Source organism: Citrobacter sp. GW821-FHT02E08, from assembly GCF_059421685.1.
In genome coordinates, this window is record NZ_JBWKVL010000004.1 from 346,030 (window position 1) to 393,329 (window position 47,300).

The 47,300-nt window shown below is 52.4% G+C and carries 53 protein-coding genes, 1 tRNA gene and 1 pseudogene (1 of these 55 running past the window's edge); 22 read left to right on the forward strand and 33 right to left on the reverse strand.

The window, feature by feature from the left end; translation table 11 throughout:
• Positions 1-2,681 carry the 3' portion of a ribonuclease E gene (rne, locus tag AC07UY_RS08205; protein WP_494701018.1) on the forward strand. The gene continues 547 nt to the left of window position 1, outside the view, so the window shows 2,681 of its 3,228 coding nt (coding positions 548-3,228); its start codon lies off the left edge, out of view; it ends in the stop codon at positions 2,679-2,681.
• A 254-nt stretch (positions 2,682-2,935) separates the two neighbouring features.
• Here rne and flgL read toward each other — a convergent pair whose 3' ends face one another.
• The 11 genes from flgL to flgB all read right to left on the reverse strand — a co-directional run bounded on the left by flgL (position 2,936) and on the right by flgB (position 12,815).
• Positions 2,936-3,889, reverse strand: a complete 954-nt coding sequence (gene flgL, locus AC07UY_RS08210; protein ID WP_494659958.1) for a flagellar hook-associated protein FlgL — start codon at positions 3,887-3,889, stop codon at positions 2,936-2,938.
• Positions 3,890-3,904: 15 nt separating this feature from the next.
• Positions 3,905-5,548, reverse strand: coding sequence for a flagellar hook-associated protein FlgK (gene flgK, locus AC07UY_RS08215; RefSeq protein WP_494659959.1), 1,644 nt, complete (start codon positions 5,546-5,548; stop codon positions 3,905-3,907).
• 64 nt (positions 5,549-5,612) lie between these two features.
• Positions 5,613-6,563, reverse strand: coding sequence for a flagellar assembly peptidoglycan hydrolase FlgJ (flgJ, locus tag AC07UY_RS08220; RefSeq protein WP_494659960.1), 951 nt, complete (start codon positions 6,561-6,563; stop codon positions 5,613-5,615).
• Positions 6,563-7,660: a flagellar basal body P-ring protein FlgI gene (locus tag AC07UY_RS08225; RefSeq protein WP_203358170.1), complete on the reverse strand. Its 1,098-nt coding sequence runs from the start codon at positions 7,658-7,660 to the stop codon at positions 6,563-6,565. The genes flgJ and AC07UY_RS08225 overlap by 1 nt, the downstream gene beginning before the upstream one ends.
• A gap of 12 nt (positions 7,661-7,672) precedes the next feature.
• Positions 7,673-8,371, reverse strand: a complete 699-nt coding sequence (gene flgH / locus AC07UY_RS08230; protein ID WP_494659961.1) for a flagellar basal body L-ring protein FlgH — start codon at positions 8,369-8,371, stop codon at positions 7,673-7,675.
• Between the two features lie 57 nt (positions 8,372-8,428).
• Entirely contained in the window at positions 8,429-9,211 is a 783-nt protein-coding gene (gene flgG, locus AC07UY_RS08235) for a flagellar basal-body rod protein FlgG (RefSeq protein WP_162378993.1), read from the reverse strand.
• Positions 9,212-9,224: 13 nt separating this feature from the next.
• Positions 9,225-9,980: a flagellar basal-body rod protein FlgF gene (flgF, locus tag AC07UY_RS08240; protein WP_301698630.1), complete on the reverse strand. Its 756-nt coding sequence runs from the start codon at positions 9,978-9,980 to the stop codon at positions 9,225-9,227.
• Between the two features lie 20 nt (positions 9,981-10,000).
• Positions 10,001-11,254: a flagellar hook protein FlgE gene (flgE, locus tag AC07UY_RS08245; RefSeq protein WP_494659962.1), complete on the reverse strand. Its 1,254-nt coding sequence runs from the start codon at positions 11,252-11,254 to the stop codon at positions 10,001-10,003.
• A gap of 26 nt (positions 11,255-11,280) precedes the next feature.
• A complete protein-coding gene (flgD, locus tag AC07UY_RS08250; protein WP_276292104.1) occupies positions 11,281-11,979 on the reverse strand; it encodes a flagellar hook assembly protein FlgD in 699 nt (232 codons plus the stop codon).
• 11 nt (positions 11,980-11,990) lie between these two features.
• Positions 11,991-12,395, reverse strand: coding sequence for a flagellar basal body rod protein FlgC (gene flgC, locus AC07UY_RS08255; protein WP_192611873.1), 405 nt, complete (start codon positions 12,393-12,395; stop codon positions 11,991-11,993).
• A gap of 3 nt (positions 12,396-12,398) precedes the next feature.
• Positions 12,399-12,815 carry a flagellar basal body rod protein FlgB gene (gene flgB / locus AC07UY_RS08260; protein ID WP_162378998.1) on the reverse strand — a complete coding sequence of 139 codons (417 nt, stop codon included), beginning with the start codon at positions 12,813-12,815 and terminating at the stop codon, positions 12,399-12,401.
• A 158-nt stretch (positions 12,816-12,973) separates the two neighbouring features.
• On the opposite strand from flgB, the gene flgA reads away from it, so the two are divergent.
• From flgA to flgN, 3 genes are all read left to right on the forward strand, one after another.
• A complete protein-coding gene (flgA, locus tag AC07UY_RS08265; RefSeq protein WP_494659963.1) occupies positions 12,974-13,633 on the forward strand; it encodes a flagellar basal body P-ring formation chaperone FlgA in 660 nt (219 codons plus the stop codon).
• A gap of 95 nt (positions 13,634-13,728) precedes the next feature.
• Positions 13,729-14,022: a flagellar biosynthesis anti-sigma factor FlgM gene (flgM, locus tag AC07UY_RS08270; protein ID WP_203358174.1), complete on the forward strand. Its 294-nt coding sequence runs from the start codon at positions 13,729-13,731 to the stop codon at positions 14,020-14,022.
• Positions 14,023-14,026: 4 nt separating this feature from the next.
• The gene (gene flgN / locus AC07UY_RS08275; RefSeq protein ID WP_192611870.1) at positions 14,027-14,449 is read left to right on the forward strand and encodes a flagella biosynthesis chaperone FlgN; all 423 of its coding nucleotides are present in this window, start codon (positions 14,027-14,029) and stop codon (positions 14,447-14,449) included.
• Between the two features lie 82 nt (positions 14,450-14,531).
• Here the strand turns inward: flgN and murJ are convergent, their stop codons facing one another.
• The 4 genes from murJ to rimJ all read right to left on the reverse strand — a co-directional run bounded on the left by murJ (position 14,532) and on the right by rimJ (position 18,424).
• The gene (gene murJ, locus AC07UY_RS08280) at positions 14,532-16,067 is read right to left on the reverse strand and encodes a murein biosynthesis integral membrane protein MurJ (protein WP_494701019.1); all 1,536 of its coding nucleotides are present in this window, start codon (positions 16,065-16,067) and stop codon (positions 14,532-14,534) included.
• 167 nt (positions 16,068-16,234) lie between these two features.
• On the reverse strand, positions 16,235-17,158 hold the full coding sequence (locus tag AC07UY_RS08285; protein ID WP_494659965.1) for a Gfo/Idh/MocA family protein: 924 nt from the start codon (positions 17,156-17,158) through the stop codon (positions 16,235-16,237).
• A gap of 1 nt (position 17,159) precedes the next feature.
• Positions 17,160-17,813: a YceH family protein gene (locus AC07UY_RS08290; RefSeq protein WP_494659966.1), complete on the reverse strand. Its 654-nt coding sequence runs from the start codon at positions 17,811-17,813 to the stop codon at positions 17,160-17,162.
• Between the two features lie 26 nt (positions 17,814-17,839).
• Positions 17,840-18,424 carry a ribosomal protein S5-alanine N-acetyltransferase gene (gene rimJ / locus AC07UY_RS08295; RefSeq protein WP_203358178.1) on the reverse strand — a complete coding sequence of 195 codons (585 nt, stop codon included), beginning with the start codon at positions 18,422-18,424 and terminating at the stop codon, positions 17,840-17,842.
• 236 nt (positions 18,425-18,660) lie between these two features.
• On the opposite strand from rimJ, the gene mdtH reads away from it, so the two are divergent.
• From mdtH to AC07UY_RS08340, 9 genes are all read left to right on the forward strand, one after another.
• Positions 18,661-19,869 carry a multidrug efflux MFS transporter MdtH gene (gene mdtH, locus AC07UY_RS08300; RefSeq protein WP_494659967.1) on the forward strand — a complete coding sequence of 403 codons (1,209 nt, stop codon included), beginning with the start codon at positions 18,661-18,663 and terminating at the stop codon, positions 19,867-19,869.
• A gap of 143 nt (positions 19,870-20,012) precedes the next feature.
• The gene (locus tag AC07UY_RS08305) at positions 20,013-20,573 is read left to right on the forward strand and encodes a lipoprotein (RefSeq protein ID WP_203358180.1); all 561 of its coding nucleotides are present in this window, start codon (positions 20,013-20,015) and stop codon (positions 20,571-20,573) included.
• A 104-nt stretch (positions 20,574-20,677) separates the two neighbouring features.
• A complete protein-coding gene (pyrC, locus tag AC07UY_RS08310) occupies positions 20,678-21,724 on the forward strand; it encodes a dihydroorotase (RefSeq protein WP_494701020.1) in 1,047 nt (348 codons plus the stop codon).
• A gap of 75 nt (positions 21,725-21,799) precedes the next feature.
• Positions 21,800-22,045, forward strand: a complete 246-nt coding sequence (dinI, locus tag AC07UY_RS08315; protein ID WP_203358182.1) for a DNA damage-inducible protein I — start codon at positions 21,800-21,802, stop codon at positions 22,043-22,045.
• A 289-nt stretch (positions 22,046-22,334) separates the two neighbouring features.
• Positions 22,335-22,589: a biofilm formation regulator BssS gene (gene bssS / locus AC07UY_RS08320; RefSeq protein ID WP_203361288.1), complete on the forward strand. Its 255-nt coding sequence runs from the start codon at positions 22,335-22,337 to the stop codon at positions 22,587-22,589.
• A 113-nt stretch (positions 22,590-22,702) separates the two neighbouring features.
• Positions 22,703-23,821 carry an N-methyl-L-tryptophan oxidase gene (solA, locus tag AC07UY_RS08325; RefSeq protein WP_494659969.1) on the forward strand — a complete coding sequence of 373 codons (1,119 nt, stop codon included), beginning with the start codon at positions 22,703-22,705 and terminating at the stop codon, positions 23,819-23,821.
• Positions 23,822-23,873: 52 nt separating this feature from the next.
• A complete protein-coding gene (locus AC07UY_RS08330; RefSeq protein WP_162380555.1) occupies positions 23,874-23,987 on the forward strand; it encodes a YceO family protein in 114 nt (37 codons plus the stop codon).
• A gap of 262 nt (positions 23,988-24,249) precedes the next feature.
• Positions 24,250-24,822: a cytochrome b gene (locus tag AC07UY_RS08335; protein WP_494701021.1), complete on the forward strand. Its 573-nt coding sequence runs from the start codon at positions 24,250-24,252 to the stop codon at positions 24,820-24,822.
• Positions 24,819-25,394, forward strand: coding sequence for a YceI family protein (locus AC07UY_RS08340; protein ID WP_203358185.1), 576 nt, complete (start codon positions 24,819-24,821; stop codon positions 25,392-25,394). Before AC07UY_RS08335 ends, AC07UY_RS08340 begins: the two co-directional genes overlap by 4 nt.
• 69 nt (positions 25,395-25,463) lie before the next feature.
• On the opposite strand, the gene trhO is transcribed toward AC07UY_RS08340, so the two are convergent.
• Positions 25,464-26,516 (reverse strand): oxygen-dependent tRNA uridine(34) hydroxylase TrhO, encoded by a 1,053-nt coding sequence (gene trhO / locus AC07UY_RS08345; protein WP_494701022.1) that lies wholly within the window; start codon positions 26,514-26,516, stop codon positions 25,464-25,466.
• A 220-nt stretch (positions 26,517-26,736) separates the two neighbouring features.
• Here trhO and AC07UY_RS08350 point away from each other — a divergent pair, with 220 nt between their 5' ends.
• The 3 genes from AC07UY_RS08350 to AC07UY_RS08360 all read left to right on the forward strand — a co-directional run bounded on the left by AC07UY_RS08350 (position 26,737) and on the right by AC07UY_RS08360 (position 29,501).
• Complete coding sequence (locus tag AC07UY_RS08350) at positions 26,737-27,657, forward strand: Kdo(2)-lipid IV(A) acyltransferase (RefSeq protein ID WP_494701023.1); 921 nt, start codon at positions 26,737-26,739, stop codon at positions 27,655-27,657.
• 148 nt (positions 27,658-27,805) lie between these two features.
• Complete coding sequence (mdtG, locus tag AC07UY_RS08355; RefSeq protein ID WP_494659972.1) at positions 27,806-29,011, forward strand: multidrug efflux MFS transporter MdtG; 1,206 nt, start codon at positions 27,806-27,808, stop codon at positions 29,009-29,011.
• Between the two features lie 118 nt (positions 29,012-29,129).
• The gene (locus AC07UY_RS08360) at positions 29,130-29,501 is read left to right on the forward strand and encodes a MysB family protein (RefSeq protein WP_276292119.1); all 372 of its coding nucleotides are present in this window, start codon (positions 29,130-29,132) and stop codon (positions 29,499-29,501) included.
• Here the strand turns inward: AC07UY_RS08360 and AC07UY_RS08365 are convergent, their stop codons facing one another.
• From AC07UY_RS08365 to mdoG, 3 genes are all read right to left on the reverse strand, one after another.
• On the reverse strand, positions 29,502-29,741 hold the full coding sequence (locus AC07UY_RS08365) for a YceK/YidQ family lipoprotein (RefSeq protein WP_370552275.1): 240 nt from the start codon (positions 29,739-29,741) through the stop codon (positions 29,502-29,504).
• A gap of 62 nt (positions 29,742-29,803) precedes the next feature.
• The gene (gene mdoH / locus AC07UY_RS08370; protein ID WP_494701024.1) at positions 29,804-32,332 is read right to left on the reverse strand and encodes a glucans biosynthesis glucosyltransferase MdoH; all 2,529 of its coding nucleotides are present in this window, start codon (positions 32,330-32,332) and stop codon (positions 29,804-29,806) included.
• Positions 32,325-33,860, reverse strand: coding sequence for a glucans biosynthesis protein MdoG (mdoG, locus tag AC07UY_RS08375; RefSeq protein ID WP_494659975.1), 1,536 nt, complete (start codon positions 33,858-33,860; stop codon positions 32,325-32,327). The genes mdoH and mdoG overlap by 8 nt, the downstream gene beginning before the upstream one ends.
• 272 nt (positions 33,861-34,132) lie before the next feature.
• Here mdoG and mdoC point away from each other — a divergent pair, with 272 nt between their 5' ends.
• Positions 34,133-35,293 (forward strand): glucans biosynthesis protein MdoC, encoded by a 1,161-nt coding sequence (gene mdoC / locus AC07UY_RS08380; protein WP_494701025.1) that lies wholly within the window; start codon positions 34,133-34,135, stop codon positions 35,291-35,293.
• A gap of 22 nt (positions 35,294-35,315) precedes the next feature.
• Here the strand turns inward: mdoC and AC07UY_RS08385 are convergent, their stop codons facing one another.
• The 6 genes from AC07UY_RS08385 to csgB all read right to left on the reverse strand — a co-directional run bounded on the left by AC07UY_RS08385 (position 35,316) and on the right by csgB (position 39,206).
• The gene (locus tag AC07UY_RS08385; protein ID WP_494701026.1) at positions 35,316-36,755 is read right to left on the reverse strand and encodes a phospholipase D family protein; all 1,440 of its coding nucleotides are present in this window, start codon (positions 36,753-36,755) and stop codon (positions 35,316-35,318) included.
• Positions 36,739-37,281 carry an O-acetyl-ADP-ribose deacetylase gene (gene ymdB, locus AC07UY_RS08390; protein ID WP_494659978.1) on the reverse strand — a complete coding sequence of 181 codons (543 nt, stop codon included), beginning with the start codon at positions 37,279-37,281 and terminating at the stop codon, positions 36,739-36,741. The genes AC07UY_RS08385 and ymdB overlap by 17 nt, the downstream gene beginning before the upstream one ends.
• Positions 37,282-37,380: 99 nt before the next feature.
• Positions 37,381-37,704: a YmdA family protein gene (locus tag AC07UY_RS08395; protein ID WP_494701027.1), complete on the reverse strand. Its 324-nt coding sequence runs from the start codon at positions 37,702-37,704 to the stop codon at positions 37,381-37,383.
• A 154-nt stretch (positions 37,705-37,858) separates the two neighbouring features.
• Entirely contained in the window at positions 37,859-38,191 is a 333-nt protein-coding gene (gene csgC, locus AC07UY_RS08400) for a curli assembly chaperone CsgC (protein WP_203358197.1), read from the reverse strand.
• Positions 38,192-38,251: 60 nt separating this feature from the next.
• Positions 38,252-38,710 carry a curli major subunit CsgA gene (gene csgA / locus AC07UY_RS08405; RefSeq protein WP_494701028.1) on the reverse strand — a complete coding sequence of 153 codons (459 nt, stop codon included), beginning with the start codon at positions 38,708-38,710 and terminating at the stop codon, positions 38,252-38,254.
• A 40-nt stretch (positions 38,711-38,750) separates the two neighbouring features.
• A complete protein-coding gene (csgB, locus tag AC07UY_RS08410) occupies positions 38,751-39,206 on the reverse strand; it encodes a curli minor subunit CsgB (protein ID WP_490467960.1) in 456 nt (151 codons plus the stop codon).
• A gap of 763 nt (positions 39,207-39,969) precedes the next feature.
• Here csgB and csgD point away from each other — a divergent pair.
• The 4 genes from csgD to csgG are packed head-to-tail and all read left to right on the forward strand — an operon-like array spanning position 39,970 to position 42,317.
• Complete coding sequence (gene csgD, locus AC07UY_RS08415; RefSeq protein WP_192611845.1) at positions 39,970-40,620, forward strand: biofilm master transcriptional regulator CsgD; 651 nt, start codon at positions 39,970-39,972, stop codon at positions 40,618-40,620.
• Between the two features lie 4 nt (positions 40,621-40,624).
• A complete protein-coding gene (gene csgE, locus AC07UY_RS08420; protein ID WP_203358200.1) occupies positions 40,625-41,014 on the forward strand; it encodes a curli production assembly/transport protein CsgE in 390 nt (129 codons plus the stop codon).
• 26 nt (positions 41,015-41,040) lie between these two features.
• On the forward strand, positions 41,041-41,457 hold the full coding sequence (csgF, locus tag AC07UY_RS08425; protein ID WP_203358201.1) for a curli production assembly/transport protein CsgF: 417 nt from the start codon (positions 41,041-41,043) through the stop codon (positions 41,455-41,457).
• 26 nt (positions 41,458-41,483) lie between these two features.
• Positions 41,484-42,317, forward strand: coding sequence for a curli production assembly/transport protein CsgG (gene csgG / locus AC07UY_RS08430; protein ID WP_203358202.1), 834 nt, complete (start codon positions 41,484-41,486; stop codon positions 42,315-42,317).
• A gap of 42 nt (positions 42,318-42,359) precedes the next feature.
• Here csgG and AC07UY_RS08435 read toward each other — a convergent pair.
• The 4 genes and pseudogenes from AC07UY_RS08435 to ghrA form a co-directional block, all read right to left on the reverse strand.
• A pseudogene (locus tag AC07UY_RS08435) lies at positions 42,360-42,855 on the reverse strand (DUF1097 domain-containing protein).
• 101 nt (positions 42,856-42,956) lie between these two features.
• Positions 42,957-43,511, reverse strand: a complete 555-nt coding sequence (locus AC07UY_RS08440; RefSeq protein WP_203358204.1) for a TorD/DmsD family molecular chaperone — start codon at positions 43,509-43,511, stop codon at positions 42,957-42,959.
• A gap of 28 nt (positions 43,512-43,539) precedes the next feature.
• Positions 43,540-44,277: a phosphatase gene (locus AC07UY_RS08445; protein WP_494659981.1), complete on the reverse strand. Its 738-nt coding sequence runs from the start codon at positions 44,275-44,277 to the stop codon at positions 43,540-43,542.
• Positions 44,278-44,363: 86 nt separating this feature from the next.
• Complete coding sequence (gene ghrA / locus AC07UY_RS08450; protein WP_494659982.1) at positions 44,364-45,302, reverse strand: glyoxylate/hydroxypyruvate reductase GhrA; 939 nt, start codon at positions 45,300-45,302, stop codon at positions 44,364-44,366.
• 235 nt (positions 45,303-45,537) lie between these two features.
• Here ghrA and AC07UY_RS08455 point away from each other — a divergent pair.
• Positions 45,538-45,625: transfer RNA gene (locus AC07UY_RS08455), tRNA-Ser, on the forward strand.
• Positions 45,626-45,878: 253 nt separating this feature from the next.
• Here AC07UY_RS08455 and AC07UY_RS08460 read toward each other — a convergent pair.
• From AC07UY_RS08460 to AC07UY_RS08475, 4 genes are all read right to left on the reverse strand, one after another.
• Entirely contained in the window at positions 45,879-46,088 is a 210-nt protein-coding gene (locus AC07UY_RS08460; protein ID WP_494701029.1) for a hypothetical protein, read from the reverse strand.
• Positions 46,088-46,834, reverse strand: a complete 747-nt coding sequence (locus tag AC07UY_RS08465; RefSeq protein ID WP_494701030.1) for an RHS repeat-associated core domain-containing protein — start codon at positions 46,832-46,834, stop codon at positions 46,088-46,090. The genes AC07UY_RS08460 and AC07UY_RS08465 overlap by 1 nt, the downstream gene beginning before the upstream one ends.
• Positions 46,835-46,984: 150 nt before the next feature.
• Entirely contained in the window at positions 46,985-47,167 is a 183-nt protein-coding gene (locus AC07UY_RS08470; protein ID WP_494701031.1) for a hypothetical protein, read from the reverse strand.
• Between the two features lie 46 nt (positions 47,168-47,213).
• Positions 47,214-47,300: IS3 family transposase (locus AC07UY_RS08475; RefSeq protein WP_135618312.1), on the reverse strand; the 87-nt coding region annotated here is incomplete at its 5' end.

A 47,300-nucleotide genomic window follows, 5' to 3' on the forward strand; every position in this document is an offset into this window, starting at 1 on the left:
ATCTGAGCTTCCGTCTTAAACACTGGGAAGCCATTCAGAAAGCGGCTGAAAGCCGCCATGCTCCGTTCCTGATCCACCAGGAAAGTAACGTTATCGTTCGTGCTTTCCGTGACTATTTACGTCAGGACATCGGTGAAATCCTCATCGATAACCCGAAAGTGCTCGAACTGGCGCGCCAGCACATCGCAGCGCTGGGTCGCCCGGATTTCAGCAGCAAGATTAAGCTTTACACCGGTGAAATTCCGCTGTTTAGCCACTACCAGATCGAATCGCAGATCGAATCTGCATTCCAGCGCGAAGTCCGCCTGCCTTCCGGCGGTTCCATCGTTATCGACAGCACCGAAGCGTTAACCGCTATCGATATTAACTCTGCTCGCGCTACGCGCGGCGGTGATATCGAAGAGACAGCGTTCAACACCAACCTGGAAGCGGCGGATGAAATCGCTCGTCAGCTGCGTCTGCGTGACCTCGGCGGCCTGATTGTTATCGACTTTATCGATATGACCCCGGTTCGCCACCAGCGCGCGGTTGAAAACCGTCTGCGTGAAGCGGTACGCCAGGATCGCGCGCGTATTCAGATCAGCCATATTTCCCGCTTTGGCCTGCTGGAGATGTCCCGTCAGCGCCTGAGCCCATCTCTGGGTGAATCCAGCCATCACGTTTGCCCACGCTGTAGCGGCACCGGCACCGTTCGTGATAATGAATCGCTGTCCCTGTCTATTCTGCGTCTGATTGAAGAAGAAGCGCTGAAAGAAAACACCCAGGAAGTGCACGCGATTGTTCCTGTGCCGATCGCTTCATATCTGCTGAACGAAAAACGTAACGCGGTGAATGCGATTGAAACGCGTCAGGATGGCGTTCGCTGTGTGATCGTACCAAACGATCAGATGGAAACTCCGCACTACTCCGTGCTGCGTGTCCGTAAAGGCGAAGAAACACCGACTCTGAGCTATATGCTGCCGAAACTGCATGAAGAGGCAATGGCATTACCTTCTGAAGAAGAGTACGCCGAGCGTAAACGCCCTGAGCAACCGGCGCTGGCGACCTTTGCCATGCCAGAAGTTCCGCCTGCACCAGAACCTACAGAGTCCGTTGTTAAAGCCACTGCGCCGAAGGCAGCCGCAGTGACCGTTGCAGCCGCCGCTGCACAGCCGGGTCTGTTAAGCCGTTTCTTTGGCGCGCTGAAATCCATGTTCGCTGGCAGTGAAGAAGCGAAACCGGTTGAGCAAGCAGAACCCAAAGCGGAAGAGAAACCGGAACGTCAGCAGGATCGCCGCAAGCCGCGCCAGAACAATCGTCGCGATCGTAATGACCGCCGTGATAACCGCAATGAGCGTGGTGACCGCAGTGATCGTGGCGAACGTTCAGAAGGCGGTGAAAACCGCGAAGAGAACCGTCGTAACCGCCGTCAGCCTTCGCCGCAAAATGCAGAGTCGCGCGACAACCGTCAGCAGACGGTCAATGACGTTAGCGAAAAAGCCAAATCCGGTGATGAGCAGCAAGCGCCGCGTCGCGATCGTAATCGTCGTCGTAGCGACGACAAACGTCAGGCGCAGCAGGAAGTTAAAGCGCTCAACCTTGATGAGCAACCGGTACAGGAAGTTGAACAGGAAGAGCGCGTTCGTCAGCCTCAACCGCGTCGTAAACAACGCCAGCTGAACCAGAAAGTACGTTACGGTGAGAGCGCAGCGGTTGACGTCGAACTCGCGGCCACTGCGGTCGTTGAGAATGTTGCGACCCAGGCTGTAGAGCAAACAGCACCGGTTCAACGTACTGAGCTGGCAAAACTGGATCTGCCGGTTGTCGCCGATACTACCGTAGAACAGGAAGAGAACGCCGACGCGCGCGACAACAACGGTATGCCGCGTCGCTCACGTCGTTCACCTCGTCATCTGCGCGTCAGTGGCCAACGCCGTCGTCGCTACCGTGATGAGCGCTACCCGGTTCAGTCACCGATGCCGTTGACCATCGCCTGTGCTTCTCCGGAAATGGCCTCTGGCAAAGTGTGGATCCGTTACCCGGTTGTTCGTCCTCAGGATGCTCAGGTTGAAGAGCAGCGTGAACAAGAGATCGCACCGGTAGTCACCCAAACCACCGCGATGGAGCCGCAAGCCGTTGCCGTCGAGCAGATTGTAGAGGCGCCAGTTCAGACCGAAACGGTTGCTGTCGAGCCGCAGTCTGTTGTTGTGGAAACGACTGTTGTGGAAACGACGCACCCGGAAGTCATCGCAACGGCCGTTGCTGAGCAGCCACAGGTTATCGCGCAAGCGGATGCCCCTGTTGCCGAAGAAATCATTTCTGAAGCGAAAGCAGTGGAAGAGGTTCAGGAAACCGTAATCACCGAACCTGCGGACGTTGTCGCTGAACCTGAAGTGGTTGCCGAGGTCGCTGAACCTGTCGTTGTGGTGGAAGAAGACGCGAAAGTCGAGGTGATTGCACCTGTTGTCGCGGCTGAAGTCATTGAAGAGACCGCGCCTTTCGCCGTTGAATCTCTGCCAGCAAGCCACCACGCCACTGCGCCGATGACCCGTGCTCCGGCACCGGAATATGTTCCGGAAGCGCCGCGGCACAGCGACTGGCAGCGTCCTGAGTTTGCCTTTGAAGGTAAAGGGGCTGCCGGGGGTCACAGTGCAACGCATCAGGCGTCAGCGCAACCAACGCGTCCTCAGCCGATAGAATAAGCAGAAAAACCGCTAAAGCCGACCTTCTGGTCGGCTTTTTTTTATCCTTAATTCGGTCGCTGCGGCTTGTCAATGCCGCTTTTGTGTCTGTAAATCGCCCATGTTCGCGTTGCAGATAACACATAACCATCGTGCGCAGTTTTGTCTTATCACTACGTTATTTATGCTGGATCAGGCGCAAAAAAAAGCCCGCTCCGGGGTGATGGAGCGGGCAGATAAAACATACCCGGTTTCACGGTATGTTTTAAAAAAGATTATCGGTTTAGCTGAAACAGCGACATACCCTGCATATCGGTAAACGCTTTATAAGACGCCTGTAGCGCCGCCTGTTGCATCACATACGAAGAGATTGCCGCATTCCAGTCCACGTCGACCAGGTTGCTCATTTGCTGCGTCTGGCCCAACGCGCGATCGCTTCCCAACGCATCCAGTGAATCAAGCTCCCTCAGTTCCGTCCCCAACTCTGCCCGCACCGTCAGTACGTTATTCAGCGAGTTTTTTAAGCCCCGGTTGGTTTTATCAATCGCCGCCGACGCTTTATCTCTTGCCACATCATCGCCCGCCACAGGCGTGTTCAGCGCGTCGATAGCGCTATCCAGCATTTTGAACAAGCTGGTTTCAGAAGCGCTGCCGTCTGGCTCCGGCACAGCATTACTGGTGATTTTATTAAAAATCTGATCGCCGGTGTGGCCAATCACCATCGTGCGGGAAGCATCAACCTGTTGGGTGACACTCTCACGACCACCGCGGTATGCGCCGTCCGTCTGGGAAAACGGCGCGCTTTCAGTCTTATAACCGGCAAAAATATAGCGCCCGTTACCATCGGTGCTGTTCGCCAGGTTCATCAGATGATCGCGAATCCCCTGCAAGTCTGTCGCCAACGAGGCACGGTCATCGTCACTTAAGGTACCGTTACCCGCATTGACGATTTTCTCTTGTGCACTATGAATCGCCGTTGTCGCCTGGTTTAACACATTCTCTTCCAGCGACACTTTTTGCCTGGCAAACGAACGCGCCAGCGTGTACTGACTGTTCTGCGCCTGCGCCTGAGACAAGACAACGGCCTGCGAAGCGGCAATCGGATCATCCGACGGATTGATAACACGCTTGCCCGTGGACATCTGCTCGCCGTACTTCATCCATTCGGCCTGGGAATTGGTGATGCCACGCATATTCTGCTGGTACATCATCTGGGTACTGATACGCATTTAAGCCCCTCTCCTTTAGCGAATGTTCATCAGCGCATCAAACATCGAACTGGCCGTTTGCAGGACTTGCGCATTCGCCAGATAGTACTGTTGATAACGTTGCAGGTTGCCATACTCTTCATCAAGATTGACGCCAGAGATTGACTGCTGCTGGTTCGTCAGTTGGGTCACCACATTGCCCTGGGTGGTGCTACTGGTTTTCAGCGTGGCGGTTTTATTCCCCACATCACTGACCAGCGTGGCGTAAGCATCGTTAAAGGTTTTATTGCCGACGGTGGCTTTGGTTTGCAGATCCAGCAGCGCCTGACCGTTGCGGTTATCACTCTGGCCGGAATCCTTAAGGCCGGACATGGCGATTTTCGACTCATCGGTGACCATGACCTTCATGTTAACAATGGCGTCACTGACCGGCTTTAACGTAAAGCTGTCATTGGCTTTCGCTCCCGGCGTTCCGCTGACCGTCACTTTCAGGCCGTCAATATCCAGCTTACCGTTGGCATCGGGTTTTGCTTCGAAAGTGGTGTTATCCGCAAGACGCGTGACCTGCCACTTACTGCCGTCGTACACCACTTTATAATCCGTGGCCTGCACTTTTGTGCTGTCATCCACTTCAGCTGTTAATACCGCATTACCGCTATTTTTGGCGTTACCGATAACCGAGGGTTTTCCGATAGCGAAAAAGTCTTTACCGGCATCGCCGTTGGCATCAAAACCCGCTTTGTGCTGGGTATTAAATTCAGTGGCCAACGCCAACGCCAACTGGCCCAGGGTATTACGGGTCTGGTCCAGATCCTGAGAGCGGAACGTCATCAGGCCGCCGAGCGAGCCGGTATTGAGCAGTTTCTCAGGAATTTCAATGTTTCCGGCCGCCGCATCAACATAGGCAACCGTGGTCCGCGAAGGATCGGCGCTGGATGGCACCGCCGCGAGTTGACGTGCATTACTGCCCTGTACCAGGGTGTATCCGTTTGCCATCGTCAGGTTATAGGTGCCGCCATCCTGGACGCTGACCTCAACGCCGACAATTTTGTTTAACTCGCTCACCAGCTGATCGCGCTGGTCAAGAAGGTCGTTTGGCGATGCCCCTGCCCCCACGCCGGTCAGACGAGAGATCTGGTCATTCAGGCTGGCAATCTGTTTCGAATAGTTGTTGATCTGCTCAACGCTGGACGAGATAGCCGTGTTGACCTGCTTATCCTGATCGCGCAGATATTGATCGGTGGTCTTAAACTGGTTTACCAGTCCGTTCGCTTTTCCAATCAGCGCCTGACGCGCTGCGGGATCTTCCGCGTTACTGACCAACGTTTGCAGACTGGTGAAAAAGTCCTGCATCGAGGTCGAAATTGAGCTGGTTTTACTGGAAAGCAGGTTGTCGATTTTCGACATTTGCTCAAAACGGGTGGTCAACCCGCTGCTCTGGTTTTCGGCTGCACGCAGCTGATTGGTGATAAACGCGTCATACTCGCGCTGCACGCCTGAGACATACACGCCATTGCCGACCCAACCACCCGCACCTAACGTACTGTTCGCTTGCGACATAATGGTGGTTTGTCGGGTATATCCCGCAACGTTATAACTGGCGATGTTGTTACTGGCGGTATTTAACGCAGCCTGGGCCGCGTTAAGTCCACTCATGGCGTTGTTAATCAAGCTGGACATGGAGATTCCTTTTAATCCTTCAATACAGGTTATTATCGGCAGCGGCTTGCTGGACTTGAGCTATTTAGAAGAGATTGTCGAGATTCGCGCTGTACGTTTTGTTCACTTTTTCGCTCATCGACTTCAGCTGTTGGATCATGCTGGTTAATTTGCGCGCATAGTGCGGATCAGTGGCGTAACCCGCGTTTTGCAAGGCTTGTGCGCCCTGCTCCGCACTGGATGCTGACGTCACCCCAGCGTAGCGCGGGTTACGGGTTAACAGCCCCACATAATCCGACAGCGCCTCCAGATACGAGCTGTAGACGCGGAATCGGGCTTTCACCTTTTTCGCCTCACCGTTTTCAAATTCCGTGGTGGTGATTTCCGTGGTGGGGCCCTTCCAGCTTCCCGAAGCCTTAACACCAAAAATGTTAAAGCTGGGTTCGCCGTTTTCACGGCGAATTTGCCGCTGCCCCCACCCGGATTCCAGCGCCGCCTGCGCCAGAATCAGGTGGTGCGGGACGCCGCTCTGCTCGCTTGCCAGGCGTGCGGGGAGGGAAAGCTGAGCAAGAAACGTTTTGCTGTCGCCCGAGAGCGGTTCATCGTGGCTCTCGGGGGTTTTGGGCATCGCTTTTCGTACCAGTTGCGTCAACGCCTGATTTTGATAGCTGGTCACCGTTTCCAGTGAGAACTTCATCGGTATCTGTGGCGCGTCATCGGCAGGCTGGGCCTGCCCCTCAGTCATTTGTTTGACCATCATCTCCGCCAACCCAAGACCTTTACCTGCCGTCATCTGTTGCGCAATTTGCTGGTCGTACATACTGGTATACAGGCGTGTCGAGTCGCTGCTAAACACGCCATCTTTCGGCAGCGCTTCACGCATGCTTTTCAACATCATCTGCACGAACATCCCCTCAACCTGGCGGGCGACCGGGCGGAGGTTCGCCGCCGGGTCCTGCCCTGCTTTGGCCTTCAGATCGTTGAGCGACTGGGCATCCCAGGCCGCACTGGCCAGCAGTTTGCTTTCTCCAATCATCAGATAATTTCCAGCTTCGCCCGTAAGCATCCTGCGCTTTGCATGGACTGCAGAATGGACATCAAATCCATCGGCGTCGCGCCCAGGGCGTTAAGCGCCCGTACCACGTTGTTCAGGTTCGCGCTGGAGCGCACGCTTTGTAGTGACCCCCCGCTCTGGCGCAGGTCGATCTGCGTTTGCGGTGTAACGACCGTTTGCCCACCGCCAAACGGCGTATCCGGCTGGCTGACGTTAGCCTGGCGATTCACCGTCACCGACAGGTTGCCCTGCGCGACAGCACAGCTGTCCAGCGTCACTTCACGGTTCATCACCACGGAGCCGGTTCGTGAGTTAATCACCACTTTCGCGTCCTGCGGCGTGACGTTCACTTCCATATTCTGAATATCGGCGAGGAAACGGACCTGAGAGCTGTTGCCGCTCGGCACCCGCACCTGGATCGTGCGCGCATCCAGCGCCGTCGCGCTGCCAAAACCCCGGGAGCGGTTGATGGTGTCGGTGATCTGCTGCGCCAGGGTGAAATCTTCATTGTTGAGCTGCAGATTAAGGGTATTACCCCCACCAAACTGGCTCGGCAGTTCCCGCTCAATCACCGCGCCATTGGTAATGCGCCCGCCATTCAGTTGGTTCACCTGGACGCTGCTGCCTCCGGCGGACGCCCCGGCCCCGCCGACCAGAATATTCCCCTGCGCCAGCGCGTAGACCTGACTATCGACCCCTTTTAGCGGGGTCATTAACAGTGTCCCGCCACGCAAACTTTTGGCGTTGCCCATTGAGGAAACCACCACATCGATGGTCTGCCCCTGGCGACCAAACGCCGGAAAACTGGCGGTGACCATTACCGCCGCCACATTTTTCAGCTGCATGTTCGTCCCGGTCGGGACGGTAATCCCCATCTGAGAGAGCATGTTATTGAGCGTTTGCGTCGTGAACGGGGTTTGCGTGGTCTGATCGCCTGTGCCGTCCAGCCCGACCACCAGTCCGTAGCCAATCAGCGAGTTTTCACGCACGCCCTGAACACTGGTCAGATCGCGGATACGATCGGCATGCGCAAAGGTCGTCGCCAGCAGCAGTACGACGCCAATAAAAGATTTAAACACTGGAAACCTCGCTTACATCGGCGACAAGTTAAGGAAGAAACGCTGCAGCCAACCCATATTCTGCGCTTCGTTTATGTAGCCGTTACCGACATACTCTATGCGTGCATCCGCAACCTGCGTTGACGGAACGCTGTTGCTGCCGCTGATCGTGCGTGGATTCACGACCCCGGAGAAGCGGATGAATTCAGTGCCCTGGTTGATGGCGATCTGTTTTTCACCCACCACATGTAAATTGCCATTCACCAACACCTGATCGACGGTAACCGTCAGCGTGCCGCTAAAGGTGTTGCTGGCGTTCGCGCCGCCTTTGCCATTGAAAGAGTTTCCGCCGGAAGCGTCTACGTCCGCACGCGCGTTACCAAATAATCCTTCCAGATAGCGAGGAACGGTGTCGAAGCCAAAATTCGTTTTGCCATCACGGCTGGCATTGGCTGAGGAGCTTTTGCTGGCGCTGACGTTTTCCTGCAAGACAATCGTCAACGTATCGCCAATGTTACGCGGACGTCGGTCTTCGAATAGCGGCTGATAGCCGTAATTCACCGGTTGTGCAGACTGAAAGATGGAGCCATTCGCCACCTGCGTCGGGCCAGGTATTGGTTGTGCCGTCGTCGCGCCCTGCACGAGCGGCGTGGCGGGGATCCAGGCACATCCTGTCAGTGAAACCACCAGCAGGGCTATCATCGGGTATGGGTGAAGCGCGTATTTTCGCATTGCCTTCATCTTCAAAATCAGTGTGCCGGTGAGGTTTTCACCCCACCGGCCAACACGTTAGAGTTGCGTCAGTTTCTGCAGCATCTGATCGGTCGTCGACACCGCTTTACTGTTGATTTCGTAAGCGCGCTGAACCTGGATCATATTCACCAGCTCTTCCGCGACGTTCACGTTGGAGGTTTCGACATAGCCCTGATACAACAGACCCGCACCGTTCAAACCCGGCGTACTTTCGTTTGGCGCGCCCGACGATTGCGTTTCGGTGTACAGGTTCTCGCCGATGCTTTCCAGACCGGTGTCATTCATAAACGTGGTCAGGTTCAACTGGCCAACCTGAACGGGTGCCGCCTGTCCCTGCTGCGTCACGCTCACCACGCCGTCACGGCCGATGGTGATGCTGAGTGAGTTCGCCGGGATCGTGATCGCAGGCTGAACCTGAAAACCGCCCGCCGTCACCAGTTGACCGTTTTGATCGACCTGGAATGAACCATCACGGGTGTAGGCCGACGTGCCATCCGGCAGCATGACCTGGAAAAAGCCCTGCCCTTTGATGGCGACGTCTTTGCTGTTGTTGGTCTGAGACAAATTGCCCTGACTGTGCAGACGCTCCGTGGCGACAGGACGAACACCGGTACCAATTTGCAGACCGGAGGGTAATGTCGTCTGCTCTGAAGACTGGGCGCCAGGCTGGCGAATCGTCTGGTAAAGCAGATCTTCAAACACCGCGCGCTGACGCTTAAAACCATTGGTGCTGACGTTTGCCAGGTTGTTGGCAATCACATCCATATTGGTTTGCTGGGCGTCGAGACCGGTTTTGGCGATCCATAATGAACTGATCATAAAATGTCCTGTATTAACTCATCGACAGCAGTTGGTTAGCGCGGCCTGCGTTGTCATCAACGCTGCTGATCACTTTCATCTGCATTTCAAAACGACGGGCGCTGGCGATCATGTCGCTCATGGCGGAGACGGCACTGACGTTGCTGCCCTCCAGGACGCCTGACATGACACGAATGGACGGATCGGCCTGCAGGGCCGGGCCACGGGTCGCCTGTGTCGCCGCGGTCAGACGGAACATGCCGTCGTCGCCGCGCTGCACTTCATTGCCCATCGCTTTGACCAGTTTCAGACGTCCCACCGGCGCCACCGTGTTCGCCGGATCGCCGGGATTCAGGGCCGAGATGGTGCCATCCGCCGCGATGGTAATTTCGGAGCCTTCCGGCACGGCGATCGGACCCGCTTCGCCAATCACCGGGTGCCCCTGAATCGTCAGTTCGCCGGTCGGACTCACCTGGATACTGCCGTTGCGGGTATACCCTTCGCTGCCGTCGGCGGTTTGTACGGCCAGCCAACCGTCCTGCTGCAACGCGACATCCAGCGGTCGTGAGGTGTAATCCATCTGCCCCGGGGTCATATCGGCCCCTGGGGTAGAGGCCGTGACCAGGGTGCGCGTCGGTAAAGAAAGCCCTTCAACCGGCACCGCGCGCAACGCAGTGAGCTGCGCACGAAAACCCGGCGTTGAGGCATTGGCCAGGTTGCTGGCCGTCACCGCCTGTTGATTCAGGGTCTGACTGGCCGCCCCCATGGCGGTATAAATTGCGTGATCCATTAAGCCATCCTGTCAGGCGCTTAGCGCAGGTTGACCAGCGTGTTGAGGATCTGATCCTGGGTCTTGATGGTCTGCGCGTTAGACTGATAGTTACGCTGGGCGACAATCATGTTCACCAGTTCTTTACTCAGATCCACGTTAGAGGCTTCCAGCGCGCCGTTGGTCAACTTACCGAAGTTACCGGTACCCGCCGTACCCAGCAGCGCAACACCCGAAGACTGTGTGGCAGCCCAGACGTTATCCCCCTGAGAAGCCAGCCCTTCGTTGTTGGCAAAGTTCGCCAGTACGATTTGCCCCAGAACCTGTTTCTGCTCGTTGGAGTAGTTCCCCACCACGGTGCCATCATCATTAATCTGATAGCTCACCAGATCGCCCGGCTTGTAGCCGTTCTGGTTAGTGGCCACGATGTTGCTCTCGCCGGTGTTTTGCTGCATGGAGTTCAGGAAACTGAGGGAGAAATTGGCGGGCTCTGCGCCGTTCACCACGCCAGTGGCGACGTTGATTTGCGTTGGCCACGGGGTTGCCGGAGGAACAGGAACGGCTTCTGTCGCCGTCTTGCTCATTCCTAAGAACACGCCATTTTCATCAAAGCGCATAAAACCCGCCGATTTTGCGGCTTCGCCGGTCGTCGAATCCTGAGTATGCACTTCCCAGGTATTGTCCGAGTTTTTGACATAGAAGACGTTCATGTCATGGGCATTACCCTGGCTATCAAATACCGTGACGGTGCCTTTTTTGTTGTAGGAATCCGCATCGCTTGGGCTGAATGGCGTTTTGGTCGGTACTTTGTCGGTAGAGTTCAGGTTGATCTGCATGGACGCGGTGGTGGTGGTTTTTGCCGCCATCAGCGTGTTAGGGATCGTAATCGGTGCCGGGTTCGCGCCCTGTTGGATCGTCGGCGGCGTACCGGTGGCCGGATAACCGGTCAGTTGCAGACCCTGCATGTTGACCAGGTTGCGATTTTCGTCGAGTTTAAACTGACCGTTACGGCTATAAAAAACAGACCCGTTGCTATCCACCATACGGAAGAAACCGTTCTGGCTGATGGCAACGTCCAGGCCACGCCCGGTGTTGGTGGTGGTGCCATCGGTAAAGTCCTGGGTGATCCCCGCCACTTTAACGCCCAGCCCCACTTTGGAACCGGCAAACATATCGGCAAATGAGGCCGACCCGGATTTAAACCCATAGGTGGCGGAGTTGGCGATGTTATTACCAATGACATCGAGGTTGGTGGCTGCAGCGTTCAGGCCGCTGACCGCTTGAGAAAAGGCCATGTCTTACTCCTGATAAGTGTGAAGGCTTAGATGATCTGCCGTACTTCGTCGAGTGTGGTGGTTCCGTAGGTCCCTAAATCCAGCGTGTTACCGCCATTGTTGCGGATAACGCCCTGTACCATCGCAAACTGCAACGGCTGTGCGACCAGTTGCGTACTGCCGTTGCTGGCGGTGATCGCCACGTTGTAGGAGCCGTTCGGCGCGGTGGTCCCGTCGGTGAGAGTCCCGTCCCAGGTAAAGGTGTGCACGCCCGCCTTCAGTCCGCCGATATCAATGGTGCGAACCACTTTGTTGTCTTTATCGGTAATCGTGGCGGTGACTTTGTCAGCAGGCTGTTGTAGCTCAACGCCAAACGGCGTGGTGGTGGTGATGGCCTCTTCTTCGGTTCCTTTACCTGCCAAAATGGTGGTGCCCGGAATCATGACCCCGTGACCAATCAGGGTGCTGGCCTGCATCGACTGGCTGTTGTCGATCTGCCCTGAAATCGCCCCCAGCGTGGTGTTCAATTTTTCGATTCCGCTGACGGTACTGATCTGCGCCAACTGCGAGGTCAGCTCGTTGTTTTCCATCGGGTTCGTCGGATCCTGGTTTTTCAGCTGCGCCACCAGCAAGGTCAGGAAACTGTTTTGCAGATCGGCGGAATTGCTCCCGGTTAACGAACTGCCGCTACTGGCAGATTTGACGCCCGTGTTCGTCGGGTCATTCATATTGACGGCAATAGACATACGCGCCTCCTTTACTGGCCAAGTGTCAGCGTTTTAAGCATCATGCTCTTCACTGTGTTGAGTACTTCGACGTTTGCCTGGTAGCTGCGCGATGCCGACATGGTGTTCACCATCTCGCCAACCGTATCCACATTCGGCATCTTGACGTAGCCATTGGCATCGGCCAGCGGGTTGCCGGGTTCAAACACCAGTTTGTCTGGCGCCTGGCTTTCAATGACATCCGCCACCTTCACGCCGCCCGTCGCGGCACCGGGTGCTGCATCAACCTGAAAAACGACCTGTTTTGCGCGGTACGGCTGGCCATCTGGCCCCGTCACGCTGTCGGCGTTCGCCAGGTTACTGGCGGCGACGTTGAGCCGTTTGGACTGCGCCGTCAGCGCCGAACCCGCAATATCGAAAATGTTTAACAGCGCCACGGATTAGTTCCCTCCCTGTAGCACGTTCATCATGCCTTTGATTTGGCTGCTCATTAGGGTGAGCCCCATCTGGTATTTCAGACTGTTGTCGGCAAACTGCGTACGCTCCCTGTCCATATCGACGGTGTTACCATCGAGAGAAGGCTGGTCTGGAATACGGTAGAGCAGATCCGCAGAGGGAGACGCCAGCGTCTGGGCCGGAATGTGTTGCGCAGAGGTCAGTGCCAGTGAAACACCGCTGGTTTCGGCCCGTCCTTGCACCATCACTTTTTTGAGTTCACTGGCAAAATCCATGTCTCGCGCCTGATACCCCGGCGTATCAGCGTTGGCGATATTCGCCGCCAGCACCTCCTGACGTTGGGCACGCAAATTGAGCGCTTCTTGTTGAAAACGTAAGGCGGCATCGAGCTTGTCGAGCATATCTCCCCCGCAAATGACAAAATTCAGCCGACAGCTTAAATCCCATCACGCGCGCGTTATCGCCGGAATAAACGCAAAATGCGTCGCTATTTGTTCCGTTGATGGCGGCGGCACACAGGTAGAATCCAGCCATTGCTTACAACAGGCGGGAGATGACGATGCAAACGTTAAAACGGGGAATCGCTGTGATGGCGCTGCTCTTCAGCCCGTTGTCGATGGCACAGGATCTGAACGCGCAGCTGACTGACTGGTTTTCGGCGCGTCTGGTGGGGTTTAGCGATGAGGTGGTCGTCACCCTTCGCACATCGCCCACGTTACCTGCACAGTGTGAGCAACCGGCACTGAGTGTGCCGGGCAGTGCGAAATTATGGGGTAATGTGAACGTGCTGGCGCGCTGCGGCAATGAAAAACGTTACCTTCAGGTCAACGTCCAGGCGACCGGCAACTACGTCGTAGCCGCCGTTCCCGTCGCTCGGGGTGGAAAACTGGGCCCGGCCAGCGTGACGCTAAAACGCGGACGTCTGGATCAGCTGCCGCCGCGCACGGTGCTGGATATCAATCAGATTCAGGATGCCGTCAGTTTGCGCGATCTCGCTCCCGGTCAGCCCGTACAGCTCACCCAACTGCGCCAGGCCTGGCGAATAAAAGCCGGTCAGCGCGTGGTGGTGATCGCCAGCGGCGATGGGTTTAGCGTCAATGCGGAAGGTCAGGCATTGAACAATGCCGCCGTTGCGCAAAGCGCGCGTGTCCGCATGCTGTCAGGCCAGGTGGTCAATGGAACCGTCGACCCTGATGGGAATATTCTTATTAATCTATAATACGTTAAAGATTTTGTCGTGGCTGCCGATATGAATAATCAACGAAATAATGATAGCTGGTCGCTACTACGCAACCCCTCGATGAGGAAAATAACATGAGCATTGACCGTACCTCACCTTTGAAACCCGTTAGCACTGTCCAACCGCGCGACACCGGCGACACGCAGGTACAAAAAACGCGTCAGGAAAAAACATCGACGACGAAGAGTGCCAGTGTGACGTTAAGCGATGCTCAGGCGAAGCTGATGCAACCCGGTTCCAGCGATATCAATATGGAACGCGTTGAAGCACTGAAAACGGCGATTCGTAACGGTGAACTCAAAATGGACACCGGCAAAATTGCCGACGCATTGATCCGTGAAACACAGAGCTACCTGCAGAGTAAATAAAAGTATGACTCGTCTGTCAGAAATACTGGATCATATGACGGCCGTCCTCAATGACCTGAAAACGGTGATGGATGCCGAGCAGCAGCACTTATCTGCGGGTCAGATTAACGGTAGCCACTTACAACGTATTACAGAAGAAAAAAGCTCGTTGCTGGCCACCCTGGATTATCTGGAACAACAGCGTCGTCATGAACAAGCGGCGCAGAAAAGCGCAAATGATGATTTTGCCGAGCGCTGGCAGGTTATTACTGAGAAAACGCAGCACCTTCGCGACCAAAACCGACACAACGGTTGGCTGCTGGAAGGGCAAATCGCACGCAATCAGCAGGCGCTTGACGTACTCAAGCCCCATCAGGAACCGGCGTTGTATAGCGCCAACGGTCAGACATCCTCTTCCCACCGCGGCGGTAAAAAAATCTCTATCTGATTGCCGGTTGGCAATCATCCCCTGCCAGACCTGCGTTTTGCAGGTCTGACAGGCGCAACGCCATCAGGCATCATTTCGCATATCACGCCGTCCGGCGGACAAACTCTTTCACTTTAAAACCGAGGATGGCAAGCGCTGCAAAATAGGCCGCGATACCCGCCACCACCACCGCCATTAAGCGTAACAGACGCCACAGCATGGTCCCTTGTGACCACTCCGGCATAATAGAGAGCATGCCTACCAACACCGCTGACATCACCAGCACGGAAATCACCAGACGGGTCAGGAACCACATCCAGCCCGGCTGAGGGGTGAAGATCTTTTGCTTACGCAACTGCCAGTACAGCAGAGAGGCATTAAGACACGCCGCCAGACCAATCGACAGCGACAACCCCGCATGTTTCAACGGACCAATAAACGCCAGGTTCATCAGCTGCGTCATAATCAACGTCACGATGGCAATTTTGACTGGCGTTTTGATGTCCTGGCGCGAATAAAAGCCGGGCGCCAGCACTTTCACCACAATTAAGCCGATCAAACCGACCGAATAGGCCACCAGCGCCCGTTGCGTCATCGACGCATCCATCGCGGTGAATTTTCCGTACTGGAACAGCGAAACGATCAGCGGCTTCGACAGAATGCCCAGCGCCACCGCGCTCGGTAACGCCAGCAGGAAGCAGAGGCGCAACCCCCAGTCCATCAGGCGGTTGTATTCATCGTGATTGCCGCTGGCGAAGCTTTTCGACAGCGATGGCAGCAGAATCGTCCCGAGCGCCACGCCCAGTACGCCGGACGGGAATTCCATCAGTCGGTCAGCGTAATACATCCAGGAGACCGAACCGGACGCCAGAAACGAGGCGAAAATGGTGTTGATGATTAGCGAGATCTGGCTTACGGAGACACCGAGAATCGCCGGCCCCATCTGTTTCACCACACGCATCGAACCCGCATCGCGAAAGTTAATACGCGGCAATACCAGCATGCCGATTTTCTTCAAATGCGGCAGTTGATAAACCAGTTGTAAAACACCGCCAACCGTCACCGCCCAGGCCAGCGCTAAGACCGGCGGGTCAAAATACGGCGCCGCAAACAACGCGAAGCCGATCATGCTGACGTTCAGAAAGGTAGGCGCAAACGCCGGAATCGAAAAACGGTTCCAGGTATTGAGGATTGCCCCGGCGAGTGACGCGAGTGAGATCAGCAGTATATAAGGAAAGGTAATTTGCAGCAGTTGGGTGGTGAGGGCGAATTTATCTGCCGTGTTCGCAAACCCTGGGGCCGTGACCATTATCACCCACGGCGCGGCCAGCATACCCGCCACGGTCACTACCGCCAGCGCAAGGGTCAGCAAGCCTGAGACATAGGCAACAAAAACCCGGGTCGCATCTTCACCCTGTTTGCTTTTATATTCCGCCAGAATAGGCACAAACGCCTGTGAAAATGCCCCTTCGGCAAAGATACGGCGCAGCAGATTGGGTAATTTGAATGCCACAAAGAAGGCATCGGTGGCCATCCCGGCACCAAAAATTCTGGCGACAATAGCGTCACGCGCAAAACCGAGCACACGTGAAAACATGGTCATTGAGCTAACGGCAGCCAGTGATTTTAATAAATTCATGTATGTTTTATTCCAGACTCTACGGCAAAACGCCTGCAAAGCAGGCGTTGGAAGAGGCGTAATATCAAGTGGGGTATAGTCTACCTGGATTAAGATGAATTACTACCGCCAGATGTTACAGGGTCTGCAGACCCTGCGCTTTCTGAACGCCTCAAAAAACTGTCACCCTATTCGCTGATCGCATCGCGCCACAGTTTCTCCACCACCCGCTGCGCCAGAATCGCCTGTTCACCGGCGGTTTCCGGAACCGTCTGATTTTCCACACATTCAATAAAATGACGTGCGCATCCGGTAAATCCACGCTGCTCTAACGTGGTTTGCCAGCCGGGAATCGGTTTGAGCACCACGCCCTGCCCACGCTCTTCACGCCATTCGCGCATGTCTGTCACCTCATAAACGCCCCCGTCGGTCACCGCCTGCACGGATTCGCGCTGACTCCCGGCACGTCGATGCATACTGGTGGTGATTTGCAACTGTTCTGCCGCAAAATGGTGTTCGGCATACAGCATCTCCCCCGCATCCGTGGTCAGCAAGGTTCCGCTTTTGAGTTGCGATGCGACCCCCGCCAGCCACAGCGCCGTGTCGACCACGTGCAGATAATCATCGAGGAGTGTAAAACGCAGATCGTGCGGCCCTACGCTGTCAGCGCGGTGCTTGTCCATGCGTAAGGAGGTCGCTGTTGAGAGTTGCGCCTTTAAATCGCGGTACAGCGGCGCAAACCGACGGTTAAACCCGACCATCAGCGTCAGTTTTTTGCGGGCCGCCAGTTCGACCAACCGCTCGGCATCGCGCAGATTCTCCGCCAGCGGTTTGTCGACACAAACGTGCACCCCGGCATTCAGTAATTCGCTGACCACCTGGTAGTGGGTCGCCGTGCTGGAGTGAACAAAAACAGCGTCACAGGTTGACGCCAGATTCACCAGCGAGTCGGCGTAAGGTATCCGCCAGCTTTCGCAAATACGCAATGCTTTGTCCCGTGATGGGGACCAGGCGCCCTGTAACGTCCAGTCACCGGAGGTTCCCAGCACCGGCAGCCAGGCTTTTTGCGCGATCCCGCCCAGCCCTACCACGCCAATCCGCAATTTTTTCACCTTAGTCTCCCAGATGCGCCAGCAACGAATCGAGCCGCTGTTTCAGCTCCGCTACTTCACTCTCCAGCGCCTCTACGCGGGCGTGCAGATCGGCAGATCCCGCCTGCGCCTGCGGTTCATCCGTCGGGGCAGCCTGTTCATCCACCTCGCCACAAAACAGATGCATATAACGACTTTCACGCTTACCCGGTTCACGCGCCAGACGCACCACATACGGGCCGTCCTCCCGGGAGGCAAGTTTCTCCAGCGTGGCTTCTACTTCTGCCATATCGCTGAATTCATACATACGGGAGGCACGGCTGCGCAGTTCACCCGGTGTTTGCGCGCCGCGCAGGAGCAGTGTGGTCACGACGGCGACTTCGCCCGCGCTCAACTTTAAATTGCCAAATTCGGAGTTGCAAAAGCGCTGTTCATACTTGGTGACGCGATTGCCAAACCCGCTCACCGTGCGCAGAAAATGACGTTTGACCAGAGCATCAAGCTGCTGCTGGACCTCATGCTCCGATAAGTTCATCACCGGTTCACGGTTGGTTTTTTGATTGCAGGCCACCACCACGCCGTTCACCGACAGAGGATATTGTTCAGGCGTCGTCACCTGTTTTTCAAGCAGACAGCCAATCACTCGCGCTTCAGTGGCGGTTAATTCATATTTCATTGTCTTTCTCCATCGCGTCCAGAGGATTAACGTCCGGGGGTCCATTCAGTTGTTGTCAACGCCGTCAGCACGTGATCGCGCCATTGCCCATCAATCAACAGGTAATCTTTCGCATACCCCTCTTTTTCAAAACCGAGTCGCGCCAGTAAATCGCCGCTACGGTTATTGTGCGGCATATAATTTGCCATAATCCGGTGCATGTGTTGTGTGCGTTGCATATAACGAATTGCCGAGCTTAAGGCTTCGAACATCAGCCCCTTTCCCTGCCACTTCTGGGCAATGGAATACCCCAGATAGCACGCGTGAAACGAGCCGCGGACCACGTTGGAAAAATTCGCCACGCCAATAATTTCTTTTTCGTCCGGATCGAGCAGCGCAAAATAGAATGCCGTACCCTGCTTATGAAACTCAGCGATCATGCTCAGCCGCGTCTGCCAGCCCGACGGAAAGCAGTGACTTTCATCGCGAATGGGTTCCCAGGGTTTTAAAAAATGACGATTTTCTGCGTAATAATCTGCCAGACGCCAGGCATCACGCTCATGCACTAAACGCACGACCAGACGGTCGGTTGTTAAGCGCACTTTTGGCACGTTACTGCGATAGCCAAACATTCTATACCCACTCCTTCCCGTAACGTCTTCACACCCCTGATAACGTTACTATACCTGCGGCCACGCACTCTGTGAAAAGTGCAAATAGTCATTTTTTGGATTATTCACACATTTTGATGAAATCTCTCTATCAAGACGGACTCTTGATAAAAAAATATTGTCCCCGCGAGGGTGGGAAAAGCCCTGGCGACACCGCAGAATAGGAGGTGCACATCTTTTATTTCCCGGGAGGGGAAATGTCGCGCGTCTCGCAGGCGAGGAACCTGGGTAAATATTTCCTGCTCATCGATAATATGTTGGTGGTGTTGGGCTTTTTTGTCGTGTTCCCGCTTATTTCCATTCGATTCGTCGATCAAATGGGATGGGCCGCCGTCATGGTGGGGATTGCGCTCGGCCTGCGCCAGTTTATTCAGCAAGGGTTGGGGATATTTGGCGGGGCCATCGCCGACCGCTTTGGCGCCAAACCGATGATCGTCACCGGCATGCTGATGCGCGCAGCCGGATTCGCCACCATGGGCATTGCTCAGGATCCCTGGCTGTTGTGGTTTTCCTGCTTCCTTTCAGGTCTGGGCGGCACGCTGTTTGATCCGCCACGCTCCGCGCTGGTGGTCAAACTGATCCGCCCGGAACAGCGTGGCCGGTTCTTCTCTTTGCTCATGATGCAGGACAGCGCGGGCGCGGTGATTGGCGCATTACTGGGCAGCTGGCTGTTACAGTATGATTTTCGTCTGGTCTGCGCGACCGGCGCGGTGCTGTTTATTCTCTGTGCCGCGTTCAACGCCTGGCTACTCCCGGCCTGGAAGCTTTCGACCGTGCGTACCCCCGTCCGTGAAGGGATGGGACGCGTCATGCGGGACAAACGGTTTGTCACCTATGTTCTGACGCTGGCGGGGTATTACATGCTGGCCGTTCAGGTGATGTTAATGCTACCTATCATGGTCAATGATATCGCAGGCTCTCCGGCCGCCGTGAAATGGATGTACGCCATTGAAGCGTGCCTGTCCCTGACTCTCCTCTACCCCATTGCGCGGTGGAGCGAAAAACGTTTCCGTCTCGAACACCGGTTGATGGCTGGCCTGTTGTTAATGTCGCTCAGTATGCTGCCTATTGGACTGGTGAGTGATTTGCAGCAACTCTTCACGCTGATTTGCACATTCTATATCGGTTCCATTATTGCAGAACCCGCCCGTGAAACGCTCAGCGCGTCACTTTCAGATGCACGTGCGCGCGGCAGCTATATGGGCTTTAGCCGTCTGGGGCTCGCCATTGGCGGGGCGATTGGCTATATCGGCGGCGGCTGGTTGTTCGATATGGGCAAAATCATGGACCAACCCGAACTGCCCTGGGTCATGCTGGCGATTATCGGCGTTATCACCTTCCTGGCATTGGGATGGCAATTTAGCCATAAACGCACCCCGAACGGAATGCTGGAGCCGGGAGCCTGATTGATGCCCGGTTCGCTGCTGAAAAAAACGGCTGTTGCATTGGGCGGCCGTTATTTCAGTTTTTTCTGCTGGCGCGTTGCGTGCTGGTGCCACATGCTGCTTTGTGTCAGGATTACAACACGGGCATCATGTTGAGGAACCCCATGAAAAAGATTTTTTTTGCCGCTGCGTTATTAGTTAGCGGCCTGTTGGTTGGCTGTAATCAACTCACACAGTACACGATCAGTGAACAAGAGATTAACCAGGCACTGGAGAAACGGAATAACTTTTCCAAAGATATTGGCTTACCCGGCGTTGCCGACGCGCATATTGTGCTCTCCAACCTGAGCAGCCAGATCGGTCGGGAAGAGCCTAATAAAGTGACGCTTACCGGCGATGCGAATCTCGATATGAGCTCATTGTTTGGCAATCAAAAAGCCACCATGAAACTGAAGCTGAAAGCGTTGCCGGTCTTTAACAAAGAGAAAGGCGCCATTTTCTTACAAGAGATGGAAGTGGTGGACGTCACGGTAACTCCGGAGAAAATGCAGCCGGTATTACAAACGCTGATGCCTTATCTCAACCAGTCGCTGCGCAATTATTTTAATCAGCAACCGGCCTACGTTCTGCGGGAAGACAGCAGCGAAGGCGAAGCGTTAGCGAAAAAATATGCCAAAGGGATTGAGGTGAAACCGGGTGAAATTGTCATCCCGTTCACCAATTAACGTTCAGAGGGCGCATTAGCGCCCTTTTTTTTCGTGCAAACGAAAACGTTTCCGCATATCCTTTGTTTCCGGCAAAAAGACCATCCCTCAGCCGGAGCATATTAATGACAGCACCATCCCAGGTTTTAAAGATCCGCCGCCCAGACGACTGGCACGTTCACCTTCGCGATGGCGACATGTTAAAAACCGTCGTGCCCTACACCAGTGAAACCTATGGTCGCGCGATCGTGATGCCTAACCTGGCGCCGCCCGTTACCACCGTTGACGCGGCTATTGCGTACCGCCAGCGCATTCTTGATGCGGTTCCGCAAGGACATGATTTTACACCGTTGATGACCTGCTATCTGACGGACAGCCTGGATCCCAATGAGCTTGAACGCGGATTCAATGAAGGCGTTTTCACTGCCGCAAAACTCTACCCGGCCAATGCCACCACCAACTCAAGCCACGGGGTTACCTCCACCGACGCTATCATGCCCGTTCTTGAGCGCATGGAAAAACTGGGGATGCCGCTGCTGGTACACGGCGAAGTCACCCATGCGGAGATCGACATTTTCGATCGCGAAGCTCGCTTTATCGACAGCGTCATGGAGCCTTTGCGCCAGCGCCTGACGGCGCTCAAAGTGGTCTTCGAGCACATCACGACCAAAGACGCGGCAGAGTATGTTCGCGATGGCAACGAGCTGCTGGCGGCGACAATTACACCTCAGCATTTGATGTTTAACCGCAACCACATGCTGGTCGGCGGTATTCGCCCGCACCTGTACTGTTTGCCGATCCTCAAACGCAATGTCCACCAGCAGGCATTGCGTGAACTGGTTGCCAGCGGTTTTAGCCGCGCGTTCCTGGGAACAGACTCGGCGCCGCACGCTCGTCATCGTAAAGAGACCAGCTGTGGCTGCGCGGGCTGCTTTAACGCCCCAACGGCGCTCGGCAGCTATGCAACCGTCTTTGAGGAGATGAATGCGTTCGAGCACTTTGAAGCATTTTGCTCACTGAACGGTCCACAGTTCTATGGTTTGCCCGTCAACGATACCTACATTGAACTGGTACGCGAAGAGCAACACATTCCGGAAAGCATCGCCCTGACAGACGATACGCTGGTGCCTTTCCTGGGTGGCGAAACGGTACGCTGGTCGGTAAAAAAATAAAAAAAGTGTGGCCAACTGTTGTCACTGGGTTATTTTAACTGTATAAATATCCAGTATACTCAACAGGGGGCCATTATGCGTATTGAAGTCACCATTGCAAAAACTTCTCCTTTACCGGCTGGCGCGATAGACGCGCTGGCCGGTGAACTCTCCCGTCGTATTCACCACTATTTTCCGGATAACGAAGGCAACGTCACCGTTCGGTATGCTGCCGCTAACAATTTGTCGGTCATTGGCGCGACAAAAGAAGATAAAGCGCGCATCAGCGAAATCCTGCAAGAAACGTGGGAAAGCGCGGATGACTGGTTTATCAACGAATAAAAAATGATATGCAGTAATCTTCATTTTGCCGGGTCGCCCCGGCTTTTTTTATTTACGCAACTGTTCGGATTTTAATCTCTTTCTCAACTTAAATGCACAATATGCAAATAAAGCATGAACTACATGCTGTTTTATTGTTCATCTAATTCTTAAAAAGCAGAAATTTATGCTGCTCCCTCTTTAAATTTTCAGTGAATACCCTTATTTATTGATATACTGAAGTTGCTTCAGATAAAACACGCATTGAACCTCGAAAACCGTTGTCTAGTAACACGTATTAGGGGGCATGATGGAAAAGAATAATGAAGTCATTCAGACTCATCCGCTTGTAGGATGGGACATCAGCACCGTTGATAGCTATGATGCGCTGATGCTGCGTTTGCACTACCAGACCCCGAATCGCCCTGACCCGGATGGAACTGAAGTTGGTCAGACGCTCTGGTTAACCACTGATGTTGCCAGACAATTTATTTCGATATTAGAAGCAGGAATCGCCAAAATTGAATCTGGCGATTACCAGATAAATGAGTATCGTCGTCATTAACGTGACGAGGACCTCCTCCCAAAGGCACCTTCACGGTGCCTTTTTTAATTCCTTGTTGAATAACGCCGGTCAGTTATTTACCCTGCAATCATCGTGATAGCAGAGAGAAGCTGATGAACTACGACTTAATCATTATTGGCAGCGGTTCCGTTGGCGCGGCTGCCGGATATTACGCCACGCGTGCTGGCTTAAAGGTGCTGATGACCGATGCGCACATGCCGCCACATCAGCAGGGTAGCCACCACGGCGACACCCGATTAATTCGCCACGCCTACGGTGAAGGCGAAAAATACGTTCCGCTGGTGCTGCGGGCGCAAACGCTGTGGGACGAACTGTCAACGCACAATGAAGATCCCATCGTTATACGCTCAGGGGTTATCAATTTTGGCCCCTCTGACTCCACTTTTCTGGCCAATGTGGCACAAAGCGCGCAACAGTGGCAGTTGAACGTCGAGCGACTGGACGCCGCCGCGATAATGGCCCGCTGGCCTGAGATCCGCGTGCCGGAAAACTACATCGGCCTGTTTGAGGCTGATTCCGGGTTTCTGCGTAGTGAGTTAGCCATTAAAACCTGGGTTCGCCTGGCGGAAGAAGCCGGTTGCGCACAACTCTTTAACTGCCCTGTCTCTGCCATTCATCATCATGATGACGGTGTGACGGTCGTGACCGCCGATGGGGAGTATCACGCGAAGAAAGCGCTGGTCAGCGCCGGTACCTGGGTTCAGTCGCTGCTTCCTGAATTGCCTATCCAGCCCGTGCGGAAAGTGTTCGCGTGGTATCAAGCGGATGGCCGTTACAGTATCAAAAATAACTTCCCGGCATTTACCGGCGAATTACCTAATGGCGATCACTATTACGGTTTTCCTGCCGAAAATGACGAACTGAAAATCGGTAAGCATAATGGCGGCCAGTTGATTCATTCCCCGGAAGAGCGTAAACCGTTTGCTGCCGTCGCCAGCGATGGTTCAGAAGCCTTCCCATTCCTGCGCGCCATTCTGCCGGGAGTTGGCTGTTGTCTGCACGGTGCTTCCTGCACGTACGACAACTCCCCTGATGAAGATTTTATTATCGACACCCTGCCAGGACACGAGAACACGCTGATTATCACCGGACTTAGCGGTCATGGTTTCAAGTTTGCCTCTGTACTGGGAGAGATTGCGGCTGATTTTGCACAGGATAAACCGTCAGCCTTTGATCTGACGCCATTTCGACTTTCACGCTTTACGGAATAATGACTTAATGGCCTCGGTATGGAGGCCATTTCTTTTTAAGGGGTATCCGCCTGTGCTTCGTTTATTTCATTATCTGGTCAACAATATTCGCGAACACTTTATGCTTTACGTTATTTTGTGGTCGCTGTTGGCAATTATGGATGTTATTTATATCCTGTTTTTCTAAGTCAGAACTATTGACATAAATTGACAAAAGTTGATATTTCTCTAAATTTAGTTTAGATAATTTGAATAACCGAAAATCCCCCTAACCCGCACAAACAATGAGAACTTACGTACAGTTTCTCGAAACTTCTGATGCTTAAATTCAGGTTAAATCAAATTTATTGAAGTAAAAATAAATATCATTCATATTGTTATTTTTTGGTTGCAATAATCCCCTCAACACGCCATTTTCATTCACTCTTGAAATATTCACTGGTGTGTCTATGCAATTCACTAATACCCCACAACACTATGGCGTGATTTCTGCTGCGCTGCACTGGCTGATAGCCGTCGTGGTCTACGGCATGTTCGCATTGGGTCTGTGGATGGTGACGCTCAGTTATTACGACGGCTGGTACCATCAGGCGCCGGAGCTGCACAAAAGCATCGGGATCCTGCTGATGATGGGACTGGTTATCCGGGTTGTCTGGCGGTTCATCTCGCCTCCCCCCGCGGCCCTCAAAAGCTACTCACGCCTGACGCGCCTCGGCGCAACGCTTGGACATATCACCTTGTATGCCCTGCTGTTTAGCATCGTGGTCAGCGGCTATCTGATCTCCACCGCAGACGGTGAACCGATTAGCGTGTTTGGCTGGTTTGAAATCCCGGCCACCCTTGCCGATGCAGGTACGCAGGCCGATCTTGCCGGAAGCCTGCATCTGTGGTTTGCCTGGGGCGTTGTGATTTTGTCTCTGCTACACGGGCTGATGGCCCTCAAACATCATTTCATCGATAAAGACGACACCCTGAATCGCATGTTAGGAAAATCGTCATCTGACTATGGAGTTCAAAAATGAAAAAAAGCCTGCTGGGAGTCACTCTCGCCTCTTTGTTGTTCACCGCCGGTTCTGCCGTTGCTGCAGACTATAAGATTGATAAAGCGGGACAACATGCCTTCGTTAACTTCCGCATCCAGCATCTGGGTTACAGCTGGTTATACGGCTCGTTTAAAGACTTCGACGGGACATTCACCTTCGATGAAAAAAATCCGGCCGCGGATAAAGTCAATGTGACGATTAACACCAATAGCGTTGATACTCACCACGCCGAACGTGACAAGCATCTGCGTAGCGCCGACTTCCTGAACGTCGCAAAATTCCCACAGGCGACCTTCACCTCTACCAGTGTGAAGAAAGACGGCGATGAGCTGGATATCACCGGCAACCTGACGCTCAACGGCGTGACCAAACCGGTAACACTGGAAGCGAAGTTGACAGGCCAGGGCGATGATCCCTGGGGTGGAAAACGCGCAGGCTTTGAAGCGGAAGGAAAAATTAAGCTGAAGGACTTCAACATCACCACCGATCTCGGCCCGGCGTCCCAGGAAGTCGATTTGATCATCTCAGTTGAAGGCGTTCAGCAAAAGTAAAAGAGGCGTGATGCCCGATGGCGCTTCGCTTATCGGGCCTACAGCCATGTATCACAGACAGGCTAAACGTTATTCCGCTGGATCCGGGATGCCCAGTTTAGTATTCAGACGACCGCGTGATTTATTGAAGATTTTATTGCCGTTTTCACGGCCCGCACGCCGACGGCGCTGCTCTTCTTCCGGTAACGCACTCTCTTCACAGCAGAGATCGCTGCAACAGCCCTGGTATTTCTCGGCGCAGGCTGGGCACTGAATAAACAGCAAATGGCAGCCATCATTTCGGCAATTGGTATGACTGTCGCACAGCACACCGCACTGGTGGCAATGGGCAATCACCTTTTCAGAGATTCGCTCTCCCATACGCTCATCAAAAACAAAATTCTTACCGATAAAGCGAACCGGAAGCCCCTGTTCACGCGCCCGGCGCGCATATTCAATAATGCCACCTTCAATATGCCAAACCTTGCTAAAACCGTTATGTTTCATCCAGGCGCTGGCTTTTTCACAGCGAATACCACCGGTGCAGTACATCACGATTTTTTTGTCTTTGTGTTCCTGCATCATCTCGACCGCTTTCGGTAACTGTTCGCGGAAGGTGTCTGCGGGGATTTCCAGCGCGTTCTCAAAATGGCCCACTTCGTATTCGTAGTGGTTACGCATGTCGATGAACACCGCATCGGGATCGTCCAGCATGGCGTTCACTTCAGCCGCCTTCAGATAGTCTCCCACGTCGCTGGCATCAAAGCTTTCATCCTCAATACCGTCGGCCACAATCCGATCGCGCACCTTCATACGCAGCACCCAGAATGATTTACCGTCATCATCCAGAGCAATATTAAGGCGCAGACCGGCAAGTGCAGGATCAAAGGCGTAAAGTTGTTCACGGAAGGCATCCACATGACTTTGCGGAACGCTGATTTGCGCGTTAATACCTTCATTAGCCAAATAAACACGCCCGAAGACATTCAACGCCGTGAACATCTGGTACATCGCATCACGCGTGCTTTGCGGATCCGCGATAGTGAAATATTTGTAGAAGGAGATCGTTGTACGCGGTTCTGTCTCAGCCAGCATCCTGGCTCTGAGCGCATCATTCGATATGCGGTTGTGTAACACTGGCATGGTGTACGTATCCTGCGATTGATAAAAATGAAAATCGGGCGGCATCATAAAGCAAACCTCGCCAATTTACATCCACACATTTTACGCTACATTTCAGGCTTCGCATTTAAAAAACTACCAACAATTGCCGTTTTTATCACCACTCTATAGCCGCAAATTTTTGCTACGCGCGAAAAAATGCAACAATACAGGGAATTGTTCGTTTATAGACAGGATAGACATGACGAATTTACCCAAATTCTCCGCCGCATTACTCCATCCACGTTATTGGTTAACCTGGCTGGGCGTAGGCGTTCTTTGGTTGGTTGTACAACTGCCCTACCCGATTATCCACAAACTGGGCTGTGGATTAGGTCATCTGGCGCTGCGATTCATGAAGCAACGCACCAGAGTGGCATACCGTAATCTGGAACTCTGCTTTCCACAAATGAGTGAGCAAGAGCGCCACCAGATGGTGGTCAAAAATTTTGAGTCCGTGGGTATGGGATTGATGGAAACCGGCATGGCCTGGTTTTGGTCAGACCGTCGGATGTCCCGCTGGACTGAAGTGATCGGCATGGAGCATATTCGCGACGTTCAGGCACAAAAACGCGGGATCCTGCTGGTTGGCATGCATTTTCTGACACTCGAGATCGGTGCCCGCATGTTTGGCCTGCAGGAGCCCGGTATCGGCGTCTATCGACCAAACGACAATCCGCTGCTGGACTGGCTGCAAACCTGGGGACGCCTGCGTTCCAATAAATCCATGCTCGATCGTAAAGACCTGAAAGGCATGGTCAAAGCGCTGAAACAAGGGGAAGTCGTCTGGTATGCGCCGGATCATGACTACGGCCCGCGATCCAGCGTATTTGTTCCCTTTTTTGCAGTAGAACAAGCCGCTACTACATCCGGAACCTGGATGCTCTCCCGTATGTCGAATGCCTGCCTGGTGCCTTTTGTTCCGCGCCGTAAACCTGACGGCAAAGGGTATCAACTGATTATGTTACCGCCAGAGTGTTCTCCGCCTCTGGATGATGCCGAAACCACCGCGGCCTGGATGAATAAAGTGGTTGAGAAGTGCATCATGATGGCTCCCGAGCAGTATATGTGGCTACATCGTCGCTTCAAGACGCGCCCTGAAGGCGTCCCCTCCCGCTATTAAACTGCACACGCAGCCCTTCATGGGCTGCACAACTCGCCTTTTAGCTTTAAACGCGCCCGTCCATTGCAGCGCCCCTGATGCAGGCGCATAATTAGCGTGCTTATTTTTATTCATCAGCGCGCCACCGCGCCTCGCACAGTGGAAAGCTATGTCACCCTCAGATGATGTTCCCATAAACTGGAAACGCAATCTCACCGTTGCCTGGCTGGGCTGTTTTTTAACCGGGGCGGCATTTAGCCTGGTTATGCCATTCTTACCGCTTTACGTCGAACAACTCGGCGTGACGGGTCATAGCGCCCTTAACATGTGGTCAGGCCTGGTGTTCAGCATCACCTTTTTGTTTTCTGCCATTGCCTCCCCCTTCTGGGGCGGACTGGCGGATCGTAAAGGTCGTAAAATCATGCTGCTGCGTTCTGCGTTGGGTATGGCTATCGTGATGGTGTTCATGGGGCTGGCGCAGAATATCTGGCAGTTTCTCGTCCTGCGGGCCTTATTGGGTCTGCTGGGTGGCTTTATCCCCAACGCTAACGCGCTGATCGCCACGCAGGTTCCCCGCAATAAAAGCGGTTGGGCACTTGGCACGCTATCTACCGGGGGCGTCAGCGGTGCATTGCTCGGCCCGCTGGCGGGCGGATTACTGGCGGACCATTACGGTCTGCGTCCGGTTTTTTTCATTACCGCCAGTGTGTTGTTTTCCTGTTTTTTACTGACGCTCTTTTTTATTCGCGAACATTTCCAGCCGGTCAGTAAGAAAGAGATGCTCCGTCTTCGCGAGGTCGTCGCGTCCCTCAAAAACCCGCGATTGGTGCTGAGTCTGTTCGTCACCACCCTGATTATTCAGGTTGCCACTGGCTCTATTGCGCCGATCCTCACACTGTATGTGCGTGAGTTAGCGGGTAACGTCAGCAATATTGCGTTTATTAGCGGCATGATTGCTTCAGTCCCAGGCGTCGCTGCCTTACTCAGTGCCCCCCGACTCGGTAAACTCGGGGACCGAATTGGGCCGGAGAAAATCCTGATCGTTGCGCTGGTGATTTCGGTGTTGCTGTTAATCCCTATGTCCTTTGTACAGACCCCCTGGCAACTCGGGATCCTGCGCTTTTTACTGGGTGCAGCGGATGGTGCCCTGCTTCCTGCCGTCCAGACGTTGCTGGTGTATAACTCGACCAACCAGGTGGCCGGTCGGATCTTCAGTTACAACCAGTCTTTTCGTGACATCGGTAATGTCACAGGACCGCTGATGGGTGCCGCTATCTCGGCAAATTACGGTTTCCGCGCCGTATTTTGCGTTACCGCTGGCGTGGTGCTGTTCAACGCCCTCTACTCCTGGAACAGCCTGCAGCGACGCCGGTAAGTGTCTGGAGCACGCCGCACCTCAGACATCTGAATGATTTTTGCGCATTCATACTTGCAAAACCAAAGAATCAGCTATTATTTCCCTGAATACCTCGTCAAATCAAAGGGAGACACTGATGACCATGTATGCCACGCTGGAAGAAGCCATCGACGCAGCCCGTGAAGAATTTCTGGCTGACTCAGGCCTCGAGCAAGATGAAGCGAATGTTCAACAGCTCAACGTGCAAAAATACGTACTGCAGGATGGCGACATCATGTGGCAGGCCGAATTTTTTGCCGACGACGGTGAAGAAGGTGAGTGTCTGCCTATGCTGAGCGGCGAAGCGGCGCAAAGTGTCTTTGACGGCGATTATGATGAGATTGAGATTCGACAGGAGTGGCAGGAGGAGAATACCCTTCATGAATGGGATGAAGGTGAATTCCAGCTTGAACCGCCACTTGATACCGAAGAGGGGCAAACCGCCGCCGATGAATGGGATGAGCGCTAGTTACTCATAAGGGCCGTGGTGGATATCCAGCGGGAGCAACAGCGTATCAAACACCAGGGAAAAGGGCAGATCGAGAATGGTGACATAGCGCCATGCCGAATCCCGAACATCCCACTGCACACCGGGATAGTATTGGTTGCCATGCCCCTGACCGGGAATGGTTCTGCTAATAATGCTGCCGCAACCGCTGAGTAACAGCACCATGATGCCTACTGCCAGTGTTCGCACTGGATACCTCATCAATCATTTATTGAGTCCAAAAAAAATACCGGCACCTGGCCGGTATTTTCATCTCGCTTCGTTTACTTCTTCCTGAGCGCCTGCGGGTTCAGGGTAATTCCCTGATAGTAATTCACCCATGACGAATATCGCTCAGGGGAATTCCAGACGCGATAGTGTAAACGCGCCATCGTCACCGGATCGCTTAACAGCACCAGACGGCGGTCGCGATTCAGTTTCTCAGGTGTTTCGTTCAGCGCCTGTTCCACATGACGGTCACGCGCAATCTCCAGCACCTGGCTCGCACGGTGACGCGCCGTTGCCATCGCCGTCGCCAGCGCATTGAATGACGGGTTAAACACGGCATGCATGAAACCATCATCCAGAGAACGACTGCGGTTCATCGACAGATACTTATCGGTATCCACCAGCACCTGTGGCGGCGAGTACTCTTCCGGGATCAGGAAGAGCTTCCAGCGCTTGGTGCGCAGACCCACCGTTGAACGGCTGGAGATCACCGAAACAAACGGTGACAGGATCAGCGAAAAGACAATCGGCGCCAGCCAGAACAGAAAACGTAAATCCAGCCAGGCCATACCGACAGCCCACACCAGGCCCAGCAGCAGCTGAGAACCATGACGCATAAAGGCTTCGCCCCACGGGGTGGAATCGTCATCACGCTGCGGCGAGTTCCAGACCACTTCCCAACCGAGGAACGCGCTTACGACGAATACCGTATGGAACAACATACGTACAGGCGCCAGCAGCACGGAGAATAACACCTCCAGCAACAGCGATAACGTCACGCGAACAAAGCCACCGTACTCTTTTGTCCCTTTACACCAGATGAGCAAAATACTCAGCAGTTTAGGCAGGAACAACAGCACCATGGTGGAGGCAAACAGGGCTATGGCCAGCTCAGGACGCCACTGCGGCCAGACCGGGAACAACTGACGCGGCTGCAAGAAGTATTGCGGCTCCGTCAAGGCGTGTACCACCTGCAACGCGGTTGAGAGCGCAAGGAACATAAACCACAGCGGTGCAGACAGATACGACATCACCCCGGTCAGGAACACCGCACGGTGAACCGGATGCATCCCTTTCACCAAAAACAGGCGGAAGTTCATCAGATTACCATGACACCAGCGACGGTCACGCTTGAGCTCATCCAGCAGGTTTGGCGGGAGTTCTTCATAAGATCCCGGCAGGTCGTAGGCAATCCAGACGCCCCACCCTGCACGACGCATCAGCGCTGCTTCCACAAAGTCGTGGGAGAGGATAGAACCCGCAAACGAACCTTCACCCGGCAGCGGTGCCAGCGCGCAATGTTCGATAAACGGTTTTACGCGGATGATGGCGTTATGGCCCCAGTAATGCGACTCGCCCAGTTGCCAGAAGTGCAGCCCGGCAGTAAACAACGGCCCATAAACTCGGGTCGCAAACTGCTGACAGCGCGCATACAGGGTATCCATCCCGGAGGCTTTCGGAGAAGACTGGATAATCCCGGCATTCGGGTTCGCTTCCATCAAACGCACCAGTCCGGTCAGACACTCACCGGTCATCACCGAGTCAGCATCCAGCACCACCATATAGCTGTACTGGTTGCCCCAGCGACGGCAGAAATCATCGATGTTTCCGCTTTTACGCTTAACACGACGACGACGACGACGGTAGAAGATCTGCCCCTCGCCCTGCACTTCGGCAATCAGTTCCATCCACGCTTTTTGCTCTGCCACGCAGATGTCCGGATTGTAGCTATCGCTCAGAATGTAGACATCAAAATGCGCCGCATTGCCGGTTGCCTTAACTGACTCCCACGTGGCACGCAGACCTGCGAATACACGGTCGACGTCTTCGTTGCAGATAGGCATGATCAACGCAGTACGGTGTCCAGGGTTAAGGGGTTCATCCCCTACCGTTGACGCCGAAATACTGTATTTGTCACGACCGATGAGCAGTTGCAGGAAGCCCATCAACGCTGTCCAGAATCCCGCAGAGACCCAGCAGAACAACACGGCAAACAGGATCAGGATCCCGGTTTGCAGTATGTACGGCAGCAACTGCATAAAGGAGACCAGCAGATCTTGCCCGATCATGTCGGAAGGGTTGATCAACGCCCACCCCTGATAAGGAAGAATGGTCTTCATATACCAGGTGGCGACAACCGTTTGCGCCAGCGTCAACAGTAAGAGCGTGTAGCGGCGGATAGTGCCGACGGTACGCCACTTTTGTTCACTTTCCTGCTCTTCTTTCGTCAGGCGGGAAAGGTAACGCGGCGTAACGTCACGTCCACGTAAACGGTCCCAGAAACGTCCCACGGGGTTGGTGCGCCAGGGATCGGGAAACATCGAGGAACGCGTCGCTTTCGGCATTGCCTGCAGCTGCTCGCGCCCTTCATCATCCTTAATCAGTTGCCCTTCAGCCAGCGACTCCGGCCAGGCCTGCTCCAGGCGCGCTTTAACCGATCCCTGCGGCGAATCGTCTTCTCGGGGGTAAGTACGATGCTCAGCATCCAGCGCCTCGTGTACGGCGCGGATGTCAGTTTTCGGCAACGCCGCTTTCTCAATATCTGAAAGCGGCAGCGCGTCAATATACTCAGTAGTGTTATTCATTGGCAGGTAACTGGTAGCTCCAGGTTTCGCTCAGCGGCTGATCGACATTGACCAATGCAGCGCGCATTTCAGTAGGTTGCTTCGCATCTTTCACTTTCACGCGCAGCATTAAACGCCATCCTTTGGTAACTGGATTGTAGCGCACGCTGCTGTCAACGATTTCACCGTTATCGCCAATACTGGTTTGTGCCGTTACCGGGGTATCCTGCGGCAGTTTTTTCATGTCCGTACCAGCGAAGTCCACGACAAACGCGATGGTGCCGTCAGGCTGTCGAATAAGGTTAGATTGCTTCACATCCCCGGTTGAACGACGGGTCTGCTGCACCCAGGCGTTATCCGGCGCGTGAAGTTTGTCTTCGTCACGGCTGAACGTCAGGGTGTACTTGAAGTTCATCTCTTTGCCTGCTTCTGGCAATTGATCCGGCGTCCAGTAAGCCACGATGTTGTCGTTGGTTTCGTCATTGGTTGGAATTTCAACCAGTTCGATTTTCCCTTTACCCCAATCGCCTTTCGGCGTGATCCAGGCGCTTGGACGCAGGTCGTAGCGGTCGTTTAAATCTTCAAAACGAGAGAACTGGCGGCCACGCTGCAACAGGCCAAACCCTTGCGGATTTTCCATGGCAAAGCTGCTCACCGCGAGATGTTTCGGGTTGTTCAGCGGACGCCAAATCCACTCGCCATTACCGGCGTGGATGGACAAACCGTTAGAGTCGTGAAGTTCCGGACGATAGTTCGTTGCCGGAGACGGCTGGTTAGGTCCAAACAAGAACATACTGGTTAATGGTGCCACGCCCAGCTTGCCGACTTTGTCGCGCAGATAGACTTTAGACTGCACATCCACCACGGTGTCACGCCCAGGCATGATCACAAAACGATAAGCCCCTGTCGCACGCGGAGAATCCAGCAATGCATAAATAGTCAGACGTTTGTCAGTCTGTTTTGGTCGTTCGATCCAGAACTCGCGGAAGCGGGGAAACTCTTCGCCAGATGGCAGCGCGGTATCGATCGCCAGACCACGGGCTGACAGACCATAAACCTGACCTGCACCAATCACACGAAAATAGCTGGCGCCGAGCATGCTGACGATTTCATCGTTTTTATCTTTGCTGTTGATCGGATACAGCACTTTGAACCCGGCAAATCCGAGATCTTTTACGGTGTCTTTGTCATGCTGCACATCGCCAAAATTAAAATAATCTGGGCTATATTTAATGCGTTTTACCGCTGTTGCGGTCACTTCGTTGATCTTGACTGGTGTGTCGAAGTACATACCCTGGTGGTAGAACTCGAGCTTGAATGGGGTTTTGAGATTGCTCCAGTAGGCTTTGTCGTAATTAAACTGGATCTGCTGATAATCCGCATATTTCATGTCGCGGAAAACGGAGGGCAAGTTACTTTTTGGCGCCTCATAGCCTTTACCGGCTAAGGATTGAGCCTGCTTCGCCACATCATCAATACTGAACGCCCAGCTCGACGACGTGTACAGCGTTAACATGACGGCCGCACTCAACCAACGCATTTTCATCATTTGTAGTTTATGTTTCATAATAAGTAAGCACTTCCCCCTTTGTGTGCTTATATCGATCCGATCCATTTTAATGGATAATCAGGCATTCCGACAACTGAATCGAGCCATCGTTCAGCGCGCTGGCTCATGGATTAAGCAGGTTCATACGCCTATCTTCACTTTCAGTGCTTATCCTGGAGACAGGTTGTTGGACTTGGTGTAGGGTTGCCTTCGAATGTAACCATAATTTGTCTTCGGGATAAGACGAAAAGTCTGAGAATGCGTGTCCATCTATGAATCCAGTACCCCCGCAACGTGAATACTTTCTTGACTCCATCCGCGCCTGGCTGATGTTGTTGGGGATCCCCTTTCATATCTCACTGATATATTCAGGTCATACATGGCATGTGAACAGTGCGGAGCCGTCGTGGTGGCTTACGCTGTTTAATGATTTTGTCCATGCGTTTCGCATGCAGGTCTTTTTTGTTATTTCGGGTTATTTTTCGTACATGCTATTCCTGCGTTATCCCTTAAAACGCTGGTGGAAGGTCCGCGTAGAACGCGTGGGAATTCCCATGTTGACCGCCATTCCTCTACTCACATTGCCACAATTTATTATGTTGCAATATGTCAAAGGAAAGGCGGACAGCTGGCATACCCTCTCGGCTTACGATAAATATAATGCGCTGGCCTGGGAATTAATTTCTCACCTCTGGTTTTTGCTGGTACTGGTGGTATTAACGACGCTGAGCATGTGGGTATTTACCCAAATTAAAAAACGTCTGAACGCCGCTGAAAACTCGCTGATGACGCATATTTCCATGCCGAAACTGACCTTCATCTTTTTCTTACTCGGTGTGGGTTACGCGGTCGTCAGACGCACTATTCTTGTCCTTTATCCGCCCATACTCAGTGACGGCCTGTTCAATTTCATCGTCATGCAAACCTTGTTTTACGTTCCCTTTTTCATGCTGGGCGCGCTGGCGTTTATCTCGCCTAATTTGAAAGCGCTCTTCACGACGCCTTCACGCGGATGCACCATTGCCGCAGGCCTTGCCTTTGCGGCCTATCTGCTGAACCAGCATTACGGCAACGGTGATGCCTGGATGTATGAAGCGGAGTATGTGATTACCATGGTGATGGGGCTGTGGATGGTGAATGTGGTCTTTTCTCTGGGGCACCGTTTACTGAATTTTCAATCGGCTCGCGTCACCTATTTTGTGAATGCGTCGCTCTTTATCTACCTGGTACACCACCCCTTAACACTCTTTTTCGGGGCCTATATCACCCCGCACATTTCATCTAATTTGCTCGGATTTTTATGCGGTCTGGTCTTTGTCATTGGTATTGCGTTAATTCTGTACGAAATCCATTTACGCGTACCGTTGTTGAAATTTTTGTTTTCGGGCAAACCGCCGGTTAAACGTGATAAAAATGATGCGGTGGCCAATTAATTTCCACTATGTGGAATTGAGTCTAGAGCAACCATTCAATCGGTAATAACGACGCCAGTCGCACCTGAACCCGCTTCCAGAATCCTGTGGCGGGTTCTTTTTTCAGTACCACCTCTTCGCTCTGCTGGCGATCGACCCAATTGACGCGCCCCCACTTGTCCAGACGCAGTTGCCAGGCTGAATCGCGCTGCCGTTGTATAAAACGCTCATGAATAAGCGACGCCAGGGCCTCACTTTCTATGACAAATCCCATTTCGGTATTCAGCAACGTCGAGCGAGGGTCAAAATTAAGCGAGCCGATGAACACTTTATTGCCATCAATACTGAAGGTTTTTGCATGCAGACTGGAGCCCGAGTTTCCCGTTAATCCACGATCGTGAAGCCCTGCGTCACGCGTGTTGGTCGGCTTCAGTTCATATAACTCAATTCCGTAGCGGAGCAATTTTTTGCGCCAGCGCGCATACCCCGCATGGACAACTGCCACATCATTCGCCGCCAGAGAATTGGTCAGAATCGCTATCCTGACGCCTTTCCTGACCAGTTGCAGGAGTTGAATAACGCCAGCGCGAGTCGGGACAAAATAGGCTGAGATAATATCGATTCGTTTTGACGGAGAGCCCATCACATCAAACAATCGTTGCGGCAGCAGCGAATGACGCTGGGCTTTCCCTTCGCCTTTTGAAGGATCATCGCTAAGAAGCCGTGTTTTCGCCCAAATCAAAGGTAGCGAACCGCCATCAAGGTGCGACATAAACTGGCTGGTCTCCAGTTTATTCAAGTAACGGCCAGTCATGTCGTCGTTATACCAGGATTCAGGGAAGTCGATATGGTGAGGATGCTCGCGTTCGGGCAGTTCCAGCACCTCTTGCAGGGTAGAAACCGATCCACAATGCCAGTAACGCTCAAAATCATCGGCCACCTCTTTCACCACCGGACCGACGGCCATCACGTCAAGGTCGGAAAACAGTGGCTCCTCCCCTGCACCGAAATAGGCGTCACCAATGTTTCGCCCGCCGACCAGTGTGATAACCCCATCCGCCGTATAGCTTTTGTTGTGCATACGGCGGTTCAGCCGCGCAAAATCAGTTAAATATCCCAATACACGCAGCGTGCGAAACGAGAACGGATTAAACAGGCGGACTTCAATATTAGGATGGTTGTCCAGCAACTGGAGCGTATCGTCCAGCCCTGGGGTGTTGTTATCATCTAAAAGCAGGCGAACGTGGACACCCCGCTTTGCCGCTGCTAACAACACGGAAAACAGCAAACGCCCGGACATGTCGTTTTCCCAAATGTAATACTGCACATCCAGGGTGCGTTCTGCCATTTCAGTGAGCCGGTAACGGGCGGCGAAGGCATCCAGGCCATCACTCAGCGCAAGAATTCCGCACTCGCCAGGATGGCTTGAACAAAGAGGCGCGACCGCTCGTTCAAGTCGCGTCATCTCAGAAGGTATCCTCATCACCCTGTTGAGTCAGCAAGCGTGAGTACAAGTGAGCATTTTCCTCATCATAACAAACGAAGTAAACCTGATCGGGCAAGGCGCGACGGATAAGAAATTTCGACACCGTTTTCACGGCAATCTCAGCAGCCGCTGCGCGCGGATACCCATACGCACCCGTGCTGATGGCAGGAAAAGCAATGGAGTTGTAACCGTTGGCCAGCGCCAGTTGCAGGCTATTCAGATAAGCATCTTCCAGCAGTTCCGCTTCACGGTGCTCCCCACCCTGCCAGACCGGACCGACTGCGTGGATAACGGCTTTAGCGGGGAGATCGCCCGCCAGGGTGATAACGGCATGGCCCGCAGGACATTCGCCCATCTGCTGCCTCACTTTTTTGCACGCTTCAAGCAGTGCCGGGCCTGCGGCACGATGAATTGCGCCATCAACGCCCCCGCCCCCCAGTAATGATGAGTTTGCGGCATTAACGATCACATCGACAGCCACCTGCGTAATGTCACCCTGTAGAACATGAACACGCGATTTCATAAATCCCCCTAACCTGAGTCTATCTTCTAAGTGTACAGCAGGGGTTTCAATGAAATCGCGCTTTTTAATGACAGTTTGCGTTGCTGCCGTTTCAGCGGCCTATTTGTACTCAATACTCAAAATCGCCATGTTTTTTTGCGCATTAAGATACTGCATTTTCACGTTGGCAATCTGCTGAATCTGTTGAGGCGCGGTCGACACCTGCTGGAGGGTAAACTGGTTGGTTTTCATCGCGCCATTATGCGCGCAAGACAGGGAAACCTGCTGCTGCCTGGAGGAAACATCACAAGGAGACTCAACGATTTCACCACGAAAATGAATAATACCGCCTTGTACTTCCTGCTGAGCCATTGTCGGGACAGAAAACAAAATAAGAGCAGCCATGCTCATCGTCAGAAAATGCCTGGGCCAACGTGAAAACATGATAACGCTCCTCAATGAAAATTCATCCTTGAGGGTTCGGTGTTTTCCTTTATCGCTAATACGGCGGTTCACACCAGGAGTGTGGACGCCTCTTTATATTGATAGAACAACAATCGCCCCCCTGCCATATCATTTATAGTAATAAATCAGATGATTATGACGATGTCGCAGAGGACGGCCATTCCTGAGATAAATGCAGTGTTTGTCCGTCCGAAACGGTCACTACAATTTTAACGGAGTCCCCCGCTGAAATATTTAAACTCAGTTTAGTTAAATCAATCGGTTGATTAGCGGGTAAAGAAAGCGTCTTTCTCTGCTGTGTGCGACTTTGCCCCGAAACCCCCTCTCGCAAAGAGACAATTTGTACCTGGCACATACAGGGCTGCGTCAGCGTAACCTGAGGGATGATGGTGTACATTTCGCCCTGCTGGGTGGTGTTGAAGGTAATTTGATTGGTAAGCGCTGCAAGGAGTAATAACGTGTGCATAATGTCCTCCCGAAAAAAAACAGGGCATTCGCCCTGTTTTTCTATAATACAGATTCTGTATTAGTACTGATGGGCTGTCGCATTGTTGCCAAAGCCAACCTGTTTGATGGTCACATCCGAGCCAGAAGCAGTCTGATCCACCAGCGCGCCATTACCACCACCGAACTGTTTAACAGACATAGTGGAGTCTTTGCCGTTCCACTGGTCGAGAGTCGCGCTGTTGCCGAAGCCTTTTTGCAGCAGATCGATAGAGCTGTCATCAGAACCCTGACCAACATCTGCACCGTTTCCGCCGCCGTGTTGAGTAATCGTCAGATCAGAGTTTTTAGCATTAGATTGCAAGGCGACAGCTGAGTTACCACCACCGTACTGGTAAATGCTCAAATGTGAATTCGGGCCGTTGTCGCCATGTCCAGGCCAACCACCATTACCGCCGCCGCCATATTGCGGAACAACACCAGCCAGAGCACTGCCAGAAACTACGATTGCTGCAATAGCTGCCACTTTGAAAAGTTTCATGGTAAACCCCCATCGGATTGATTTAAACGTCGTAAAGGTATTAACGTTGAATAACGCGAATAGCCATTTGCGACTGTCTCTGCACCACAACTGCTGTTTTTTGCGTACCATACTGAGTAATATTTGCTTTATTTCCAGAGCCTTTCTGGATAATCATCGCTGTATTACCATATGAACCTTGCGATATACTTGCATCATTAGAGTTACCCTTCTGATCAATGTACGCAAGGTTATAAGCTCCTGATTGGTCAACCTTCGCCCGGTTATTTCCACCTTCTTGTGAAACGACGGACAACTGTTTTGAGCCGTCCTGGCGAACATTTGCACTATTATTCGTGCCAACTTGACCAATAATGGCTGCCTGATTAAATGAAGTTTTGCTTAATTCATTTACCGCAAAGTTATATTCTGATGCTGCCATATCATAACTTGTCGCGGCTGCAATCCCAGGCGCACCCAGTATTGTTAACATCATAAATAACAATTTGTTTTTCATGTTGTCACCCTGGACCTGGTCGTACATGAAGATAAATTAAAAAACTTGTCAAATTTATTGTTAACGCAGTTCGTTTTTTGTTAACGACGCGTTACGATGAAGAGTATGTCTGCGGAAACATTTTAAATAACTCACCCGCGAGTGGTATTTTGATATTTCTGTTCACACCAAAGTACTAATTAGGCACTAATCCCGCTGTTATTTCCGTCGTTTTTATTTTTCAAAGCCAGGGCGAATTGCATTTCTATGCAAAGGGGAAAACTGGCGTTCCCGGTACATTTTAATGGGGTTCTGTAGCGCGAAAGATAGTCTTGCAGCACGAGTCGTTACAAGCCACGTTTTTTTGCACTTAAAAATGATCGCTGGAATCCAGAACGAATTCTTTAAAATAAAAAAGGAAAAAAGTCGTAAGTCAAAATTATATAATCACATTAAAATCAATAGCTTAATATAATTTGTATGATTTTTTAAATCTATGCAATAACGGCAAAATGTACAACTTTCTTATCAAATCTAATCTTAAAAAAACCTTATGATTAACATATTAATATATAATTTTACATTTAGTTACAAGTTTAACACTTGCTTTAAGGTTTGTAATGACTAGATTGAAATCAGATGTAGTCCATTAGTTTTATATTTTGCCCATTAGGGCTGATTTATTTCTACAAACAGCAGTGCAACATCTGTCAGTACTTCTGGTGCCTCTATTTTAGTAGAGGTAGCTGTCAGGTGTGCGACTAAAAAAAAGTGGGGTTTCATCATGTTTAATGAAGTCCATAGTATTCATGGTCATACATTATTGTTGATCACTAAACCGTCCCTGCAAGCTACGGCCCTATTGCAACATTTAAAGCAATCTCTGGCGTTAACCGGAAAACTGCACAATATTCAACGTTCTCTGGATGATATCTCTGCCAGCTGCATTGTTTTACTGGATATGATGGAAGCCGATAAAAAGCTCATCCATTACTGGCAAGACAACTTAAGCCGGAAAAACAATAATTTAAAAACATTATTGTTGAATACTCCCGACGATTATCCGTACAGGGATATTGAAAACTGGCCTCATATCAATGGCGTGTTTTACGCAGCAGAAGATGAAGAGCGTGTCGTAAACGGATTGCAAGGGGTCTTGCGCGGTGAATGCTACTTTTCGCAGAAACTGGCCAGTTACCTGATAACGCATTCAGGAAACTATCGCTATAACAGCACAGAGTCGGCACTTCTCACGCACCGCGAAAAAGAGATCCTTAATAAGCTACGTATCGGCGCGTCAAATATTGAAATCGCTCGTTCGCTGTTTATCAGCGAAAACACGGTCAAGACGCACCTTTATAATCTTTTCAAGAAGATAGCAGTCAAAAACCGAACACAGGCGGTTTCGTGGGCAAACGATAACCTCAGGCGGTAAAGCCATGAAACGCTATCTGACCTGGATTGTAGCGGCTGAATTACTCCTTGCCTCCGGGAATCTACACGCAGTTGAAGTCGAGGTTCCCGGATTGTTAACTGACCACACGGTTTCGTCAATTGGGCATGATTTTTATCGTGCCTTTAGCGATAAGTGGGAAAGTAAATACACAGGCAACTTAACCATAAATGAAAGACCCAGTGCGCGTTGGGGAAGTTGGATCACCATAACGGTAAACCAGGACGTTATCTTCCAGACATTTTTATTCCCGACGAAACGAGACTTCGAGCGAACGGTTGTCTTCGCACTAACAGAAACTGAGGATGCATTAAATCGCCGGCAAATAGACCAAACGCTATTAGGCACCGGTGATTTAGCGCGTGATGAATTCTAATACATATTCTTTGTCCGGAGGCTGTCATGCGTGTTAAACATGCAGTAGTTATACTCATGATTATTTCGCCACTCAGTTGGGCTGGCAATATGACATTCCAGTTCCGAAATCCTAACTTTGGCGGAAACCCCAATAATGGGGCATTTCTATTAAACAGCGCCCAGGCGCAGAACTCCTATAAAGATCCTGATTTCGATGACGACTTTGGGATTGAAACACCCTCTGCGTTAGATAACTTCACCCAGGCAATTCAGTCGCAAATACTGGGGGGGTTACTCACCAATATTAATACCGGGAAACCCGGCAGGATGGTGACCAGTGATTTCATCATTGATATATCCAATACGGATGGTCAACTGAAGTTGAATGTCACAGACAGAAAAACAGGTAAAGTCTCCACCATTGAGGTGTCAGGTTTACAAACAAATTCAACCGATTTTTAAGCATCAGCCACAAAAGGACAATAATCATGCAGCGCTTACTGATTTTGGTTGCCGTATGCTTACTGAGCGGATGCTTAACCGCCCCGCCTAAAGAAGCCGCTAAGCCGACATTAATGCCCCGTGCGCAAAGTTATAAAGACTTGACGCATTTGCCTATGCCGACAGGTAAGATTTTTGTCTCGGTTTACAATATCCAGGATGAAACCGGACAATTTAAACCTTATCCGGCAAGTAACTTCTCAACCGCAGTGCCACAGAGTGCTACTGCCATGCTGGTGACAGCGCTAAAAGATTCTCGTTGGTTCGTCCCGCTGGAACGTCAGGGACTGCAAAACCTGCTGAACGAACGTAAAATCATTCGCGCAGCGCAAGAAAATGGCACCGTTGCCATCAATAACCGTATACCGCTGCAATCATTGACTGCTGCGAATATTATGGTGGAAGGGTCGATCATCGGCTATGAAAGCAATGTGAAATCAGGTGGTGTGGGCGCCCGGTACTTTGGTATTGGTGCGGACACGCAGTACCAGCTTGATCAAATTGCCGTCAACCTGCGCGTGGTTAACGTCAGTACCGGTGAGATCCTCTCCTCCGTAAACACCAGCAAGACCATCCTGTCTTATGAAGTCCAGGCAGGGGTATTCCGCTTCATCGATTATCAACGTCTGCTGGAAGGTGAGATTGGCTACACCTCTAACGAACCGGTCATGCTATGTCTGATGTCTGCTATTGAAACAGGTGTTATCTTCCTGATTAATGACGGTATCGATCGCGGTTTGTGGGATCTGCAGAATAAATCAGAGCGTCAGAACGACATTCTGGTGAAATATCGCCATCTGTCAGTCCCTCCGGAATCCTGATACTCAAAGCAAAAAAAAGCGTGAGATCTTCTCACGCTTTTTTTATTTGCTTGTTTTATTTGCTGGGCACCGCTTGCGATGCGCCTCGCTCCCGGCGGGAAGCCAGCCAGAGTCCGCTGTTTTTCATCGCGTAGCCAAAAACCAGCCCCAGGGCGAGCGAAGGCAAAACCAGCCGCCAGTCCCCCTGCCCTGCGAACGTCGCACATGCCCCGATAAAGGTCCCCGGAACAAAGGAAAGCAACAGTTGCTTAGCCTGAATGCACATCAGGAACGCGACAATTCCGGTCATGATATAGCCGACAATCTCAAGATGCGGTGCAAGCGCACTGCCATGAATGATCACCAGTGCCCATACCATGCCGCTTAATAGCGTACATGCCGACATCGCCAGCCCTTTCAAGCCGCCCTGAGGGCACGCAAAATAGGCTGTGCACCCCAGAAAACCGGCCCAACTGAGCAAGCCCAGAGACACGGCCACCCATCCCCAGATACCGGAGAGAATGCCCGTTGTAATTGCAATGGAGAGAAGTATGTTCATGGGCCGCATCATAGCAGAAAAACCGCATACGAATGCGATCGCGCACACAAATCATGCAAGCACTACATTAAGCTTGCAGTAAACAGTGATTCAGATCACATTCACTCTTCAGCGTCTTCCTGCAACTCGTCCCACATCGCGCTGATCGCATCACGTGTCAGCGGTGCCATCGTACGCCAGAACGGCGTCGTTGCATGCGCTTCTACTTTGCCCAGGAATGTTCCGCACCAGGGGAGCAGATATTCAACGAACAAGGTTTCCAGCGCTTCACTTTCATCTTCAGCTGACTGATCTTCCAGCCATGATGCCGCCAACAGCAACGTGCCAAGATGATCGGCCGGCGTATCCGCCAGAGGCATTCCGCGAGCAGAAAGGAATGCCCGGACCTCAGACTCGGCAGCGCCTTCTACCCATGCACTGCGATAAGGCGGCACCGCGCACTCATCACCGACGAACAAGGCATTATAATCTGCCGCCAGTTGCGCCATATCACAGCTTTTCTGTAACCGGGCCAAAAAATCATCTTGTTCCAGTGGCCAACTGGCTGACAATTTACCTTCACGAATCAGCGTAAACAGCGGAACCAGTAAAGGGTCCTGTGGTTGGCGGTAGTACAGCGATCCCAGCACGCGACACAGGATAGAAAACTCGTTCATTTAGGTATTCCAGTTATTAACAATTCAATTAAAGTTCAGCAAATTCCGGGATTGGTTCCATGCCACGCGATTCCAGGAATGTCAGCAACCGTTTTGGCGAAACGTTGAGAACCCGCTCTTCCGGGAAGTTCACCTCGTCGAGAATTTTTCGGCACTCGGCAAACTCCCCTAACGTGAACGCCGTATGGGAGTCTGATCCTAATGCCACCCAGCCCCCGGCATCACGCACTGCTGCTGCCACGGCGCGACAATTCTCTTCACTGCCTTTACGCGAATGTAAGAAGGAGGAGTTATTGATTTCCAATGCGACCTGATATTTCGCGGCAGCCTGTGCGATCGCTGTAATATCAACCGGATATTTGGGGTTTCCCGGATGGCTAATAATGTGCACATGACCACTGGCCATGGTGGCAATCATCGCCTGGGTGTTGGTGTCTTTATCGTGCGGCGCAAACACCGGCTCATGGAACCCTGCAATGATTAAATCCAGGGAGGTGAGCATTGGACCTGTGCAGTCAATCTCACCCTCAATATTTTTAATGTTGGCTTCAATGCCACGCAGAATGCCTACCCCATCAACCAGACGCGGCCAGATACGCATATTAATGAAATGCCAGTGATGCGGGGCATCAGCCATATCCGGTCCATGATCCGTAATAGCGAACAGCTTGATACCTTTACGTTTGGCTTCCGCGATATAGTCACTCAGAGTGCTGTAAGCGTGGGTGCTGGCGACGGTGTGCATATGCAGGTCAACGGGATACATCACTTTCTCCTGTATTCATTTTACGTCAAGGATAGCAGGAATCGTCGCCGTTTTTTAGTCGTAACCCGGCGCTAACCGGGTTTCCATCAGTAGCCTCGCTCGCGATCCACTTGCCCTGTCACGGGTTCACCGTTTTCCAGCTGCAAAATAGTGTGGGAAATAAATTTCACCGCTTCGGCGGGTCGTGTCACCGCCGCGATATGTGGCGTCATCGCCACGCGAGGGTGTTTCCAGAGTGGGCTCTCTTTCGGCAATGGTTCACGGCTGAACACATCAAGCATTGCGCCCTTAAGTTTTCCACTCTCCAGCGCCGACAGCAGATCGTCTTCATTGACGTGAACACCACGCGCCAGGTTGAGCACGTACGCCCCATCCTGCAACTGCGCCAGCAGCCCGGCATGAATAATCCCCACCGTCTCCGCGGTATTCGGCAGCAGATTAATCAGAACCCGGGTTTGGCTCAAAAACGCTGCAAGTTCCTCTTCACCGGCAAAACTTTCCACTCCAGGCCAGGATTTGCGGCTACGACTCCAGCAACGAAGCGGGAATCCCCACGCCTGCAGACTTTCGGCGACTTTCGCGCCTAACACGCCAGCCCCCATGATGCCGATAGTAAATTCCTCACGAGAATATTCCGGCAGCGGCCTCCACACAGATTCATTCTTCTGAGCCTGATAGTCATCAAAACGACGGAACCAATGTAATACCTGGCTCACTGCATATTCCTGCATCTGCAACCCCATTCCCGTATCTTCCAGGCGGAACAACGGAATGGACGGTGCCAGCATTTCTGGATGCGCTTTCAGCTTACTCAGAATGGAATCGACACCGGCCCCCAGCGCGAATACGGCTTTTAACTTCCGACCTGCCAGCATTTCCACCGGAGGATGCCATACCAGCGCATAATCCGCGTGAGCGTTATCCCCCTCTTTCCATTCGCGAACGTTAGCCCCAGGAATCGCTTTTGCCAACGCGTTCAGCCACCATGGCGTGTCGAATGTCGGGTGATAGAAAATTATCTCCATACTGTCTCCTGCGTGTTGTTATGCGGAATCTATTCGCACTTATCATCATCATTTTCATAAGGATCATCAGCATAACAAATTTAAGCCTGCTGGCAAAAAAAGCAGTTTCTGCTTAATTAAGCCTCATGTTGCTTGAAGTTTGTGTAAACGCACGATTTTTTAGAAAAGGTGATTGACGTAAAAGGCGGATTTCCTTACATTAGCGCCCGTTCCAGCAACACTGGAACGACAATATGGTGAGGTGTCCGAGTGGCTGAAGGAGCACGCCTGGAAAGTGTGTATACGGCAACGTATCGGGGGTTCGAATCCCCCCCTCACCGCCATATTTAAGAAAGAGCTCGTACGAAAGTACGGGCTTTTTTTTTCGCATGTCGCACACGCCGGGGGGATGAGAATCCCCGACCGGGGTTCGGCAACTGGCGCAGCCAGTTGGACAGACCGCGAACACAGTGAGTGGGCTGCCCCGCACAAAATTGCCGTTAACCCGTGCAGAGGGTCGTAACAGTTTTGAGTATACCGCTACATTTTGCCGGACCATGCCCCTTCAAGGGGAATCTCCCTGTAAAAATGATGCTTCTACGATAGATCATCAAGTTCAGGATATTGTGAGTAAATTAAATCTAATAATCGGATCTGAATTTCACCAATTGATCTGCCAACTCCTTCTTTTAATTTTTCATATTCATCTTGAGAGAGATTATTTCCAAGAACATACAATATGCTAGTTAAATCTCTTACGGCATCTAAAGAAAGTTTTTTTACTTCAATAGCTTGCTCTTTTTTCACTATAAAGCCCTCGTACATTCACGATAACATTTCCGGTACTCAGATGATTGTAAATCCCCTGAAGGTGATGGCAAGAGATGTGCACATTCAGCATAACAATCTTTTTCTCTACTATGGTTACAAACTAAGTAATTAGTCCTCGTCTTACTTAGATATGATGGGTGAATATTCATTACTTCACCTAAAGATGATAATCCTAGCGGATCTACATTAGTGACCGGATTGAGCGGATATGTGTAGGGATTCCACCCGCCTTTTAGCCCTATTGGATCCTGCGTTATATATCTCCCCTGCGCCGGATTGTAGTACCGGTGCCGGTTATAGTGCAGTCCCGATTCCTCGTCGTACCACTGGCCCGGCAGCCGCAGTGGCTGCTCAATATTGTTCGGGTTCTCTTCCGACAGGATTTCCCCCCACGGGTCCACCTCTGCTTTCCACTCTGTCTGTCCCTCCTGGTTGATCAGCGCCGCTGGTGTGCCACGGTGGTCACACTGATAAAGATGAATTTTTCGGATATTCACCGCCGGCAGCGGGTCAAGCTGTGCCGCCATCAATTGTGCTGGTATGTTCGCAAATTCCAGCCAGTTACGGCTTCTTTCCGACAGGTTTCCTGTTCGCAGGTCTTCCTCCAGATGATCTATGTCCGCATACTCCCGTGCGGTAAACGGTATCTGGCTGCAAATTCTGCAAATTCTGCAACTTCTGCAACTTCTGCACAAGTGGAGTATACGGTTCATCACCGCCATCACTTTCCCCCCTCAGTAGTGGCGCGAAAGTGTTGGGTTCATACAGCGTGTACACTTTCTGGCCGTTTCTCTGCGTCAGCACCAGCGGTCGCTGTCCCACCCGTAGCGCGTGAGGGTCGTTTCGTGGTTTTTGTCCACGCTTTTAGTGATTCACCGTCCGAACGGGTCATAGTGGTAGCTGGCTTTCGTTACCGTTCCTACCGGGGTCTGTTTCTCGTAGCCCGATAACCGGTGCAACAGGTCGTAGTGGTAAACGTGCGTTACCGTTTCACTGTGCTTTTTGACCAGGTTGCCCCAGGCGTCGTATTCATAGCTCCACCGGCTGTCCTGCACGGGCCTGTTGTCGAACTGATCCTACCCACGTAATGTGGACACGGCCCTAAGCGAGGTTCTGGTTTTCAAACTGTTCCGGGCTGAGTCCGCCACAGGCGCTGTGACGTCTCCAGCGATTGTAATCACACTCGAT

Bases quoted from the DNA above. Each gene is read 5' to 3' on its own strand.
- AC07UY_RS08385 (WP_494701026.1), bottom strand. From the start codon at position 36,755: ATGAGGATACCTTCTGAGATGACGCGACTTGAACGAGCGGTCGCGCCT.
- AC07UY_RS08365 (WP_370552275.1), bottom strand. From the start codon at position 29,741: ATGAGGTATCCAGTGCGAACACTGGCAGTAGGCATCATGGTGCTGTTA.
- mdoH (WP_494701024.1), bottom strand. From the start codon at position 32,332: ATGAATAACACTACTGAGTATATTGACGCGCTGCCGCTTTCAGATATT.
- AC07UY_RS08440 (WP_203358204.1), bottom strand. From the start codon at position 43,511: ATGAACGAGTTTTCTATCCTGTGTCGCGTGCTGGGATCGCTGTACTAC.
- AC07UY_RS08335 (WP_494701021.1), top strand. From the start codon at position 24,250: ATGCAATTCACTAATACCCCACAACACTATGGCGTGATTTCTGCTGCG.
- flgG (WP_162378993.1), bottom strand. From the start codon at position 9,211: ATGATCAGTTCATTATGGATCGCCAAAACCGGTCTCGACGCCCAGCAA.
- mdtH (WP_494659967.1), top strand. From the start codon at position 18,661: ATGTCGCGCGTCTCGCAGGCGAGGAACCTGGGTAAATATTTCCTGCTC.
- flgM (WP_203358174.1), top strand. From the start codon at position 13,729: ATGAGCATTGACCGTACCTCACCTTTGAAACCCGTTAGCACTGTCCAA.
- flgN (WP_192611870.1), top strand. From the start codon at position 14,027: ATGACTCGTCTGTCAGAAATACTGGATCATATGACGGCCGTCCTCAAT.
- solA (WP_494659969.1), top strand. From the start codon at position 22,703: ATGAACTACGACTTAATCATTATTGGCAGCGGTTCCGTTGGCGCGGCT.
- mdoG (WP_494659975.1), bottom strand. From the start codon at position 33,860: ATGATGAAAATGCGTTGGTTGAGTGCGGCCGTCATGTTAACGCTGTAC.
- csgE (WP_203358200.1), top strand. From the start codon at position 40,625: ATGAAACGCTATCTGACCTGGATTGTAGCGGCTGAATTACTCCTTGCC.
- flgJ (WP_494659960.1), bottom strand. From the start codon at position 6,563: ATGATTGGAGAAAGCAAACTGCTGGCCAGTGCGGCCTGGGATGCCCAG.
- ymdB (WP_494659978.1), bottom strand. From the start codon at position 37,281: ATGAAATCGCGTGTTCATGTTCTACAGGGTGACATTACGCAGGTGGCT.
- AC07UY_RS08350 (WP_494701023.1), top strand. From the start codon at position 26,737: ATGACGAATTTACCCAAATTCTCCGCCGCATTACTCCATCCACGTTAT.
- AC07UY_RS08445 (WP_494659981.1), bottom strand. From the start codon at position 44,277: ATGTATCCCGTTGACCTGCATATGCACACCGTCGCCAGCACCCACGCT.
- AC07UY_RS08290 (WP_494659966.1), bottom strand. From the start codon at position 17,813: ATGAAATATGAATTAACCGCCACTGAAGCGCGAGTGATTGGCTGTCTG.
- murJ (WP_494701019.1), bottom strand. From the start codon at position 16,067: ATGAATTTATTAAAATCACTGGCTGCCGTTAGCTCAATGACCATGTTT.
- flgF (WP_301698630.1), bottom strand. From the start codon at position 9,980: ATGGATCACGCAATTTATACCGCCATGGGGGCGGCCAGTCAGACCCTG.
- csgB (WP_490467960.1), bottom strand. From the start codon at position 39,206: ATGAAAAACAAATTGTTATTTATGATGTTAACAATACTGGGTGCGCCT.
- bssS (WP_203361288.1), top strand. From the start codon at position 22,335: ATGGAAAAGAATAATGAAGTCATTCAGACTCATCCGCTTGTAGGATGG.
- csgG (WP_203358202.1), top strand. From the start codon at position 41,484: ATGCAGCGCTTACTGATTTTGGTTGCCGTATGCTTACTGAGCGGATGC.
- flgK (WP_494659959.1), bottom strand. From the start codon at position 5,548: ATGTCCAGCTTGATTAACAACGCCATGAGTGGACTTAACGCGGCCCAG.
- flgH (WP_494659961.1), bottom strand. From the start codon at position 8,371: ATGCGAAAATACGCGCTTCACCCATACCCGATGATAGCCCTGCTGGTG.
- AC07UY_RS08305 (WP_203358180.1), top strand. From the start codon at position 20,013: ATGAAAAAGATTTTTTTTGCCGCTGCGTTATTAGTTAGCGGCCTGTTG.
- csgF (WP_203358201.1), top strand. From the start codon at position 41,041: ATGCGTGTTAAACATGCAGTAGTTATACTCATGATTATTTCGCCACTC.
- trhO (WP_494701022.1), bottom strand. From the start codon at position 26,516: ATGCCAGTGTTACACAACCGCATATCGAATGATGCGCTCAGAGCCAGG.
- mdoC (WP_494701025.1), top strand. From the start codon at position 34,133: ATGAATCCAGTACCCCCGCAACGTGAATACTTTCTTGACTCCATCCGC.
- csgC (WP_203358197.1), bottom strand. From the start codon at position 38,191: ATGCACACGTTATTACTCCTTGCAGCGCTTACCAATCAAATTACCTTC.
- mdtG (WP_494659972.1), top strand. From the start codon at position 27,806: ATGTCACCCTCAGATGATGTTCCCATAAACTGGAAACGCAATCTCACC.
- pyrC (WP_494701020.1), top strand. From the start codon at position 20,678: ATGACAGCACCATCCCAGGTTTTAAAGATCCGCCGCCCAGACGACTGG.
- flgA (WP_494659963.1), top strand. From the start codon at position 12,974: ATGCAAACGTTAAAACGGGGAATCGCTGTGATGGCGCTGCTCTTCAGC.
- AC07UY_RS08395 (WP_494701027.1), bottom strand. From the start codon at position 37,704: ATGTTTTCACGTTGGCCCAGGCATTTTCTGACGATGAGCATGGCTGCT.
- AC07UY_RS08360 (WP_276292119.1), top strand. From the start codon at position 29,130: ATGACCATGTATGCCACGCTGGAAGAAGCCATCGACGCAGCCCGTGAA.
- ghrA (WP_494659982.1), bottom strand. From the start codon at position 45,302: ATGGAGATAATTTTCTATCACCCGACATTCGACACGCCATGGTGGCTG.
- flgL (WP_494659958.1), bottom strand. From the start codon at position 3,889: ATGCGTATCAGTACCCAGATGATGTACCAGCAGAATATGCGTGGCATC.
- flgE (WP_494659962.1), bottom strand. From the start codon at position 11,254: ATGGCCTTTTCTCAAGCGGTCAGCGGCCTGAACGCTGCAGCCACCAAC.
- dinI (WP_203358182.1), top strand. From the start codon at position 21,800: ATGCGTATTGAAGTCACCATTGCAAAAACTTCTCCTTTACCGGCTGGC.
- csgD (WP_192611845.1), top strand. From the start codon at position 39,970: ATGTTTAATGAAGTCCATAGTATTCATGGTCATACATTATTGTTGATC.
- flgD (WP_276292104.1), bottom strand. From the start codon at position 11,979: ATGTCTATTGCCGTCAATATGAATGACCCGACGAACACGGGCGTCAAA.
- flgB (WP_162378998.1), bottom strand. From the start codon at position 12,815: ATGCTCGACAAGCTCGATGCCGCCTTACGTTTTCAACAAGAAGCGCTC.
- csgA (WP_494701028.1), bottom strand. From the start codon at position 38,710: ATGAAACTTTTCAAAGTGGCAGCTATTGCAGCAATCGTAGTTTCTGGC.
- AC07UY_RS08465 (WP_494701030.1), bottom strand. From the start codon at position 46,834: ATGGCGGTGATGAACCGTATACTCCACTTGTGCAGAAGTTGCAGAAGT.
- AC07UY_RS08340 (WP_203358185.1), top strand. From the start codon at position 24,819: ATGAAAAAAAGCCTGCTGGGAGTCACTCTCGCCTCTTTGTTGTTCACC.
- rimJ (WP_203358178.1), bottom strand. From the start codon at position 18,424: ATGTTTGGCTATCGCAGTAACGTGCCAAAAGTGCGCTTAACAACCGAC.